The sequence below is a fragment of the Micromonospora sp. NPDC006431 genome, from assembly GCF_042870725.1.
Taxonomy (GTDB): Bacteria; Actinomycetota; Actinomycetes; order Mycobacteriales; family Micromonosporaceae; genus Micromonospora.
In genome coordinates this window covers 114,842-155,510 of sequence record NZ_JBIAHQ010000018.1, presented here as the reverse complement: position 1 = coordinate 155,510, position 40,669 = coordinate 114,842, and the positions used below count along the sequence as shown (strand labels likewise).

35 protein-coding genes and 2 pseudogenes (1 of these 37 only partly in view) are annotated in these 40,669 nt (G+C 69.9%); 17 read left to right on the top strand and 20 right to left on the bottom strand.

From position 1 onward, the window contains the following. Positions 1 to 246: 246 nt before the first annotated feature. A pseudogene (locus ACFYM6_RS26660) lies at positions 247 to 819 on the bottom strand (glycoside hydrolase family 97 N-terminal domain-containing protein); the annotation flags it as partial. Between the two features lie 712 nt (positions 820 to 1,531). Between ACFYM6_RS26660 and ACFYM6_RS26655 the strand changes: the two are divergent. Continuing rightward, the gene (locus tag ACFYM6_RS26655; protein ID WP_387279785.1) at positions 1,532 to 4,192 is read left to right on the top strand and encodes a glycoside hydrolase family 97 catalytic domain-containing protein; all 2,661 of its coding nucleotides are present in this window, start codon (positions 1,532 to 1,534) and stop codon (positions 4,190 to 4,192) included. A gap of 479 nt (positions 4,193 to 4,671) precedes the next feature. On the opposite strand, the gene ACFYM6_RS26650 is transcribed toward ACFYM6_RS26655, so the two are convergent. The 3 genes from ACFYM6_RS26650 to ACFYM6_RS26640 all read right to left on the bottom strand — a co-directional run bounded on the left by ACFYM6_RS26650 (position 4,672) and on the right by ACFYM6_RS26640 (position 7,446). After that, positions 4,672 to 6,054 (bottom strand): alkaline phosphatase PhoX, encoded by a 1,383-nt coding sequence (locus ACFYM6_RS26650; RefSeq protein ID WP_387279799.1) that lies wholly within the window; start codon positions 6,052 to 6,054, stop codon positions 4,672 to 4,674. A 245-nt stretch (positions 6,055 to 6,299) separates the two neighbouring features. Further along, positions 6,300 to 6,881, bottom strand: a complete 582-nt coding sequence (locus tag ACFYM6_RS26645) for a transposase (protein ID WP_387279783.1) — start codon at positions 6,879 to 6,881, stop codon at positions 6,300 to 6,302. Positions 6,882 to 6,885: 4 nt separating this feature from the next. Next, entirely contained in the window at positions 6,886 to 7,446 is a 561-nt protein-coding gene (locus tag ACFYM6_RS26640) for a helix-turn-helix domain-containing protein (RefSeq protein ID WP_387279781.1), read from the bottom strand. A gap of 67 nt (positions 7,447 to 7,513) precedes the next feature. Between ACFYM6_RS26640 and ACFYM6_RS26635 the strand changes: the two genes are divergently transcribed. The 4 genes from ACFYM6_RS26635 (at position 7,514) to ACFYM6_RS26620 (ending at position 12,864) form a co-directional block, all read left to right on the top strand. Then, positions 7,514 to 7,873, top strand: a complete 360-nt coding sequence (locus tag ACFYM6_RS26635; RefSeq protein ID WP_387279779.1) for a hypothetical protein — start codon at positions 7,514 to 7,516, stop codon at positions 7,871 to 7,873. 208 nt (positions 7,874 to 8,081) lie between these two features. Continuing rightward, the gene (locus ACFYM6_RS26630) at positions 8,082 to 8,456 is read left to right on the top strand and encodes a hypothetical protein (RefSeq protein ID WP_387279777.1); all 375 of its coding nucleotides are present in this window, start codon (positions 8,082 to 8,084) and stop codon (positions 8,454 to 8,456) included. 319 nt (positions 8,457 to 8,775) lie between these two features. Further along, complete coding sequence (locus tag ACFYM6_RS26625) at positions 8,776 to 9,543, top strand: hypothetical protein (protein ID WP_387279775.1); 768 nt, start codon at positions 8,776 to 8,778, stop codon at positions 9,541 to 9,543. Between the two features lie 186 nt (positions 9,544 to 9,729). After that, a complete protein-coding gene (locus ACFYM6_RS26620) occupies positions 9,730 to 12,864 on the top strand; it encodes a BTAD domain-containing putative transcriptional regulator (protein WP_387279797.1) in 3,135 nt (1,044 codons plus the stop codon). Here ACFYM6_RS26620 and ACFYM6_RS26615 read toward each other — a convergent pair. Genes ACFYM6_RS26615 through ACFYM6_RS26605 form a run of 3 tightly spaced genes read right to left on the bottom strand, consistent with a single transcriptional unit; the run spans position 12,834 to position 15,435 of the window. Beyond that, positions 12,834 to 13,784: a DUF4097 domain-containing protein gene (locus ACFYM6_RS26615; protein ID WP_387279773.1), complete on the bottom strand. Its 951-nt coding sequence runs from the start codon at positions 13,782 to 13,784 to the stop codon at positions 12,834 to 12,836. The genes ACFYM6_RS26620 and ACFYM6_RS26615 overlap by 31 nt on opposite strands. After that, positions 13,751 to 14,491, bottom strand: a complete 741-nt coding sequence (locus ACFYM6_RS26610) for an ABC transporter permease (protein WP_387279771.1) — start codon at positions 14,489 to 14,491, stop codon at positions 13,751 to 13,753. Before ACFYM6_RS26610 ends, ACFYM6_RS26615 begins: the two co-directional genes overlap by 34 nt. Then, positions 14,491 to 15,435 (bottom strand): ATP-binding cassette domain-containing protein, encoded by a 945-nt coding sequence (locus ACFYM6_RS26605; protein WP_387279769.1) that lies wholly within the window; start codon positions 15,433 to 15,435, stop codon positions 14,491 to 14,493. The genes ACFYM6_RS26610 and ACFYM6_RS26605 overlap by 1 nt, the downstream gene beginning before the upstream one ends. 149 nt (positions 15,436 to 15,584) lie before the next feature. Here ACFYM6_RS26605 and ACFYM6_RS26600 point away from each other — a divergent pair, with 149 nt between their 5' ends. Both ACFYM6_RS26600 and ACFYM6_RS26595 read left to right on the top strand, forming a co-directional pair. Next, positions 15,585 to 15,890 carry a hypothetical protein gene (locus ACFYM6_RS26600; protein WP_387279767.1) on the top strand — a complete coding sequence of 102 codons (306 nt, stop codon included), beginning with the start codon at positions 15,585 to 15,587 and terminating at the stop codon, positions 15,888 to 15,890. A 197-nt stretch (positions 15,891 to 16,087) separates the two neighbouring features. After that, complete coding sequence (locus ACFYM6_RS26595; protein ID WP_387279766.1) at positions 16,088 to 17,008, top strand: alpha/beta fold hydrolase; 921 nt, start codon at positions 16,088 to 16,090, stop codon at positions 17,006 to 17,008. A 156-nt stretch (positions 17,009 to 17,164) separates the two neighbouring features. Here ACFYM6_RS26595 and nrfD read toward each other — a convergent pair whose 3' ends face one another. The 4 genes from nrfD to ACFYM6_RS26575 form a co-directional block, all read right to left on the bottom strand. After that, positions 17,165 to 18,208, bottom strand: coding sequence for an NrfD/PsrC family molybdoenzyme membrane anchor subunit (nrfD, locus tag ACFYM6_RS26590; protein WP_387279764.1), 1,044 nt, complete (start codon positions 18,206 to 18,208; stop codon positions 17,165 to 17,167). Beyond that, positions 18,205 to 19,215, bottom strand: coding sequence for a 4Fe-4S dicluster domain-containing protein (locus ACFYM6_RS26585; protein ID WP_387279762.1), 1,011 nt, complete (start codon positions 19,213 to 19,215; stop codon positions 18,205 to 18,207). The genes nrfD and ACFYM6_RS26585 overlap by 4 nt, the downstream gene beginning before the upstream one ends. 5 nt (positions 19,216 to 19,220) lie before the next feature. After that, on the bottom strand, positions 19,221 to 22,535 hold the full coding sequence (gene fdh, locus ACFYM6_RS26580; RefSeq protein WP_387279760.1) for a formate dehydrogenase: 3,315 nt from the start codon (positions 22,533 to 22,535) through the stop codon (positions 19,221 to 19,223). Between the two features lie 384 nt (positions 22,536 to 22,919). Beyond that, positions 22,920 to 24,167, bottom strand: coding sequence for an MFS transporter (locus ACFYM6_RS26575; protein WP_387279758.1), 1,248 nt, complete (start codon positions 24,165 to 24,167; stop codon positions 22,920 to 22,922). 122 nt (positions 24,168 to 24,289) lie between these two features. On the opposite strand from ACFYM6_RS26575, the gene ACFYM6_RS26570 reads away from it, so the two are divergent. Next, positions 24,290 to 25,246, top strand: a complete 957-nt coding sequence (locus ACFYM6_RS26570) for a LysR family transcriptional regulator (protein ID WP_387279756.1) — start codon at positions 24,290 to 24,292, stop codon at positions 25,244 to 25,246. A gap of 62 nt (positions 25,247 to 25,308) precedes the next feature. Next, entirely contained in the window at positions 25,309 to 26,301 is a 993-nt protein-coding gene (locus tag ACFYM6_RS26565) for a helix-turn-helix domain-containing protein (protein WP_387279754.1), read from the top strand. Here ACFYM6_RS26565 and ACFYM6_RS26560 read toward each other — a convergent pair. Next, positions 26,254 to 28,635 (bottom strand): PA domain-containing protein, encoded by a 2,382-nt coding sequence (locus tag ACFYM6_RS26560; protein ID WP_387279753.1) that lies wholly within the window; start codon positions 28,633 to 28,635, stop codon positions 26,254 to 26,256. The two genes, ACFYM6_RS26565 and ACFYM6_RS26560, sit on opposite strands and share 48 nt — an antisense overlap. A 427-nt stretch (positions 28,636 to 29,062) precedes the next feature. On the opposite strand from ACFYM6_RS26560, the gene ACFYM6_RS26555 reads away from it, so the two are divergent. Next, positions 29,063 to 29,539, top strand: coding sequence for a hypothetical protein (locus tag ACFYM6_RS26555; RefSeq protein WP_387279751.1), 477 nt, complete (start codon positions 29,063 to 29,065; stop codon positions 29,537 to 29,539). A 731-nt stretch (positions 29,540 to 30,270) separates the two neighbouring features. Next, positions 30,271 to 30,507 (top strand): hypothetical protein, encoded by a 237-nt coding sequence (locus ACFYM6_RS26550; RefSeq protein WP_387279749.1) that lies wholly within the window; start codon positions 30,271 to 30,273, stop codon positions 30,505 to 30,507. Positions 30,508 to 30,921: 414 nt separating this feature from the next. Here the strand turns inward: ACFYM6_RS26550 and ACFYM6_RS26545 are convergent, their stop codons facing one another. Then, entirely contained in the window at positions 30,922 to 31,134 is a 213-nt protein-coding gene (locus ACFYM6_RS26545; protein WP_387279747.1) for a DoxX family protein, read from the bottom strand. A 140-nt stretch (positions 31,135 to 31,274) separates the two neighbouring features. Between ACFYM6_RS26545 and ACFYM6_RS26540 the strand changes: the two genes are divergently transcribed. Next, positions 31,275 to 31,739, top strand: a complete 465-nt coding sequence (locus ACFYM6_RS26540; RefSeq protein WP_387279745.1) for a LysR family transcriptional regulator — start codon at positions 31,275 to 31,277, stop codon at positions 31,737 to 31,739. Positions 31,740 to 31,754: 15 nt separating this feature from the next. Here ACFYM6_RS26540 and ACFYM6_RS26535 read toward each other — a convergent pair whose 3' ends face one another. Then, entirely contained in the window at positions 31,755 to 32,474 is a 720-nt protein-coding gene (locus tag ACFYM6_RS26535) for a hypothetical protein (protein WP_387279743.1), read from the bottom strand. Beyond that, complete coding sequence (locus tag ACFYM6_RS26530) at positions 32,467 to 33,027, bottom strand: RNA polymerase sigma factor (protein WP_387279741.1); 561 nt, start codon at positions 33,025 to 33,027, stop codon at positions 32,467 to 32,469. The genes ACFYM6_RS26535 and ACFYM6_RS26530 overlap by 8 nt, the downstream gene beginning before the upstream one ends. Before the next feature lie 97 nt (positions 33,028 to 33,124). Between ACFYM6_RS26530 and ACFYM6_RS26525 the strand changes: the two genes are divergently transcribed. Continuing rightward, positions 33,125 to 34,372: a YncE family protein gene (locus tag ACFYM6_RS26525; RefSeq protein ID WP_387279739.1), complete on the top strand. Its 1,248-nt coding sequence runs from the start codon at positions 33,125 to 33,127 to the stop codon at positions 34,370 to 34,372. An 85-nt stretch (positions 34,373 to 34,457) separates the two neighbouring features. Here the strand turns inward: ACFYM6_RS26525 and ACFYM6_RS26520 are convergent, their stop codons facing one another. Further along, a complete protein-coding gene (locus tag ACFYM6_RS26520) occupies positions 34,458 to 34,967 on the bottom strand; it encodes a hypothetical protein (protein WP_387279737.1) in 510 nt (169 codons plus the stop codon). Between the two features lie 8 nt (positions 34,968 to 34,975). On the opposite strand from ACFYM6_RS26520, the pseudogene ACFYM6_RS26515 reads away from it, so the two are divergent. After that, positions 34,976 to 35,211 (top strand): annotated as a pseudogene (locus ACFYM6_RS26515) (IS5/IS1182 family transposase); the annotation flags it as partial. Positions 35,212 to 35,293: 82 nt separating this feature from the next. On the opposite strand, the gene ACFYM6_RS26510 reads toward ACFYM6_RS26515, so the two are convergent. The 4 genes from ACFYM6_RS26510 to ACFYM6_RS26495 all read right to left on the bottom strand — a co-directional run bounded on the left by ACFYM6_RS26510 (position 35,294) and on the right by ACFYM6_RS26495 (position 37,661). Next, positions 35,294 to 35,599 (bottom strand): DUF202 domain-containing protein, encoded by a 306-nt coding sequence (locus ACFYM6_RS26510; RefSeq protein WP_387279735.1) that lies wholly within the window; start codon positions 35,597 to 35,599, stop codon positions 35,294 to 35,296. Between the two features lie 65 nt (positions 35,600 to 35,664). Continuing rightward, the gene (locus ACFYM6_RS26505; protein ID WP_387279796.1) at positions 35,665 to 36,072 is read right to left on the bottom strand and encodes a YidH family protein; all 408 of its coding nucleotides are present in this window, start codon (positions 36,070 to 36,072) and stop codon (positions 35,665 to 35,667) included. Next, positions 36,069 to 36,794: a TSUP family transporter gene (locus ACFYM6_RS26500; RefSeq protein ID WP_387279733.1), complete on the bottom strand. Its 726-nt coding sequence runs from the start codon at positions 36,792 to 36,794 to the stop codon at positions 36,069 to 36,071. The genes ACFYM6_RS26505 and ACFYM6_RS26500 overlap by 4 nt, the downstream gene beginning before the upstream one ends. Beyond that, entirely contained in the window at positions 36,795 to 37,661 is an 867-nt protein-coding gene (locus ACFYM6_RS26495; RefSeq protein ID WP_387279731.1) for a hypothetical protein, read from the bottom strand. 139 nt (positions 37,662 to 37,800) lie between these two features. Here ACFYM6_RS26495 and ACFYM6_RS26490 point away from each other — a divergent pair, with 139 nt between their 5' ends. From ACFYM6_RS26490 to ACFYM6_RS26480, 3 genes are all read left to right on the top strand, one after another. Continuing rightward, positions 37,801 to 38,568 carry a DeoR/GlpR family DNA-binding transcription regulator gene (locus ACFYM6_RS26490; RefSeq protein ID WP_387279794.1) on the top strand — a complete coding sequence of 256 codons (768 nt, stop codon included), beginning with the start codon at positions 37,801 to 37,803 and terminating at the stop codon, positions 38,566 to 38,568. Positions 38,569 to 38,827: 259 nt separating this feature from the next. After that, positions 38,828 to 39,955, top strand: coding sequence for a mandelate racemase/muconate lactonizing enzyme family protein (locus tag ACFYM6_RS26485; RefSeq protein WP_387279729.1), 1,128 nt, complete (start codon positions 38,828 to 38,830; stop codon positions 39,953 to 39,955). Continuing rightward, positions 39,952 to 40,669 carry the beginning of an aldehyde dehydrogenase family protein gene (locus tag ACFYM6_RS26480; RefSeq protein ID WP_387279727.1) on the top strand. It continues 734 nt past the right edge of the window, so only the first 718 of its 1,452 coding nucleotides appear in the window; its start codon is at positions 39,952 to 39,954; the stop codon falls past the right edge of the window. Before ACFYM6_RS26485 ends, ACFYM6_RS26480 begins: the two co-directional genes overlap by 4 nt.

Here is a 40,669-nt window from a genome sequence, read left to right as displayed (position 1 = left end):
ACGCCCCGCGCCCAGGCGACGCAGGGCACCCTCCCCCACCCGGCCCCACGGTCAGGCGGGCAAGCGTCCGGAGGGACACGCACCAACGGACCGGAAGCTGCCCCGCGCAGCCCACCGACACCAGAGCGTGAACACGATCAGCACACCCACCACCACCGGCCACCGGCCACGCGGAGCCGCACTGGGCGCAGGATTCCACTTCCACGCCCATGCATCTCCACCACGGTGGGAAACGATCCCGGAAACTCAATCCGACTCAGGATCGCTAAGCTGATCAGGGACGCTGCCGCCCGAGTAGCGTCCGTCGAGGTCGGACTCGGCAAGCATCAGGTAGGTGCCGTGGACGTCGAACAGCGCCGGGGCGAGGTACTCCCGGGCGGCCGCGGCCGCAGCGGTGGTCTGGACGTAGGGGTTCTCGTAGTCCCGGCGGTGGTTCGCCAGCCACGCGGTGCTGTCGGCGGGAACGGTGAACGCGGACGCCTCGCCGAGCACCGACCCGTAGTCGTCGAGCAGTTCATACCGGTAGGCGACGCCGTCGTCGGCGACCCGGACGACCAGGTCGACCCGGGCGTCGCCCGCGCCGGCGAACCGGAATCGCGCCTCCCGGAAGATCGCGAGCCGCTGCACTTCCTTGCCGACTGTCGTCGTGTAGCGCTCGACGTCGGTGCGGTCGCTACGGCCGAGGAACCGCAGCCCGCCGGTCAGGTCGGCGTCTTCGGTCCGGATGCCCAGCGGGCTGGGCGGCAGGATCGTCCGACCGCCGTGGGACACAGCCAACGAGATGCTCCCCGCCTCCGTGTCGTGAGTGACCTGCGCCGTCGGGCCGTCGGGAGCGAAGGTAGCCGTGACCGTCTACCGGGCGGTCTCCGCCCTGGCGGATGTGGCTGCGAGAGTTCCGGTGAGTAGCGCCGCGACGAGGGCGACCGTGAGGGCCGCGATCCGCGACGTCGAGCGGCGCGCGGTAGCCGGCCAGGTCAGTCGGAGTGGTACGTGCATCACAGGTGACTCCTCCTCGGATGCGGCGGAGAGACCGGTCGGTGGACGCGGCGGACCTCGGCCGCGCCCCCGGCACGCTCAGGCTCGTCCACATCCGGTGGCACCTGGGACTGCTGCCGGACATGGGGGTCCTGGTCGGCCTTGCTCCGGGCAGGAACGTTTCCGCGAGATTAACGACCGCAACAGGACCGATCAAGTATGGACATGAATGAACATCGGATGTATAGGGTAGCGGTCCACGGCTACGCGCCCTAGGCTTCGCGTCGCGAGGGCCATGAGGGCGCTCGCACAAATGGCACCCCTGTTCGCCGGTGTTGGATTTTGTGAACGGACAGGAGGGAGGTTGGCTCCTCACGCCGGCCATACCCGGCCGGCTCTTGCCGTCGTAGGCAACGCGACCGCGGTCAGGTTCAGCGGGTCCCGCAACTGGCGGCGCAGGCACGGGCCTCGCGTCGATCACCTGCCGCATCGTCGCCCTGGCACGTGCCTGCTGCTTCGGCATCCGCTGATCGAACCTGTGTAGAAGGGATGATCTATGCGTGTGCACAGCTCGTGGCATCGGCTCATCGTTCGCTGCGTCGTACCCATACTCGCCGCCGCTACGGCGGCAGTGGCGGCCAACCCCGCCACAGCTTCGGATACCGCCACCTGGGCGATCGGTGCTCCGTCGCCGGTAACGCCGGTATCGGCGACGGTCGCGCTCGACGCCGACGGGGCGTTGTCGCTCGCCGTCGCCCACCAGGGCAGGACCGTGCTCGCGCCCTCCGCTGTCGGCATCGAGACCACGGCCGCCAACCTGACCAGAGGCCTGACCTTCCTCCGCCGCACCGACCGGACAGTGGCGGAGAACTACATCATGACCACCGGAAAGCAGCGCGTCCGCCACGCCACGCTGGCGGAATCGACGCTCTCGTTCGCCGGCGCCCACGGCACGCGGATGGACCTCGTGGTCCGCGTCTCGGACGACGGCGTGGCCTTCCGGTACGTCCTTCCCGACGCCGACGGCGTCACCGTCAAGCGGGAGGCATCGTCGTACTCCCTGCCGACCGGCGCACCCGCGTGGCTGCTGCCCTACACCCCCAACTACGAGGGGACCCGGGTCGAGACGACCGCCGCAGCGGCAGCAGCGGGCGACTTCGGCTTCCCGGCACTGTTCGACGTCGAGAACACCTACGTCCTGCTCACCGAGTCGGACGTCGACGGGCGATACTCGGGTGGCCGCCTCACGCACCATGCGGGATCGGGGAACTACACGATCAAGCTCGCCGACGCGGAGGTCACCTCACCCGGCCCGCTGGCCACGCCCTGGCGTACCGCGATCGTGGGCGACCTGGCCACGGTGACCACCTCGACGCTCGTCGACGACCTGGCACCGGCGTCGAAGGTGGCCGGCACCTCGTGGATCCGCCCCGGCACGGTCGCGTGGTCGTGGCTGTCGGAGCACGACAGCCCTCGGGACCCGGTGCGCCAGAAGCAGTACGTCGACTTCGCCGCCCGCAACGGATGGTCCTACGTCCTGATCGACGAGGGCTGGGACCGCAGTTGGGTGCCGGACGTGGTGCGCTACGCGCGCGCTCGGGGTGTCGAGGTGCTGCTGTGGTTCCACTGGACGGCCCTGGACACCGCACAGGAACGAAACGAGACGCTCCCGCTCATCAAGTCCTGGGGTGTCGCCGGCGTGAAGGTCGACTTCATGGACTCGGATTCCCAGGCGCGCTTCGCGTGGTACGACGACATTCTCCAGAAGACCGCCGACCTGCAACTCATGGTCAACTTCCACGGCGCGACCATCCCCCGCGGCATCCAACGGACGTGGCCGCACGTCATGACCGTCGAGGCGATCCGCGGCGCGGAGCAGTTCCGTACCCGGGCCGCGACCAACACGATGTTCCCGTTCACGCGCAACGTCGTCGGTGGCATGGACTACACCCCGGTCGCCTTCGTCGTCTCCGACCGCGACACCACTGCCGCACACGAGGCGGCGACGTTCCTGGTGTACGAGTCGGGCTGGCAGCACGCCGCGGACAAACCCGAGAACTACGAATCGCGCCCCGAGGCGCTCCGAACGCTGAACCAACTCCCGACGACCTGGGACGAGACGCGCCTGCTCGGCGGACGCCCAGGGCAGGAGGTCTTCCTCGCCCGACGGGCGGATGAGCGCTGGTACCTCGGCGCGATCTCGGCCGTGCCGGCGAAGACGTTCGAGACGCCGCTGACGTTTCTGGGCAAGGGCCAATGGCTCGTGGAGACTCTCCGCGACGGCCCGCACGGCCTGATCCGGGAGGCCCAGATTGTCGACTCGGACGACCGGCTCGCGGTGCCGGTAGCCACCAACGGAGGCTTCGTGTCCGTGGTCTGCAAGTACGCCAAGGGAATGTCGACCTGTGACCAGCCGGTGCGCCGGGTGCCGCAGACAAATCTTGCGGTGACGCCCACCCAGGCGGAGGCACGGCCAGGCAGCACCATCGACGTACGCGGCACGTTCACCCTGCCCGCCGGCGCGCCGATCACCGACGTCACGCTGCGGGTGACACCAACCGCGGGCTGGAGCGTGAACGGCGCGCCAGTATCGACGAAGCGTCTGCGGGCTGGCGAGTCGATCAGTGGCGCGTGGACGGTCACCGCCGCAGAGGATGCCGCCCCCGGCTACGTCGATGTCCCGGTCGTCGCCACCTACCGCTTCTCCGACGACCCGCAGAAGCGCCCGGTGCATGTCGAGGAGGCGGTCCGCGTGTTCGTTCCGCCACCTAGCCCGAGCGGAACAACGTACGTGAGCGACCTGCCGTTCCTGAGCGAGAGCAACGGGTGGGGGCCGATCGAACGCGACAAATCCAACGGAGAGACGGGTGCCGGCGACGGGCAGACCCTGTCCATCGGCGGCAGGACCTACGCCAAGGGCATCGGGACCCACGCGCCGAGCCAGCTCACCGTGTGGCTGGGTGGGGCCTGCAGCCAACTGCAGGCCGAGGTCGGCATCGACGACGAGGTCAGCCAGTCCGGCTCGGTCGTGTTCCAGGTCCTCGGCGACGGCCGGCAACTCGCCGACACCGGAGTCGTCCGGCGTGCCGACGGAGCGCGCCCACTCGGCGTCGACGTCACGGGAGTACGCATGTTGACCTTGAAGGTCACCGATGGTGGAGACGGTAGGAACTTCGACCACGCCGACTGGGGCGAGGCCCGGGTGACCTGCGGATAAGCCGTCTCAGCAGAGCCACTGGCACCGGGAAGGGCCGGGAGGGCGCGGTCAACACACGCCCTCCCGGATCCCTTCCCCACCCTCGATTGAGGGACCTTGCAACGACCGCTGCCGCCCTCGTAGTGGCGCAACCGACCCTCTCGCCCGGCTGGCCACATGGAAACTGTGGACGGACAAGCCCGGGAAGCCTCGCCCGGGTTATCCAACTCCGTCCACACGACCTGTCATCCATGAAGGAGTGGGCGGGTCGGGACTGCCCCGCGCAGCCCACCGACACCAGGACGTGACCACGATCAGCACCCCCGCCATACAGCAATGGCCCGATCGAAGGCGCCAACACAAGGTCAAGCCGTTCGTCCCAGTCCCCTAAGCCCGGGCCCGCAGGACGAGCCGCACGGTCGCCGGCGCCCGAGGCCCGGCGAGGCGGTGCTTCCCGATCACCTGTGGACCGGGGAGCACCGCAGAGGGCGGCGGCGGGGTCAGCCCTGGCGGCGGTTCCAGGGGCCGGTGACGGCGTACGTGATGCCCGGGTTGTAGACGTTGAAGAACATGGTCCGGCCGTCGGCGGAGAACGTCGCACCGGCCAGCTCGCCGTACTCCGGGTCCCCGCTGGTGCCGACGTTGACCCGGTTGCGTGCAAAGACGAACACCTTGCCGTCGGCGGTCGTACCGAGGATGTGCTGATCCCCGACCCCGTCCTCGCACATCATCAGGCCCCCGTACGGCGACATGCAGATGTTGTCCGGGGCGTCGAACTCCGGGTTCTCCGGCGCCGGCGTCGGACGGGTGAAGATGGTCTCCAGGCGCAACGTGTTGGCTCGCGGGTCGAACCGCCAGACCTGGCCGTCGTGGTCGCGGGCCGAACCCAGCTCACGCCGGGCGAACGACGAGACGAAGTAGGCGCAGCCGTCCTTCTCCCCCCACCAGGCGCCCTCGATCTTGTACCCACCGGTGATCGGCTTGCGGTAGTCCTGGGCACGGACCGACTCCGTCGTCGCCAGTGGGTCCGGCACGTCGAGCCACTCGATGCCGGAGAAGGACGTGCCCGCCGTCGTCACCACCGACAGGTCCGGCAGGTCCGGGACGTGCAGAGCCTGCAGCACGCCGCCTGCCCGCAGGCTCCCGTGGCCGCCGAGCGGCCGGTTCGGCAGGAAGCGGTAGAAGCTGCCCAGCGGCGCCACGAACGCGTCCTCGGTCTCGTAGACGATGCCGGTGTGCGGGTCGACCGCGACCGCCTCGTGCTGGAACCGTCCCATCGCGGTCAGCGGTGTCGGATCGGTGTTGCGAGCATCGTCGTACGGGTCGACCTCGAAGATGAATCCGTGGTCCTTTGTGTACCCGCGGGTCCCCGCCTTGTCTTCGGTCTCCTCACAGGTCAGCCAGGTATGCCAGGGCGTCCGGCCGCCGGAACAGTTGATGGCCGTGCCGCCCAGGCTCACGTGCTCAGAGACGGCGCGGTTCGACGCGTCGACGGCGAGCGTGGTGGTTCCGCCCCCGGCGGCCGGGTCGTACGTACGTTCCGGCGGAGCGACGACCGTAATCTTCGCGGTCGGGGAGCACTCATGGTTACGGACCAGGCGAGCGCCGCGCGCCTCGTCGGCGAAGGCACCCATACCGTCGAACCGGCTCGGCACGATGCCACCGTCCGGCCGGACGGTGCCTTCGCGCGACAGCACCCTGTAGCGGAAGCCCACCGGCAGGTCAAGCATGCCGGCCGGGTCAGGCACGAGCGGACCGTACCCGACCTCCGGGCCGGACACCCCCAGCGCGGGTGCCGCCGTGAACAGGGCGTCGACCGAACCGACCACGGCCACAGCAAGACCGGCGCCGGCCGAGCGGGACAGGAACTGGCGGCGAGACATAGACACGGACAAGCCTCCTAGACGTCACAGACCGTAGCGGGCCGACGTGGACCGCGGCGGACGGATCAACCGGCCGACCCGCATCGATTCGAGCCGCTCGATCCACTACGTCACATCCCGCCCCACCCGTCAAGATGCCGATCGATTTGATCCCGCCAACTGTCGCAGCCGACCTGGCTCAACCCGGTCAAAATCTCTGAAACCGAGCGAAAGCTAAGTGCCCCTCGTCGTTAGTTCGTCGGGGGTTACGCGGCGGTGGGTAAGGGCTCGTGGACGGTGAGGCGTTTCAGCAGGGCGTCGAGGTCCTTCTTGGTGTATCGCCAGTTGAACGGTCGGGCACCGAGGTTGTAGTGGTCCTGGAAGGCTGTGAGCCGGTCTTCGACGTCGGTCAGGTCGTAGAAGTCGTTCGGGGTGACGACCTTGCGTTGCACGATCGAGAAGTACAGCTCCACCTGGTTCAGCCAGGAGGCGTGGATCGGTAGGTGGACCAGCTTGGCGTTGGGCCACGTGTTGGCCATGCGGTCGATGGAGGTTTGCCCGCGGTGGGAGGAGCCGTTGTCGACGATCCAGAACACCCGGTCTGCTGAGGCGTAGGGTTCGTTGGTCATGACCTGCTTGACCAGTCGGGCGAACGGGGCGATGCCGGTGGACGCGTCGCAGCGGCCGAAGACTTTCCCGTTGGCCACGTCGAGGGCGGCCAGGTAGGCGAGGGCGCCGCCGCGTTCGTACTCGTGCTCGACGCGCATCAGTCGGGTCTGGCCTGGCGGCAGGGTGGGGTGGCAGCGGCAGCGGGCCTGGATCGAGGTCTTCTCGTCCGCGCTGATCACGAAGTCACCATCGTTGAGGGGGCGGCCGTCCCAGATGCGGGGCGTACAGGTCCAGCACGGTGCTGGCCTTGGCGGTGAAGTGCGGGTCCCGGGGGAAGATCCACGACCGGTGCCGCCAGGGTTTGATCGCGTCGGCGGCCAGCCAGCGGGTCACCGTGGAGGCGGAGATGTCGTCCACGACACCGGCGGCCACCGCCTCGTCGGCCAGGTCGGCGGCGCTCCACCGGGACAGCGGCACCCCACGTTCGGCCGGCAACTCACACGCGAGGGCCTTGACCTGCGCGGTCTGCACATCTGTGAACCGGCGTGGCCGGCCAGGGCGCGGCACATCCGTCAGCCCGTCCAGCCGCCGCTGCCAGAACCGCACCCGCCATTTGCGGACCGTGTCCACGTGCACCCGCTGGTCGGCGGCGATCGCGGTGTTACTGGCCCCACCGGCGGCGGCCAGCACGATCCGGGCCCGCACCACCAGGCGGTAGGAGGCCGTGGGTCGGCGAGCCAGCCTCTGCAGGGCGACCCGCTCATCGGCGTCGAGCGTGATCGGATACGGGGATGAGGGGGGCATCGGACCGTTGTGCCACCCGTGCCGCCACCGCGTCGGCACCGACACGCCGCAGCAAGGGTGGGGCAGGATGACAGTTGTGGCCAAGCCCCCACCCGAATCGACCAAGAGCAGCCTGCGTCAACGCCTCACCGCGCACGCCCGCAGCCGTTGGCCTGCCCTGACCGCTGTGTCCGTGCGGTATCGCGGCGTCTTCGCCTACGTCGACGGCCGGCTCGCTGACGGCACCACGCTGCCGCTTTGCCGACTCCGCTACGGCGGCTCGGCCAGCACATGGGGCTTCGCTATCTACCTGGCCAGCCGCGACGGCTACGAAGACTCCATCCTGCCCAGCGGCCTGCACGCCGGCAGTCCCGAAGAAGCCCTCGACTGCGCTTGCGGCCTCTACCTCAACGATCCAACCGCCTGGACCCAACCCCCGACGAACTAACGACGAGGGGCACTTAGATACCGCTCTGATCGGGGAACGTCGGTCAGCCAGAAGGTCAGACGTTGAAGCGGAACTTAGGTGGGCCGACGCGTGACCTGCGACAACATGCTCGGCCCGCTGGTCGCGCCGTCCTGGGTTGAGCGCTACATCGCGGGGGGACCGTTCACCCACCTCGCACCTCGCCCGACAGGACAGGCACCATGACCCGGTGCGACTACTGACGGCAGACGAGTTCAAGGCCACGTACGGGACACCGCCGGCACCAGTCGACGTCGACGAGCCTCCTCCATTCGACTTCTGGCCCTACTTCGACGCCATCCCCCACGATCACTTCGCCGGCCACGACTTCAGCCGCGAGGAGGTAACGAACGTCTGGCAGATGCCCGACGGGCCGCATCAGCACGTCCTCATCGCGTCCGATACCCCGAACGTGTTCATGGTGCTCGTGCTCAACCTCCGAACAGCATCAGTACTCGGCCACCACCTGCTCGACCTCAACGAGCTCTACGGGCTCAGCCAGTTACCGGGCGTGATCGAGAATCACGCCCGTGAGCGACTTCTACGTCTCCCTGATCCCAACTGACGCCAACTGGCAGCCAACCAGGGCAGCCGCCACCGAGGCGGAAGCGTACGTCCGGCGACGTGTTTCCCCCGGGGTCAACCTGCACCCGCCCCACCCGGCGGGATCTTGATAGATTCGCCCTTCGCTTTGAATCGACAAGGGGATGCACATGTCCGACGCGGGGGCCGGACCTGATTCAGGATCGACGGCGGACTGGGTGCGCGATCCGGAAACGGCATGGACGCCGCTGCCGGGCGGTGCGGCTCCCGAGCCGGCACCGGTCCACGGCGCGCCACCGCCGCAGGTGCCACCCACGGCAGGCCAGCCGTTCGGACCGCCCATGATCCCGTTCGGGCCGCAACTGCCCGCCGACCCGCCGCCACCTGGCCACCGCAACCGCGGCCTGATCATCGCCGTCGTGGCGCTGAGCGTACTGCTGTTGGTGGCCTGCTCGGGCCTGGTCGGCGGGGCCTTCCTCCTGCGCTCCGCGGAGCGCGACGCGGCCAAGCCGGCGACGGAGACGCGGCGGTCGTCCGCGACCGGTAGCCCGGCCCCGAGCCCTCGCGCGGCCGCGAGCGCGGAGCCGGTGCCGCAGGGGCCGCAGCCCAGCGACTACGCCGCAACCCAGATCTCCGATCTGAACAACGTGTGCGACGGCATCCTCTACTACCCCCAGTCGCCCAAGCGCGCCGGCAAGGCACCGCACCCGGTGGTGCTGCTCATCGGAGACGGCCCGGGAGACCACCGCCGTCAGGACAACGGCTACTACTACGACGAGGGCCTGTCGAAGCGGGTGGAACAGACCTGGGCGTCGGAGGATCCGAAGAACGTGCAGATGGTCGCCTGCCTGGACCGGGTCAGCACCGGCGCGACGATCCGCCGGTGCAAGTACGACGACCCGAAGCCGGACACGTTGACGCTGCTGAAGGCCAGTTACCGCCTTCGGGTGTACGAGGTGGCGACCGGCCGGAAGCTGCTCGACAAGGCCATGGGCGGCGACGACCAGGCTTGCCCGTACGTCGTCCTGGTCGGTCCCGACAAGAAGATCTACGCCGAGGTCAGCAACCGGTCGCTGCTCGCCGCGCTGCGCAACCTGGTGAAGCGGTAGCCGAACCGCGGCACCGGGTCCGCTCCGCCTCCAACTCGCCGCCCCGATCCGTCACCCGCTCCCGCGCGGTCTCGACGCGGGGCGCCGTCGCCATCCTGAACAACCGGTCGTGCCTGGGTCTTGGAGGCGTCACCGGTGACGGGCCGCGCGTCCGGCAAGGGCACGCCGCCGTGGGAGAATCAGCAAGTGCAGGTCGGGATGCTTGGATCATTCGAGGTTCGCACGGACGAGGGCATCCTGGCCGACGTGCCGGGCGTCCGGTTGCGCGCACTGTTGATCGCCCTGGCACTCGAACCTGGCCGCGTCGTGCCGAAGGCGACGCTCATCGACTGGATCTGGGGTGAGAACCCGCCCGCCGATGCGGGGAACGCCCTGCAACGCTTGGCTTCCCGGCTACGGAAGGTGCTGCCCGGAGGGGTGATCGAGGGGCAGACGGGCGGCTACCGATTGATGGTGGGCCCCGACGCGGTCGACGCCCTTCGGTTCGAACGCCTCATCGGCCGGGCTCGTCGGGAGGAGGGCCTCCAGCGAGTTCGGCTGTTGCGCGAGGCCCTCACCCTGTGGCGCGGTGCGGCTATGCAGGATGTGGGGTTGGGGGACAGTGAGGCGTTCGACGCGGCGGTGACGCGGCTCGAGGGGCTGCGGTTGACGGCGATGGAGGATCGCTTCGAAGCGGAGGTCAGTCTGGGCCACGGAGCGGAGGTGGTCGCGGAACTGACCGACGCGGTGGCCGCGCATCCGCTGCGGGAACCGCTGGTCGCTGCGCTGATGCGGGCGCTGGTGGCAGCCGGCCGCGACGCCGAGGCCCTGCTCGCCTACGAACGTACGAGGGAGGCGCTTTCCGACACGCTGGGCGTCGACCCCTCGCCGGAGTTGTCGGCCTTACATGTCGCGTTGCTGCGGGGCGAACTGGGGCGGCGGGAGGAGCACCGGAAGACCAACGTGCGTGCCGAGCTCACCAGTTTCGTCGGCCGGGACGCTGATGTCGCTGCGGTCCGCGAGCTCATCGCGGAGCATCGTCTGATCACCTTGATCGGGCCGGGCGGTTCGGGCAAGACCAGGCTGGCCGCGGAAACCGCACGCACGCTGATCGGTGACCTGCCGGACGGAGTCTGGTTGGTGGAACTTGCCGCCATCGGCGCCGACGGTGACGTCGCGCAGGCGACGCTCACCGCGCTCGGACTGCGGGATGCTCTGCTCGGCGCGGGTCCGAGCGCGGATCTGGCGGACGGGCTCATTGCCGCAATCCGCGAGCGGGAGGCGCTGCTGATCCTGGACAACTGTGAGCATGTGATCGAGGCGGCGGCGAGGTTCGCCGATCGGGTGCTCGGGCAATGCCGACGGCTGCGGATCCTGGCGACGAGCAGGGAACCGCTCGGCATCACCGGTGAGGCGCTGTGGCTGGTCGAGCCGCTGGCCATGCCCACCGACGCCGGCCTTGCCGAGGCCGCGTCCTCCCCGGCCGTCCGTTTGCTGCGGGACCGGGCCGGCGCGGTGCGCAAGGACCTTGGAGTCGACGAGCACACCTTGTCGACGATGGTGCGCGTCTGCCGGGCGCTGGACGGGATGCCGCTGGCGATCGAACTGGCCGCCGCCCGGTTGCGCACCATGACCATCGATCAGCTCGCCAACCGGCTCGACGACCGGTTCCGCCTGCTGACCAGCGGGAGCCGTACCGCCTTGCCGCGGCACAAGACGCTGCGCGCGGTGGTCGACTGGAGCTGGGAGTTGCTCACCGAGGCCGAGCGGACGGTCCTGCGCCGGCTGTCGGTGTTCTCCGGCGGAGCGAGCCTGGACGCGGCCGAGTGGGTCTGCGCCGGCGATGACGTCGAGCAGGATCAGGTGCTGGAGTTGCTCACGTCGCTGGCCGAGAAGTCGCTGGTGGTCACCGAGGGCGACGCCGCCCCGCGCTATCGGATGATCAGCACGATCAAGGAGTACGCCGCGGACCGGCTCGCCGAAGCGGACGAATCGGACCTGGCTCGCCGGGCGCACCTCGCCTACTTCACCGACCTCACCGAGACCGCGGAGCCACATCTGCGCCGCGCCGAGCAGTTGGCCTGGCTCGCCACGCTTGAGACCGAACACGACAACATCAGCGCCGCGATGCGGGTGGCGGTCGCGGCTGGTGACGCACAGGCGGCGATGCGGCTCGCGGCCGCCTCCGGCTGGTACTGGTGGCTCGGCGGGCGCCGGGCCGAAGGCCTCGAGCTGATGCTCGCGGCCACCAACATCCCCGGCGACGTGACCGATGACGTCCGGGCCATGGCGTACGGGATCGTGGTGCTCTTCGTGACCTCCGGGCGGGGCGACGAACACCTGGGCGCGGAATGGATCCACAAGGCGTACCGGTTCAGTCAGCAAAGCCAGCACCGCAACCCGCTGCTGGGACTGGTCGACGCGCTGGAACGCCTGCTGCAGGAGCCGGACGCCGCGGTGACCGCGTTCGAGTCGGTGCTGGACAACGAAGACCCTTGGGTACGCGCCCTGGCCCGGTTCCAGCTCGGCAAGATGCGGATCATGCTCGGTCAGGGCGGCCGGGATGCGGAGGCCAACCTGGAGCTTGCGCTCGCTGAGTTCCGCGCGCTCGGCGAAAGGTTCGGCATGTCCATCGCCCTGTCCGAGTTGGCGGGCCAACTCGCCCTGCGTGGTGAGTTCGTCGGTGCGTGTGCGCACTACGAACAGGCGGTCACGCTCGTCACCGAGGTCGGCGCCGTCGAAGATGTCATCCGGCTGCGGACCCAACAGGCCCTGCTGTACTGGCTGCACGGCGATCGGGACGCCAGCGCGGCCGCCGTCGCCGAGGCGGAGCGGTGCGCCGAAGGGGTTACCTGGCCGCATGCGCTGGTCGAGCTGGCGCTCGCCAAGGCCGATCTCGCGCGTTGGGTCGGTAACGCCGCGGAGGCACGCCATCAACTCGGGGTCGCGACCGCCCTGCTCGGCGACGAGGCGGAGACGGCGGACATCCGCGCGGGCATCCACGACGTGCTCGGCTACCTGGCCGACGATCTTCGGGAGGCTCGTTCCCACCGCGTGGCGGCCTGGCAGGCGGCCTCCGAGGCGGGACACGCTCCCATGATCGCCCAGGCCCTCGTCGGTGTCGCGGACCTCGCACTCCGGCACGACCAGTACGAGCAGGCGGCGCGACTGCTCGCGGCCAGCGTCGGCGCACGTGGAGTGCCGGATCTCGCCCACCCGGATGCGGCCAGGATCGAGCGGGACGTACGGCGACACCTCGGCGAAGCACGGTTCGCCGAGGTGTCGCAGGAGGGTACGCAGGCGAGCTGGGCTCAGCTGGTCGAGACCGGGCTCTCCTTCTGACCTGCGCGTCGAATGACGATGTCGCCGTGCCGCGTGCGGGCGTGGACCGAGACCTTGGTGTCCGCCGGGCCAGGGTTTCCCGGCGCGGAAACGGCGTCGCGCACGGATCCTCGCTCGCTGTTGACGTCGAGGTAGGCGGCGGTGCCCTCGCTGATGCCGACCTCGATGTTTCCCGAGGCGTTCGTCAGCTTCGCCTGACCGTGCGTCATCCGGCCGATCCGGATGGCGCCGCTGTCTGTCATGGCGGCGATGCTGCCGTCGGCGCGGTCGATGTCGAAGTCGCAGCTGGCGCTGCTGAGATCGAGGTCGGCCGAGGCGTGGCCGATCCAGGCCTGCCCGCCGGAGTTCGAGAGCCGCACCGCGCCCTCGACCTCGCCGATCCGCATCGCGAACGCCCCGCCCTCGATGTCGGCGCGTCCGGCGATGTGGCCGATCGCGACGTCACCGGACGCGATGTTCGCCTGCAGCGTGGCGATGCGCTCCACCTGGACCCGGCCCGATGCCACGTGCAGCTCGCACCCGCCGAACGAGCCGTCGGCATGAACATCGGAGTGCGCCAGGTAGGCGGCGACACTGGAGCCGGTGGGCAGCTCGATCGTGATGGCGACCGACCCGTTCTTGTGCCCGGGGACGGTCGTCTTGACCGACAGTTGACCGCCGGCGAATTCGACCTTGGTCTTCTCGGCCACCTTGACGTCGGACCGGCTCGCCTCGTTGATGGGTTCGACCAGCACCGCGGTGTCGGTGCGGTCGCTCGCGGTGACCCGCACCTGAGCACCGGCGACTTCCACGGTGACGGCGATGGGCCCGGGGGTGGCGAATGTAGGCATGACAACTTCTCCCTCTTGCTTGGTACGTGATCTGTTGGTGTGCCCGCCCCGGTTGGTCAGGCCCGCTTCTTGAAGGTGGACAGCGACCACACATATCCGACCAGGGCGATCCCGACGCACCAGACGACGGCGATGATCACCTTGCTTCCAGCAGGTTCACCGGTCAGCAGCCCGCGCAGTGCCTCGATGATCGGGGTGAAGGGCTGGTACTCCGCGAACTGTCGCACCCCCGCGCCCATGGTTCCGGCCGGCACGATCGCACTGCTCAGGAACGGCAGCATGACCAGCGGTACGGAGATCAGTCCCGCCGATTCCGGGGTTTTCGCCGCCAGTCCCAGGGCGACGGTCATCCAGCTGGTCGCGAAGGAGACCAGCACGATGAGGCCGATCGCGCCGAGCCATTCGAGGAAACTCGCCGCCGGTCGGAATCCCACCGCGTACGCCACTCCGATGATGGCCGCGATGGCGATCAGGCTGCGGAGCATGCTGGCGGCGACATGAGCGCTCAGTACGGCACTGCGGGAGATATCCATCACCTTGAATCGATTGATGATCCCCTTCGTCATGTCGGAGTTCACGGCCAACGCGGTCGCGCTCAACCCGTAGCAGATCGTCAACACGACCATGCCCGGCGTCGCGTAGTCGATGTAGTTGCCGCCGATGTCGAAAGCGCCGCCGATCACGTATACGAACATCAGCAGGATCACGATCGGGAACAGGATCGCGTTGAACACCGCGACCGGGTTCCGGAGAGTGTGCTTGAAGTTGCGACCCAGCATGGTCGTCGCGTTGCTCATTATGCGTTCACCTTCGCGCGAGTACGGCCGGTCAGGGCAAGGAAGACGTCATCGAGGTCCGGCGTGTGCACCGAGAATTCCTCGACCTCGATCGAATGTGCGTCGAGTTGTGCCAACAGGGCGCGAACCGATTTCGCCCCACCGTCGCTGGGAACCCGCAGGACCAGATCGTCCTCGGCGTCCTGCGCGGAGTCGGTCAGGACCCGCACCGCGGAGGCGAGTTCGAGGTCGCCCGCGAACCGGAGCCGGACATGACTGCCGGGGATCTGGCGCTTGAGCTCGGCGGGAGTGCCCTGGGCGACCAGCTTGCCCTGATCGAGCACCGCGATCCGGTCGGCGAGCCGATCGGCTTCCTCCAGGTACTGGGTGGTCAGGAAGATGGTGACGCCCTCGGCCACCAGCTGACGGATGATGTCCCACATCGTCCGACGGCTGCGCGGATCCAAACCCGTCGTCGGCTCGTCGAGGAAAATGATCCTGGGCTGGCCTACCAAGGTCATCGCCAGATCCAGCTTCCGGCGCATACCCCCGGAATAGGTGGCCGCCATCTTCTGCGCCGACTCCGTCAGGTCGAACCGCTCCAGCAGGTCGGCGACCACCCGCTTGCTCTCGCCCGAGCGCAGACGCTTGAGATCCGCCATCAACTGGAGGTTCTCCTGACCGGTCAGGAGATCGTCCACCGCGGCGAACTGACCGGTGACCCCGATGGCCGCGCGGACGGCCTTGGTCTCGGTCGCCACGTCATGCCCGGCAACGAAGACCGTGCCACCGTCGGCCTTCATCAACGTGGTCAGCACGTTGACCGTCGTCGTCTTGCCCGCCCCGTTCGGGCCGAGCAGGGAGAAGATCGTGCCCGCGGCAACATCGAGGTCGATGCCGTCAAGAACAATCTTGTCCTTGTACGCCTTCCGCAGCCCTGAAGCCGCAATCGCTGAACTCGTCATGCGACCACCATCGGCGCCGGGCCTGCCACCCACCTGACACACCCCTGACACGGCAGCTGACATGATCGCCGCTCGTCGCCGCCGTCGGCGCGTTGCTGCTCGTCGCCTGATCTCAGGCGCACACCGTCGGCGGCGGGTACGGTCGTGGAATGCGTCTCCCAACCGCAGCGACCACCGCGGGCTCCCTTATCGGCGGGTGGCAGCTCGCCCGCCGGACCGGTAACCGTCCCCTCGGCGGCGTGGTCCTTGCGGCCGGCGGTGTGTTGGCGGGACGCGAGTGGGCCCGGCGGACGAGCCCGGCCGTGACCGCAGGCCTGGTCGCGGCCTACATCGGGGCGTTCGGCCTGTCGCACCCGCTGGCCAAGCGCATCGGTGCCTGGCCCGCCGTGCTGGCCGTCTCGGCACTCACCGCAGCCGCCTCGTACGCCGTCGCAGACCGCCGCGCTCCGCGCTAGCGCCGCACCAAGGAAGTTGGCGTCGTAATCCGTGTCCGCTTGATCGCTCACCTCGACAGCCGGAGGCTGCCGGTGGAGGTCGGTTCTGGCCCGGCAGCCGGAGGTGTTTGTTCGCGAGTTGGAGCCGAGGGCGTCGCAGCCACTGGTTACGGCTCCGAACTACACTCCGGCCGGATCCCAGAGTCGGTGCCGGTGCCATGGCGGCGGGCGACATTTCGCGCGTAGCGTGTGCCGCGGCCACGCAGCCGTCCTGGAGGTTGACCATGCATTCGACGGTCCACTCGTTCCGCACGCCCGACGGCGTCACGCTCGGGGTCGAGCATTTCGGCGATGCGGCGGCGCCCCTCGTGCTGCTCGCGGGCGGCACGACCATGCTCTCCTGGCCCGACGCCCTCTGCGAGACGCTCGCTCGCGGCGGACGTCACGTCGTGCGCTACGACCTGCGCGACTCCGGCGCGTCGACGACCGTCGACCCCGAGGCGCCGGCGTACACGCTGCGCGACCTCGCCGCCGACGCCGCCGCGCTCGCCCGCGGACTCGACGACCGGCCGGCGCACCTGGCGGGCATCGGCGTCGGCGGGATGGTCGCCCAGGTCGCCGCGCTCGACCACCCGGACGCGTTCTCGGCACTCACCCTCGCCGGCACGCGGCCCGTCGCACCGGGCCCCATCGACGACGACCTGCCCGACCACGACGCGGCGACGATGGACCGGCGGTTCGCGCTCCCGATGCCCGACTGGTCCGACCGCGCTGCCGTGGCAGAGTTCGCCGCCGCCGGCGCAAAGATCCTCGGCGACGACCCCGCCACGGCACGCGCGACCGCCGAGCGCATCTTCGACCGCACGCCAGGCACCGAGCCCGCAGTCCAGATGGCCAACCAGATGGGCATGGTCTTCTCCAAGCTCGACTGCAAGCCGCGCTGGCGCGAGCGCCTGCCCGAACTCGCGATACCGGCGCTCGTGGTGCACGGCCGCTGCGACCCGTTCTTCCCGGTCGGCAACGGCGAGGCGCTCGCGCGCGAGATCCCTGGCGCGCGGCTGCTCGTGCTCGAACAGGCCGCGACCGCGATCCCCGACGCGGCCGCCCATGAGGTCGCCGCAGCGATGCTCGCGCTGTAGACGGTCGTTGATCACGCATGTGCGGGCGGCGGCGCGCTCGGGGTGGCGCGCTGCCGCTGGTTACCGATCCGTCACCGGCCGAGCAGGCCGAGATCGCCGACTCGCTGTCGCTGGCGTTCCTCGTCCTGTTGGAGAGCGCTCGCGTCGGTGTGTGGCCTACTGCGCTGCGTCGGATCGCTCGCGCTGCGGCAGCACCGTGTACTTGGGGTCGGCCGCGGAAGCGGTGCCGGCATGGAAGTAGCCGAACTTGGTCAGTGCGGATTCGGCGGCGAGCGCCAGTCCGCCGGCCACGTCCAGCGCCCGGCTCGGCCGGATCGCCGAGGCCGCGAGCAGAGCCGTCCCAGCGCGGGCACACCAGCGGGATGCGCGCAGCAGCCGGGCCGGTCGCCCGCCGGTCAGCGGTTCGGCCACCATCCCTAGCCGGCGGTGGACGGCCCGGTCGAACACCTGCGCCGCGACGGACCCGACGACGCCGGCCAGCCGGGCCGGCGCCGCTTCGCGCGCCGGGGAGGCCGCGGCCACCAGGCCACCGGCGGCGGCGAGGGCGCTCGCCCCGAACAGGTACGGCAGTTCCCGGTGCGCCTCGTGCCATACGGGTACAGCGGTGTTTGCCATCAGGGCACCCGTGTACGTGGTGATCGCGGGGGCGACGGCGGTGGCGGCCAACCCGGCCGGGCGGGCCAGGGGCCCGACGAAATTCGCCGCGCGGGGTGGCAGCACTCCCGACAGCTCGTCGAGCGCCGCGACCGCCACGAGTGGGCTGAAACCGCCGAGCAGCCACGTGCCGATCGACATCGGTGAGGTGGGCTTGACGACGCGCAGCATGTGCATGAAACGCCCGGGCCGGCCGAGGTCGCGGATCAGGACGGCGAGTGACAGGCCGGTCGCGCCGGCCGAGATGAGCCGGGCGGCGCGGCGCATGCCCGGGCGGCCCGTGACGTCGGCGCCGGCGGCCAGCAGGGACGCGCCTCCGGCGACGCCGCCGAGGAAGAGGTATCCGGCGATGTTGTGCGCCTTCCACACCGGCGGCTTGATGACCGCCCGGCCGTAGTACGACCGGAACTCGGCCGGGGGCACGACCTCGCCGCCGCGGCCCGGACGCCGGCCGCCCCGGGAGCCGATCAGGGCCTCGCGTCCCGGCGCGACGTGGTGCAGACCGTCCCGGCGTACCTCGCTGCCGGCCTCCTGCGCGGCGCTCACCGGCGGGCTCCCGCGAACACCGCGAGCGCGGTCGCCGCCACCCCAACCGCCGCGATCATCGTGTGCCGCCACATGGCCGGTAGGTCCCGGGTCGTCACGACCGGGTCGGGTGGGAAGCCGTACACCTCCGGCTCGTCGAGCAGCAGGAAGAACGCGCCTGCCCCGCCGACGCCGTCGTCCGGATCGGCCCCGTACAGCCGAGCGTCGACCACCCCGACCTCGTGCAACTGCTCGACCCGGTGCGCGGCGCGCTCGTGGAGTTCGTCAAGGGGGCCGTACTGGATCGATTCCGTGGGGCACGCTTTGGCGCAGGCCGGCTCCTGCCCGTCGGTCATTCGGTCGTAGCAGAGCGTGCACTTCCACACTCGGCCGTCGTCCTTGCGCTGATCGATCACGCCGTACGGACAGGCGGGCACGCAGTAGCCGCAGCCGTTGCAGATGTCCTCCTGCACCACCACCGTGCCGAACTCGGTGCGGAACAGCGAGCCGGTCGGACAGACGTCCAGGCAGGCGGCGTGTGTGCAGTGCTTGCATACGTCGCTGGCCATCAGCCACCGCAGCTCGGTGCGCCCGTCTGCGGCGACGGGCTGCCGTGGTCCGCCGTCCGGGCTCGGCGCGAGCTGCGTGGCGCCGGTCTCGGTGCCGAGGCGGGCGCCGTGCTGCTCGCCGAGCCCGGCCGCGACTGCCTGGGCGGTACGGCCGGTTGCCGATGGTCCGGTCGGCATGAGGGCGACGGCGTTGTTCTGCCGGCCGAGGGGGCGGTCCTGCTCGATGAAGGCGACGTGTCGCCAGGTGTCGGCGCCGAGCATGCCGGTGTTGTCGTACGACATACCGAGCAGGGAGAGCCCGTCGTCCGGGATGAGATTCCACTCCTTGCAGGCGACCTCGCATGCCTTGCAGCCGATGCACACGGAGGTGTCGGTGAAGAAGCCCATTCGCGGCGGTGGCTGCGGGTAGCCGGAGTCGAGGGCCGGGTCCTTCGTGCCCTCCAGCAGGTTGTCGGTCATGCGGGTTACCCGTGCCTCTCGGTTGTGCGGTGCGCGGTGCCGGTCACCGCGGTGATCTCCGCGCGCCGCACGTACTCCTCGACGAGCCGGCGCCGGTCAGGGCCGCGGGGCCGACGGCCGGGTCGGATGTCGCAGGTGAGGGCCTTGACCTCCTGGATGTGCACGTCCGGGTCGAGGGACATGTGGGTGAGCTCGTTGGCGGAGTCGCCGGTGGTGATGCCGTTGCGGCCCCAGTGGTAGGGCAGTCCGACCTGGTGGACGGTCCGGTCGTGCACCCGTACCGGGAGCATCCGGTCGGTGACCAGGACACGCGCCTCGATGGCGTTGCGGGCGGTGATGATGGTCGCCCAGCCGAGGTGGTCCAGCCCGACCTGGACGGCCAGTTCCGGTGACACCTCGCAGAACATCTCCGGTTGCAGTTCGGACAGGTACGGCAGCCATCGGCTCATCCCGCCGGCGGTGTGGTGCTCGGTGAGCCGGTACGTGGTCAGCACGTACGGGAAGACGCCGCTTCCGGAGTCATCGCCGCTGGGCTGGTACGGGTCGACGTCCCGCCGCCGGCTGATCTCCCGGGCCGGGTTCTGGTGCTGCCCGTACAACAGGTTCGGTACCGGTGACTCCTGCGGCTCGTAGTGCGTCGGCAGCGGCCCGTCGGACAGCCCGGCCGGCACGTACAGCCAGCCCTTCCCGTCCGCCTGCATGATGAACGGGTCGATGCCGGACAGGGCGTCCTGCCGCTGCGCGCCCTCGGGCGGCCGGTAGTCCGGCGGCTTCGTGGGCTGGAAGTCCGGCACGTCGTGCCCGGTCCACTTCTTTTTATCGGCGTCCCACCACACGTACGCCTTGCGCTCACTCCACGGCCGGCCCTGCGGGTCGGCCGAGGCACGGTTGTAGAGCAGGCGACGGTTCGCCGGCCAGGCCCAGCCCCACTCGGGCGCCACCCAGTCCTGCTCGGTGTGCGGCTTGCGCCGTGCGGTCTGGTTCACCCCGTCGGCGTACGAACCGCAGTAGATCCAGCACCCGCAGACGGTGGATCCGTCATCCTTCAGTTCCTCGTACGTCGACAGGCAGGTACCGTCCGCCCGCCAGCCGTTGATCTCCTGCAACACCTCCTCGGCGCTCGGCTCCTCATGCGGACCGGAGGTGGCGTAGCGCCAGTTCAGGTCGAGGATCGGGCGGTCCCGCTCGTTCGTCGAGCCAGCCAGCTTCGCCCGGATCCGCCGGCCCAGGTGGTACCAGAACCACAGGTCGCTCCGCGCGTCGCCGGGCGGCTCGACCGCCTTGTGGTGCCACTGCAGCATCCGCTGGGTGTTGGTGAAACTGCCGTCCTTCTCGGTGTGCGCGGCCGCCGGCAGGAAGAACACCTCCGTGGCGATGTCCGCTGTCCGCAGCTCGCCGGACTCGATCTCCGGGCCGTCCTTCCACCAGGTGGCGCTCTCGATCAGCGAGAAGTCCCGGACCACGAGCCAGTCGAGATTCGCCATGCCGAGTCGTTGCGCCCGGGCGTTGGCCGAGCCGACGGCCGGGTTCTGGCCGTTGAGGAAGTAGCCCTTGCAGGTACCGTCCAATTGCGCCTGCACCGTCTTGTAGGTGCTGTGGTCGCCGGTGATGCGCGGCAGATAGTCGAAGCAGAAGTCGTTGTCGGCGGTGGCCGCGTCACCCCAGTACGCCTTGAGCAGGCTGACCGCGTACGCGCGCATGTTGCCCCAGTAGCCGGTGTCGGAGGAGTCGTCGGCGACGTACTCGTCGTCCAGACTGCTGTGGGCGTCCGGATGCGGCATCGGCAGATAACCCGGCAGCAGGTTGTAAAGCGTGGGGATGTCGGTGCTGCCCTGGATGCTGGCGTGACCGCGCAGGGCGAGAATGCCCCCACCGGGCCGCCCGATGTTGCCGAGCAGCAGTTGCAGCACCGACGCGGCCCGGATGTACTGCACCCCGACGGTGTGCTGAGTCCACCCCACCGCGTACGCCCACGCGGTCGTTCGGTCCCGGTTGGAGTTGTCGGTGACCGCCCGGGCCAGTTGCCCGAAGAGCTCCTCCGGGATGCCGCAGATCCTCGCCACCATCTCCGGTGTGTAGCGGCGGTAGTGCCGCCTCAGCAGTTGGAAGACGCAATGCGGGTGCTGCAGGGTCTCGTCCCGCCGCAGGTTGTGCAGGTCCGCCAACGACGCGCCGTGGCTGCCGTGCTCGTGGCCCCGTTCGGTCGCGTGCCGCTGGTGCGCCCGCTGCTCACCGGCCTCCCGCGCCTGCTTCGCGCCCTGCTGCCGCTTGCCGGCCGCGCTCGCCACCCGGACGCCCTCGTACTGCCAAGTGTCGGTGGAGTAGCTCGAGGTGTCATCTCGCCAGCCGGAGAAGAGCCCGTCGAGGTCCTCGGTGTCCTTGAACTCCTCGTTGATGATGGTCGCCGCGTTGGTGTAGTTGACCACGTACTCACGAAACTCGAGCCCGTTACCGAGCACATAGTTGATCAAACCGCCGAGAAGCGCGATGTCGGTCCCGGCCCGGATCGGCACGTGCAGGTCGGCCAGCGCCCCGGTCCGGGTCAGCCGCGGGTCGATGTGGATGAGCGTGGCGCCCCGCGCCTTCGCCTCCATCACCCACTGGAAGCCCACCGGATGGCACTCGGCCATGTTCGAGCCCTGCAGGACGATGCAGTCGGAGTTCTGCAGGTCCTGTTGGAAGGTGGTGGCGCCACCGCGACCGAACGAGGTTCCCAGACCGGGAACGGTGGAGGAGTGTCAAATACGCGCCTGATTCTCGATCTGCACCGCTCCCAACGCGGTGCCGAGCTTCTTGATCAGGTAGTTCTCCTCGTTGTCCAGCGTGGCGCCACCGAGTGCGGCGATGCCCATCGTCCGGCGCAGCCGTCGGCCCTGCTCGTCCCGATCGGTCCAGGTCCGCGCCCGGGTCGCGATGACCCGATCGGCGATCATGTCCATCGCCGTGTCGAGATCGAGATCCTCCCACTGGGTCCCGTGCGGCCGGCGATAACGCACCCGCGTCTCCCGCAGCGGATTGGTGACCAGCTGCTTGGTCGCGGCGCCCTTCGGGCACAGCCGGCCACGGCTCACCGGCGACGCCGGATCCCCCTCGATCTGGACGACCTGCTCGTCCTTGACATAGACCAACTGCCCGCAGCCGACCGCACAGTACGGGCAGACGCTGCCGACCACCCGGTCCGCGGTGGTCGTGCGTGGCTCCAGCCGGTCGGTCCGCCGGGACCGGGCCGCCGCACCCCGCGCGAGCCGGTCTCCTGCGGCGGCCAGGGACTGGACCTGCCGGAACACGGGCCACGGCAGGAACGCTTCTCGAATTCCCATGGCACCCCCGCCGGCCGCGCTTACCTGCCCTGTCTACCGCGAAGGGCCCAGGTTGCGTCGGAGGTTTCCCGATTCGATGGGTGAAGGTACCCGGCAGGCGTACCGGCCAGATCACGCCGCCCCGGTGCTCCAGGTCGCCGTGCCGCCTTGCCGGCGGCAGAACGCCCGCCCGCGTTCAAGGCGGAGATGGTCCCACCGGTTAGTGCGAGACTTGATCAATGCGCTACTGGGGTGGCGCTTGTCGTGGACCCTCAACGTGGTGCGCTGCGACCCGGCGGACCGCATTCTCGCGCCCGAACAGGATCTGGAGTGAGGTCATCCAGGACCTGGCGCGCTCGATGAACCTGCGGCGCCCTTCCGAGGTGAACGGGGCGTTGCGGTGAGTCAGGCGGCCGGGACGTCTTCGGCCGACAGGACGGGTTCGCGGTAGCACAAGTGTGCCCGTTTGGGCAGCAGGAGTGGAGTGGCGAGCAGGAGAACGCCGGAAATGGTGATCGCGGCGAGGGGGCTGGTGAGTGTGGCGAGGATGCCCCAGATCACCATGAGGGTGGCCTGCGCGAGTTTGCTGCTGACACTCCATGCGCTGAGGACTTGGGCGGCATGATCCGCGGGAGTCCGTTGCAGGCGTTCGGTGGCGTAGATCGGGTTGAAGATGCCCATGCATGTGATCAGCAGGCCCTCGACGATGATCACGGTGAGGAGTCCGGTGATGCCGGGATGGACGAACGCGAGACCGAGCGGGAAGAGCGATCGTAGCCAGCCGGAGACGGTCATGACCCGGTGCCGGCCGTAACGCTTCACGAGGCGCGCGGCGAGGCGGGCGCCCACGAAGCCGCCGAGTGCCGGGATGCCGAAGGCGAGACCGTATTGCCAGGCCGGGAAGTGGTATTCGCCCAGCAGCAGGACGGCCAGGAGCGGAACGGTGGCCATGATCAGGCCGCCGACCAGGATCGAGTTGAGGAACAGGCACCGTAGTGCGCGGTCGTGGAGGATGAACCGCCAGCCACCAAGAAGGTCGGCTTTGCGCAACGCGGTGGCCGGGTCGCGGGGTGCCGCGACGGCGCCGTCGCGGATGCGGCGGACCCCGAGCGCGGATAGCAGGTAGCTGAGGGCGTCGACCATGATGGTGATGACCGGGCCGAGCAGCCCGACGAGCGCGCCGCCGAGGGGCGGTCCGGCCGCGGTCGCCACCCAGCTCGTGCCCTCGAATCTTCCGTTCGCGGTAAGGAGGTGGTCACCGCGGACAAGGTATTTCAGGTACGCGCCGGATGCGGCGGTGAAGGCGATGGTTGCGGTTCCGGAGATGACCGAGACGACCAGCAACTGGCCGTAGGACAGCACGCCGAGGAAGTACGCGACCGGAACACTCGCCATCGCGACGAACCGAGCCAGGTCCATCGCGATCATCACCGGACGCTTGGACCGGTGCTCGACCCACGGCCCGAGCGGGACCGCAATGATCGCCGCGACGGCAAGACCGGCTGCCTCCAGAAGCGAAACCGCGGATGCCGACGAGTGCAGCACTCGAACCGCGATGAGCGGGAACGCTCCGAAGGCGATCCACGTGCCGTACGTGCTGACCGCGTAGGCCGACCAAAGCCAGCCGAAACTCGACCCCAGTTTCACGCGCACATGACTCCCCCGCAACAACCGATGTTTGGATCCCTGAATCACATCGGCTACACGAGGGCGTGATCAAACAACCGCCGTTCGGCGAGCCACAACGATCAGTTGGGCGGGCATAAGCTGGACCAATGGATACCGAGGCAGTGCGATCGTTCGTCCGCGCGGCCGAGCTCGGGCAGTTGCAACACGCGGCCGACGAGCTGGGCGTGACCCAGCAGGCGGTCTCGAAGCGGGTCGCCGCCCTGGAGCGCGAGCTGGAGGTCCGCCTGTTCACCCGTACCGCCCGAGGGGTCGAACTGACGCTCGACGGCCAGGCATTCCTCCCCCACGCGCGGAGTATCGTCGCGGGTGTTGATCGCGCCGTCACCGCGGTCAGGCCGGGCTCGCGGGCCCTTCGGATCGACGTTCTGGGCCTGCGAAGCGCGCAGGCCGTCGTTCTGCACGACTATTGGCGGTCGCATCCCGAAACTGACCTCGACGTGGTGACCCTCAGGGTCGACGACCCTCACGTGGCGGCCGCCGCCGTCCAGGCAGGCGATGTCGACGCCTCGTTCCGCACCGTCACCGATCCGGCCAGGCTGCCGCGCGACGTGCAAATGATCCACGCCTTCGACTCTCCGCTGGAACTCCTCGTCGGCCCCAGGCATCCGCTTGCCTCCGCGCGAACAGTGACACCACCCCAGCTGCGCAAGCGTCGGATCTGGGTGCCGGGTATCGTGCCTCGAAGCGAATGGGCGGAGTTCTACGATCAGCTCGCCACCGCCTTCGACCTCCGCATCGACGCGGCGGGCCCGAACTTCGGTAACGAGGTACTCCTCGACGCCCTCGCGGACTCCGCCGACGTGGCCACCCTCGTCGGCGCGCGCGACCGGTACATCTGGCCGACGAACTACGACCTACGCCGCATCCCGATCGTGAACCCGACGCTCGCCTACCCGCTCTCCCTCATGTTCCCCAGAACGAATCCGCACCCGGGACTTCGGGCGATCATGAACCACTTCGCAAGCCTGGCACCGCTCCCCGAGACGGTCTGGCTCCCGTCCTGGGCAACGACACCACGCCGTTGTTGCCCCGGTCGCGCGTAGACCTCGCCACCAGCAGACGGGTGCCTGGGTGGCCGCCCGGCCGACCGGGGCAAGATGAGCTGGTGCTCGAGCCGATCGGTGTCCGCCCCGAGGACGAGATGGTCTACCGCGAACTCCTGTCCCGCCCCGAGGCGTCCCAGCGCGACCTCGCCGCGGCACTTGACCGTGCTGCGGCCGAGGTGGGCAGCTCGCTGACCAGACTCGAGGAGCTGGGCCTGGTGCACCGGCTGCCCGGCCAGCCCGCCAGGATGCGCGCGGCGCGACCCGACGTCGCCGTTGACGCGCTGGTCGACCGACGCCGCGAGGAGCTCGCGCGCACGCAGCTCGCCGCGCGCACCCTGCTCGCTGAGATGCCCGCCGAGGAGCGGTACCGCCCGGAGGAGATCGTCGAGGTGCTGGTCGGCCGGGCAGCGATCGCTGCCCGGTTCGAGCACCTGCTCAGCACCACCCGGCACGAGCTCATGGTGCTCGATCGCCCGCCGTACGTCGCCGATCCCCGGCGGTCGGACAACTCGGTCCGCCGGCTCCTGCGCGCGAAGGTGCGGGTGCGCGGCATCTACGCCCCAGAGGCGCTGGAGCTGCCGGGTGCACTCGAGGAGGTCCAGGACGCAGCCGGCGTGGGTGAGCAGTCCCGGGTGCACACCGGCCTCCCGATGAAGCTGGCGATAGGCGACCGCCGGCTGGCGATCCTGCCGGTCGGCGTGCAGAGCGCCGATGCGGCGATCTGCATCCGACCTTCCACCCTCCTCGACGCGCTGGTCCAGCTCTTCGAGCTGCTCTGGGCGCAGGCGACGCCGATCGTCGCTCCGGCGGAGGAGGGCGGGTTCAGCGATCGCCAGCTCGCCGCGCTGCTCGCCTCCGGCGCGAAGGACGACGCGGTTGCCCGCCGGCTGGGCACCAGCACCCGCACGCTCAGCCGCCGGATCGCCGAGCTGATGGACCACCTGCACGTCCGCACGCGCTTCCAGGCGGGCGTGCAGGCGGTCCGGCTCGGTTGGCTCGAGAGCTCAGTGCCCGACGTCGAAGGCCCGGACGATCGTCTGGTCGACCACTGAGCCGCCGGTGTCCTCCGCGTGTAGCCGCAGCGACACCAGGCCGCTGCCCGCCGGCAGCTCGACGCGCCAGCCCTCCGTACCGCGGGTGACGCCTGCCGGCCGCCAGGTCGCACCGTCGTCGTACGACGCGTCGAGGCTCGGCTCGCCGCCCAGCGTGGACGGTACGCCGTCAGGGCGCCGCAGCCGCAGGTCGAACGCCACTCGGCCCTGGCGGTCGGCCCGGACCCGGTTGTGCAGGTCGACGCCGACGTCGTAGTCCGGCAGCAGCAGCGGCTGGATCTCCGCCGCACCTCCTGCGGTCGTCGTCGACGGGAAGCTCCAGGCGGTGTCGGTGTGTGTCGACAGCTCGTTCCACGCCTGCGGGTTGTCCGTCGTGAACGAGATCGAGACGCGAGACTCGCCGCCCGGAAGCCGGACCGTGCCGGAGGGGAGGTTGTCCGTCTCCCCGACCAGGGCGCCGTCGGCCCTGATCTCGAGATGCGTGCGCACCCCACTCGGGTGGGTGTACTCCGTTCCGTGGTTTCCCTCCGCGTCGGTGAAGCCGTCGACGGCCACCCGCAGCTGATCACCGGAGCGCTGGACGGGCCGAGCGGGATTCGGGGCCGACGTGATCGGCGCCCGGCCGAAGGGCAGCTCGCCCTGTTCGCGGTCCGAGTACGCCTGGCGCCCCGGCATGCTCAGGCTCATCGGCAGCACAGGTGCCTTGGGGAACATCGTGTTGTAAGCGGACTCCGGAGCGAACACCGCGTAGCTCCATGCTGTGTCCGGGTCGGGGATGCGATACTCGGCGCGCGTACGCGGCCCGCCCTCGAAGGGGAACGTCGTCGAGACGACGAACGAGTTGCCGGGCTGCCACGGGTACGCCGCTTCGGAAAACGTCGAGGGAAGCGTCGGCTGCCCGTACACCTGACGCACCTGAGTGGCGAGCTGCTCGGGGAGGGCGACGTAAGTGGGGTCCTCGGGGATCCGGTCCTTCACCTTCAGGTAGAGGTCGTAGACATAGGGGCTGGCCGGCTCTCCCTCGACGGTCACCCTGGCTCCCTTAGGGAGTTCGGAGAGCGCGAGGCCCTCCGCCCGGTTCAGCCGGATCGTCGGCACCTGCAGCTTTACCCCGGTGCCGCCCGGGTCGCTGATGTCACCGGGGCCGTCGTTGCGGATCACGACCACGCCCGCACCGTGTGCGGCCGCATTGTTGGACTGTTCGGCGATCGACATGTCGGCGGAGTGCGTCACCAGCGCCAGCGCGCCGTGCAGCTGCTGGCCGGCGAGTTCGGCCGCCGTGGCGCGGCCGACGTCCACCACAGGGAGGCGGGACCGGCCGTTGACGACCGGGAAGTCCGAAGCGACGTCGGAGAACCAGGTCCGGTCGACGTACTCCGGGTGCAGGGCCGGCGCGGTCGGCGCGGACAGGGTGATGTCGGGCGCCTCCAGCCGGACCCGGGTGCGCGCCTGGAACGTCCCGATGGACACCTGCGGCGTCGGCTGCAGGTAGAAGTGCTGGTCGAGGAGGTATGCCGGGCGCATGTCCAGGTGGACTGCGGACCCGTCCGCGGCGGTGCGGTCGTAGCCGATGAGCATGGCACCCTGCGGCGGCACCTTCGTGCTGCGCCCCGGGGTCCTGATCGTGAGCTGCCGGGCATCGCGGGCGTCGAACGCGAAGGTTCGCTCGCCGCTCACCGTCGTCTCCGGCTCGCCCACGAGCGAGATGTTCTGGAACGTGCGGCTGCTTCCGATGGTCGGCTTCTCGGCGGGCAGCGTGGTGACGAACGCCATCACCGAGTACGCGCCGGGCGGTACGAGCGCGCAGGTGGTCCGGGCGAAGGTGACCTCGGAGCACTCGTTGCCCGGAGCCGGGTCGGTGACCAACTGCCGGGTCCACGCCGCGCCGTGCTCAAGGTCGAACACCGTGATGTAGGCCTGGGCGGCCCGGCCGTCCCGGCCCACCGCGGAGAAGTGCAGCGGCACGGTGTCGGCAGCGCTGGCGGCCAGAGGTGCGGCGCGGCCCTCGATCACGGTCGGCGTGCTGGCGACATCAGTCGTCTGCACGGTCGTGCCTGTCTTGTTCGTCGCGACAACAAGGCCAGGAGTGACACCGTCGGGGCCGGGCAGCGCGGCGAGCGAGTTGGCGCCGGTGTCTCCGAGCGGCGTCAGGGCGACCTCGGCTCCGCCGCCCACGGAGACAACCCGCGCGGCCGGCGCCGGGGCGAGGCCATCGGCGGAGGCCGCCGCGTTCGCTGTGGACCACGGCGCCGCGGTGAGCAGGCCGACCACGACGGCGAGCGAGGTGACGGAGGCGGCGCTCGCCCGATGCAGGGCCGATAGTGGCATGGTCATGGGACTCCCAGTGATCAGAGATGCGTCCCCCTTTCATAGTCGAGCCGTACCGTCGGCGGACAGCATGACCGCTGGCGGCTACCAGAAATGGCGACCGCCCGCCATCGGCTGGCCCGGCTCAACCAACCGGTCCGGAGTGTTCACCGACAGTGCGCTGATCGCGCTCAACACCTGCGGCTGGATCGTCTTGGACCAGGCCGCTCGTGCCGCTGTATGCCACGGTTACTGGCCCAGGGGGATGGCCCATGCCGGCCTTCGGATTAGAAGAAGATCACGGATGGCTGGTCGTCCGGTGATCGCATGGATCACCTTCGCGGATGACATGGCGAAGGATCGGGCTGGTGTTGGCGATCATCCTGGCTCCCTGAGGGGTGGTCATTTACCCTCGTGGATTGCTTGCTTAGGAGTCACGCCTCACACTGTGCGTATGACTACCACTGCAGCCGGGCGGGTCCGTACCGTGACGGGCACAGCAGTACTCGCCGCCCTGATCCTGGTGATCGCATTCGGCAACCCGGCCTACACCGACTGGGCGAAGAACCACACCTCGAACGACGCGTGGGGGTTCTTTCTCAAGCAGTTGGCATGGCCGACCTGGTCGTTCAGCTCGGATGATTCGGTGCGGACCATCCTCGCCAACGACATCAAGGCAATCCTGCTCATCGTGCTGACCGGCGTCTTCGTGTCCCTCATGGTTGCGGCAGGATCATCGCGCAGCGCGAGGCTGTTCTTCTCAAGCTGGGGAGCCTACGTCTTCGCCGCGGCGTCCGCCGGCCTCCTGGCCGCGTTCATCCAGGTGGATGCCAGCCTGCGCGGCGCCTTCGGCTGGGCCGCCGGTGGTGGGGTCTACGGACTGTTCGTCGGCTGGGTCCTCGCCACCGTGGTCTTCGCCTCCCGGAAGTAACCCGCATACGGTCTGAATCGCGGCCACACGCTTCACCCGGCATGACAGCCGTCGTCTGTCGTTGCGACGCTGGTCAGGGCGATGGGCCAACCCCAACGCCGCCCCAACCGCGCCCAGGTCGAACGCACCCTGGCCGGGCTCAAGTGCCGGCTTCGGTTCGAGGTTGACGCGCCGAGTCTGGTGAACTCGACGGTCCACCTCAACCTTCGCCACGACGGTCACTGACAGTCGCGGTGATGTGTCAGATATCGAGGTGGACGCAGTGGACACTCACGCATTGTGGTGAACAAGAGACACGATGTAGAGAGATCCGATTAATCGGAAAGAGAGGTTTTGCCGACTCCCGACCGACAGTAGACTGCCCATCCATGTCGTACAGCAACTACGACCCCGACGACCAACGCCACCGGTTCCCCACCCAACCCACGGCGCCCGACCCCCCACCGACACAGCGGATCGCGTACGTGGACGTACACCACGGCGACGGCCTAGCACCCACGGCGCACTACCCCCAGCCCACGCCGCGCATCCAACCCCCAGCGCCGCACCACCACCCCGAGCCGCCCATCCCCCAACCACCGACGCCCTACCCCCAACCCCCGACGCCGTACACGCCACCTGCTTACCCATCACAGCCCTACCCGGCCCCGCCAGCGCCAGCGCCAGCGCCAGCGCCACGACGACGGAATCAGACAGATACCGCTACCATCGTCGCCCGCGTCACGGTCGGCGTGACCAGCAGCGTCGCTCTCATCTTCGCCTTGCACGTTCTCTTTTCCTTGGCGGGGGCCAACCAAAGCAACAGCTTCGTTCAATTCGTCTACGTGCTTGCCAAGGCGTTCGTACTGGGATTCGGGGACGTGTTCACGCCGAACGACGCCAAAGTTGGGCTCGTCCTCAACTACGGACTCGCCGCGCTGGTGTACTTGGTCATCGGCAGGCTGATCGCCCGGGCACTCCGACAATAGCCGTCCACATCGTGGTGGGCAGTTAGCCTTCTCGGGTGCCCGGCCCCTTTTGCTTCTGCAACATCATCAGGAGAGGCACACTCACCCCGGACCTCGCGGCGTTGGGGGCCGACTGCACGCCGTCGTGACCAACTGCCCGGCACCGCAACCCCACACGTTGTGCCCGACGCCCGACACACCGGCCAACACGGGGAAACAACGGTGCGGCGACGCGTCGGCTTCCAACGCTGCGCAATGCAGTGCCAGCATCCCCGGACGGGGGTCAACCGCCGGGTCATACGGTCGTATGCGACACGAGAGCAGCCGAAGCTCGTGCTGGTTATCGACTGGCCGCCGCCACCCGCGTCGATGGGGGCGAGGCAGCGGTCGGACGCCGGGGACTGTCGGGCGCAGCAGGTGCCTCCAGTCCTCGGGCTAGTTGGCCAGCGCGATCACCGTGGCGATCAGCAGGTGTGACGGTGCGGCCAGGCTCTGGGTGATCGGGTCATGGTTGACGATGTGGGTGGTGACCGCGCCGTCCAGCACGAGCACCAGGCCGGCCGCGCCGGTGAAGCGGAACCGCCGGTTGGGGATGAGCAGCATGACCGCACAGACCAACTCGATCGTGCCGACCACGAACCGGAACACGACGGGTAGCCCCAGTTCGCGAACTTCACGGCGTAGTCGGAACCGAGTGGCCCATGCCGGGCCAGTACTTGGTGACCGCAGCGACCAGAAACTCCAACGCGACGACCCAGTAACCCACCGCGATCAAGCGACGGAACCCGTTGGCCGAGGAACTGCACTTCGGCCGGACCGCGCAGCGGCTGCACCTCACGACGGCGCGGGTCAGCCAGTCGATCAAGAAGCAGGAACGGCGGATCGGCGCACAACTATTCGACCGCACCAGCCGCACGGTCCGACCGACCCCGTTGGGCGAGCAGCTCTACACCGACCTGAAGGCCGCCTACGGCCAGATCCCGCGTACCTCCCCATCCGCGACGCCCGCCGGGCCGCTGGGCGCTCATCTGGCGCAGCGCGAACGACAACCCTCTCGTTCGAGCATTCACCGAAACCGCCGGGGCGGCGCGATCCGACCTCGCCGCAACCGCCGGCGGTGCGGGTATCAGGTGACGGCGACAAGCCAGCGCAGCACCCAGAAACCAACCTCATCGAGACGCGTCCTTGCACGGCGGACCCTAGGACCTGATCAAGCCCCGGAGTGCCCTTCACCTGAGCCAGGGAGGCGCTGAGCCGAGACATGTCCGCTACCGCAGCGAGTTGGCGATTTCGATCGCGTCGGGCTTGGCAAGGTCACCTTCGAGTCGGTAGCTCACCCCGGCCTCCTCCCAGATCAGGGTCGACGCGGCGAGCCGTGCGGTCTCCTCCCGGGCCGTGCCGGTGCGATCCACGTAGGTCAGCGCGTGCGGGCCACCGACCCAGACGGCGTACCCGGCATCGACCTCGATCAACTCGACGCCCGGCCCCATGGCCAGCTTGTGGAACGCCGGGTCGAGACGACCGTCGAAGGCATCGATCCGCAGCGTGCCGCCGCGATAGAGCAGGGTGGCCACCCGGTACGAGCCGGTCCGGTCGGGGTCGGCGACCAGCACCTGCTCCGGTGGGCCCAGCTTCGCCGGCAGGCGGATCGGGAAGTGCACCAGCCGCTGCGCCTCGTGCAGGGCGGCGGGTCGCTGCGAGGGCAGCGGCGACGGTTCGCCGGTGGGCAGGGCTGGTGCGGGCGATGTGGCGATGGTGATGCCCGCGAAGCGCAGCAGCCCCGTCACGGCGTCGGCGAGGGCGGCCCGTCCGGGCGGGAGCAGGGCGACGAGCAGGGCGACGAGCGCCGCGGCGAGGTAGTAGCGCCACCGGCGCCGCCGCGGCGCGGGTGCGGCGAGGCGGGCGCGTACCCGGGCGGTCACGTCGGGCGGTTCGGGGGTGTCCAGCCAGGCGGACAGGTCGCGCAGCTCCCGTTCGAGGTCATCCATGGTGGACCTCCTCGACGCTGAGCAGGCCGCGGAGCTTGGCCAGGGCCCGGGAGGTCCGCGACTTCACGGTGCCTCTGGGCCAGCCCAGCATCGTCACCGTCTCGTCCTCGCTGAGGTCGAGGAAGAACCGGCAGACGATCACCTCGCGGTCCTTCACCGGCAGCCGGCGCAGGGCCTGCACCAGCATGGCGCGGCGTTCGCCGGCGAGGACGGCGCCGACCGCGCTGTCCTCGGTGACCTCCGATCCCTGGTTCGCCTCGGCCGCCCGCAGGACGAGCCCGTCCCGCCGGCCGCGGGAGCGGTGCAGGTTCCGCGTCTCGTTGGCGACGATCGCCAGGAGCCAGGAACGGAAGGAAGACTCTCCCCGATAGCGGGCGAGACTGCGATATCCCTTCACGAACGCCTCCTGGATGACGTCCTCGGCGTCCGGGCCGGCGCCGAGCAGCACCGCCGTCCGATTGGCGGACGCGGTGTGCCGGGCGACCAGGAGTTCATAGGCCTCCAGGTCACCAGCCCGAGCGCGGGTGACAAGCTCTCCGTCGTCCAGTGACAACCTCCCCGATCACCTTCATGACACCGCTCACGCCGGGCGGGTTCCATCCCCGCTCCGGGTGGAACTGCGGCGGTTCCGCCGGTGTCATCCGGGCATGATGGCAACGACAAGGATCTCGCGTCGCACCGTTCTGGCCCTCCTCGCCGGCACCGGCGCCGCCACGCTCGTCGGCTGCGATCCGGTGCGGAACACAGCGCCCGCCGTGTCGCTTCCCGACGCCCTGCTCGTCGAACTGGACGACGCGCTCGGCGTGCTCCGAGGCCTCGACCGGCTGTCGATCCCGCGCTCCGTCGCCACCGCCGACGGGTCGGCGATCTACGCCACCGCGCCCGACGGTGCCGACACCGCCTTCTGGCGGGTCGACGCCGCCACCGGCCGCACGTCGGGCCGGGTCAGGCTGCCCGGGCGCTGGCTGCCGCAGGCTGTCTCGGCGAACGGCGCGCTGGTGGCGCTCACCTCGGACGCGGTGAATGCGGCGCTGGGACGCCCGGACGGCCGGGACGTGACGCCGGTGCTGGTGGCCGACGTCACCGGGGTGCGGCACCAGCTGAAGCTACAGGGCAACTTCGTTCCGGAGACGTTCACCGGGGATCAAGCCGGGCTCTTCGTCCTCGAGTGGCTCCCGGCGGCGGCGCCCGACCGGTACCGGGTCCGCGTCGTCGATCTCGCCACGCAGGCTCCGGGCCCGCTCACCACCCGGGACAAGGCGGCGATCCCGCCCGGCGCCGAGGAGGAGATGCGCGGCGACGGACGCCAGGCCGTGCTCGCGCCGGACCGCCAAACCCTCTACACCCTCTACACGCATCAGCCCGGCCACCAGCACACCCGTGACCTGGCCAGCGGGCGGCCGGGCAACGCACACGCGTTCGTCCACACGCTGAAACTCACCGAGCGGTGGGCGTACTGCGTGGACCTGCCGCACCCATTCGGGGAGGCGCCGGCGAGCGGCCACGCCATGGCGATCAGCCCACAAGGCGGTCGGCTCTTCGTCGCCGACGTCACGTCCGGCACCGTCGCGGAGATCTCCACCGAGGAGCTGACGGTACGCCGCACGGCCACCGTGGCCAGCGGCAGCGGCACCGGGCACGCCGCCGCGGACAGCGAGAGCCTGTTCCTCGGCGCCGGCACGGTGGTGCGGCGGGTGGATCTCCAGCAACTGCGCCCCGCCACCGACTGGTCGGTCCGCGAGCCGGTCACCGGCCTCGTGCTGAGCCCCGACGGCAAGCGCCTCTACGTGGGCCAGACCGGGGCCGTGAGCTGGCACGATCCCGCCATCGGCAACGTGCTCGGCCGCGTCGCGGTGCCCGGGCTGGTCGCTGTCCGGGGTCTGGCCGGACGCGGCTGACCCTGCGGCGACCGGTCAGGGCCGGCACCCGCCGACACGCGTGATCGCCGGACCCGCAGGGACCGGCGATCACCGCTGATGCGCCTCAGGCGATCCGGCGGATCATGCGGATGGCGAGATAGAGCAGGACCACGGCGAGGGCCACGAAGATGCCCGTCTCGATGCTCTGGAACGGCCAGAACCGGTCGGCCGGCTGGTAGAGCTGCCAGTTGTAGGCGCCCGGCCCGAGTCCCAGTTCGGCGCCGCAGGCCCTGCAATCCGGTCCCTTCGTGCCGGGCGGGCAGACGATCTGGGAGTCGGCCAGCACCATCTTGCCGTCGGCATCCCGGACGCCGCTGGCGAGGATCCAGTCGCCTCGGCTGAGCCTCGGCCCCTCCGTCCCTTCGATCGGGAAGGTGAGGGTACGGGCGGGCTGGTAGTGCGGCCGGGCCAGGATCGCCGCCGCCGCCCGTACGCCGACGAACCCGACGAGGGTGACGCCCATGGCAGGCAGCATCTTGCGCCACACGGTACCGGCGAAGATGCCGAGCGCCACGGCGAAGAGGGTGTAGCCGATCGCCACGATCCCCTGCAGGTCGAAAACCATGACGCCCATCCGGCCCTCGTGCGCGGCGGCAACTGCGAGACAGGGGCATCACCCCGGTCATCGCCCGACGCGGCACCGGACACGGCTCCGGTCTCGGCACCCGACGCTGCGTCATCGAGCAGGCCCGCCCTGCTTGCACTGGTACCGCCGCCTGCGCATCCGCTGCGAGATCCGCGACGACATCCATGAAGCGTTCCTCACCCTCGCCTGCGCCATCATCTGCTGGCGCCGGCTCCAACACTCACAGAGTTAGGAGCTCTAAAGCAAAGAGGCTCCTACCAGCCCGGAACGGTTCGCGCGCAGTCGCCGTCCGTCGTTGTTGAAGAAGGTGTGGGTCAGTGTGATCCGTCTAGTACGACGAGCGCCACGCTGAGACCACCGGCGGCGGTTGCGAGCGTGACCGCCGCCAGCCATGGGCCGGGCGGGCGGGCCGAGTTCAGCACGGCCGGGGCAGCAGAGGGCGGAAGGCGTCGGCGCAGCGCCGCTGCGGCGACGATGACGACCGTCATCGCGCTGACGACGGCGGCCAGAAAGATCCATCCGCCGAGGTGCGGCAGGAGGAAACGGCCGGCCGCGGCCGCCGCGACGACAAAGGCGGCTGCGGTACGCCGCCACGCCAGCACCGTCCGTTCCAGCTGCAACCCGGGATCACCCGATGAGACCGGCCCAGGGGAGGCGCCTGAGGACGGCGAGGAGCCGAGGTCGATCACAGGACGAGCCCCAGGAGGACCAGGACGCCGACGAGCATGAGACCCGCACCGACCGGCACGGCCATCATCGGTGGCGGGAGTCCTCTTCCCCGTCTCAGGGCGAGCTCGGTGCGGACCCAGCCGAACCAGGCCTGGGCCGGGGCGGCGGCACCCAGCAGGATCAGCACGATCGCTGACGCTCGGCGCAACCCGGGCACGATCGGCAGGTTCACCGCCTCCAACGCCACGCCTGCGGCGAAGAGTGCCAGAGAGGTACGGATCCATGCCAGGAAGGTGCGCTCGTTGGCGAGGCTGAACCGCGGATCGGGATCGCTGCCCTGACTGAAGACGCGGCGAGGCCACCGGGTCGACGCGCCCGGAGACGTCGGCCCGCCCGAGTGCGGGGCTGAGGCACTACGTTTCACCACGCAGCCAGCCCCTTGACGATCGCTATGACGCTTCCGGCGAGGGCGAGCGCCAGCACCCAACGCCGGGCAGCCGTCTCCGGCAACCACCGACCCAGGAAGTGGCCGCCACCGATCCCTGCCAGCATCGCCGCCCCGCAGGCCAGCAGCAGTCTCCACGACAGGACCGGGGGGCCCTTCGCCGCCAGCGACAGTATGTTCGTCACCAGGCCGACGAGCTGCACGGTCGGGACGAAGCTTCGGTGCTCCCAGTCGGTGCTCGCGGCGTAGACCGCGAGCGGCGGTCCGCCCGTCCCGGCCGTCGTGTTGAAGAAGCCTGATGCGAACCCGGACGCCACCGCACCACCCCGCTGCCGGAGGAACGGCATGCTCTGGCCCACTGCCACCCAGGCCACTGATCCCGCTGTGATCAGGCCGATGCCGACGAGCAGGACCGGGCCCGGCAGCTCCCGGACCACCCAGACCCCAAGTGGCAGGGCCAGGATCACCCCAGCGATCATCTGAACGGCCACGCGGCGGCGCAGCGCCCGGGCGGTCATGGACAGCACGATCAGGTTGATCGCCGCTGAGAGCAGGTTGGCCAGGGTCACGCCCGAAAAGGGGCCGAGGATCACGACCAGAAACGGGGCGGCCACCAGGGCGAAGCCCAGGCCGGTTGCTCTCTGCATGGTGGCGCCGAGCGCCACCGCGCTGACCGCGAGCACGTCGGCGACGGGCACCATCTAGCGCGACACGGCGTCGTCGACCACGTCGGCGAGGCGTCGCAGCCGGTCAACCGAGATCGTGCGCAGGTCGTCGGCCATGGTCGGGCTGCCGACCACCGAGGCCCAGACCGCGCGGCCGGCGAGGAAACCCGAGGCGCCGGCCCGGCAGGCGAGTCGCACGGCTTCGGGGAAGACCTCCGCGGGTACGCCGGAGGACAGCACCACCCACGGGCTGCTGATGACTGACGACAGCGAGGCGCACCCGGTGGTGATCTCGTCTGCGGTGCCCTTGCCGTGGGTTGGTACCTCCGACTTGTAGAGGTCGGCACCGAGGGCGCCGAGTTCGCGGGCCGCCGCGTGGATTCCCGCTTCGTGGTCGTACGCGCCGCCGTCGCGCGGTCCACGGGACACCGGTTCGATGATGCTGACCAGCCCGGCCTCGCGGCAGCGGGCGACGAAGTCGGTGACCATGGCGATCCGCGGCTCCGGCGCCTCATCCGGCCGGTAGAGCACGAGCAGCTTGAGGGCCTTCGCGCCCTCCTTCCGTACGGTTACGGGGTCGACCTCGGGGTCGATCGCCACGTCTGCGACGAACTCGGTGGCGCTCGGGGTGAACGCGTCAGCCGCTGCGATCAGCGCGCAGGACGGGTCGACGGCGTTCTCCGCGATCACGGCGTCCCAGCCGAACTGCTTGTCGATGAGGATCGCTGACGCGTACGGGCTGAGCGCCTGTGCCGCGTCCACCTTGAACGCGGTCAGCTGCGCGTCGGTCACCGGCTCGGGCTGGCGGGCGGCAAACATGGCGCGCAGAGCCTCGCGCTGGTCGACGGCGAGCATGGCGTAGCCGCCCGAGGGGCGGGCGAGGATCGAGGGGTCGGTGGTCACTGTTCCTCCAGCGCGGGAGCGGCCGGGGCGCCGCCGAGGTCGGCGACGTCGAGGCACTGAGATCAAAGGATGTTTGAAAAGTAACATCCATTGGTACTGGAAGAACAGAGGCTAGACTACGGACGTGTCAGTGGAAGCCATGCGCTACGACGGCGCCCCGCAGCGGCGGACGCACATCATGGCCGCGCTGCGCCGGGCCGGCTTCCTCTCGGTCGCCGACATCAGCGCTCAGCTCGGCGTCTCTTCGATGACGATCCGCCGTGACCTGCGGCGACTCGCCGAGGCTGGCGAGGTCCAGCTGGTCCATGGCGGCGTCAGTCTTCCGCCGGGCGGCGTCGGGGCCCCCGGGTACACGTCCCGCGCGCTCAGCCACGCCGGCGCCAAGCAAGCGATCGGTGCCGCGGCGGTCCGCCTGGTGCAGCCCGGCGACACGATCGGCATCGACAGCGGCACGACTGCGGCCGAGGTGGCCCATGCGCTGCCCGAGGACTTCGACGGCTGCGTGATCACCCACTCCGTCCCCGTGCTGGCCCACATGCTGTCCCGGCCCAGGTCAAGGGTGATCGGGATCGGCGGCGAGCTGTTGCACGACAACCAGGCGATGGTGGGTTTCGCAGCACTGGATCTCGTCCGGCGCATGCGGGTTCGCCTGCTGTTCCTCGGGGCCAGCGCCGTCGACGAGCGGGGCGCGTACGTGCGCTCGGAGGTCGAGCTGAGCGCCAAGCACGCCCTCATGGACATCGCCGACGAGGTCGTGCTGCTCGCCGACGCGAGCAAGCTGACGGCCACCGCTCCGGTTCAGGTGTGCGGATTCGACCGCATCGACACCTTGGTCGTGGACGGTCCGCTGCCCGCTGCCGTAGCCACGGCCGCACGCCGCACCGGCACCCGCGTTCTGACCGCATAGGCGAGTGAACTGCGCGAAAGCGGTGTAGGCCCGCCGCGGTAGTGGCGAAATCCTTCCGGGACCTCACGGGGAGCGGGAGGCAGCGCAACGCGCACCGGTGAGGCATTAGCACCTTTCGCCGGATGCCATCTCTCCGCCTTTTCTTTGTTTCGTGCTCTTGACGTTTGGGTGACATGCGTTCAACACTGCATGCAGATAGTGTCGACGTGAGAGAAGGCACATGGACCTCAAGGCCGCACCCTCAGCCACGGAGACCCGCGTGGTCACGTTGCCGGATGCCGCAGTGGTGGACGTGCGGTGCCGGGTCTTCCGGGCGCGCCCCACCGAGCCGATCGCCATGTCGTTCGCGCCGCTGAACCACCGCGTGATGATCCTGATCGAGGTCGAGCTGACCGACGGTTCGGTCGGCGTCGGCGAGAGCTGGGCGAACTACCCGTCCTGGGCGTGGCGCGAGCGGATCGCCACGATTCACGACGGCGTCGCGCCGCTCATGAAGGGCCGCAGCTTTCCCGACCCGGCCACCGCCCAGCGCGCGCTGCTCGCAACGCTGGCGCCACTGGGCCGCCAGTGGGGTGCACCCGGCCCGGTCTACCAGGCGATCAGCGGCGTCGACATGGCGCTGTGGGACCTCGCCGCCCGGCACGCCGGCACCAGCCTGGCCCGGCTGCTCAGCGCGAGGCCACGCACGGAGCTGCCGGTGTACGGCTCCAGCCTCGGACCCACCGGGGTCGCCGAGGTCGCCCACCGCTGCGCCGCGCTCGGGCTCACCGCCGTCAAGGTCAAGGTCGGCTTCGGCGCGGACACTGACCTCGCCAACGTCGGGACCGCCCGGCGGATCCTCGGCGACCAGGTGCAGATCTTCGCCGACGCCAACCAGGCGTGGCGGCTGACCGAGGCGCTGGAGATGGTCCGCGCGCTGGCCGACCTCGGCGTCGCGTGGGTCGAGGAGCCGCTGGCCGGGGACCGCCCCGCAGAGCTGGCCGAGCTGAGCCGCCGCACCGCGATGCCGCTGGCGACCGGGGAGAACCTCTACGGCGCCGCGGCGTTCACGCCGTACCTGGAGGCCGTCGAGATCCTGCAGCCCGACCTCGGCAAGGTCGGCGGCGTCACCGAGTACCTCGACGTGTTGGCGGCTGCGGCAGCAGCCGGACGGACGGTCAACCCACACCTCTACAACGGCGCGGTCGCCACCGCCACGACCGTCCAGGCCGGCGCGATCTCGTCGGCGACCCGGCTCATCGAGTGGGACATCCGCTCCAACCCGCTGCGGCAGGCCGCCGACGGCCTGCTCACCGCCCACGGCACGGTCCGCGTGCCGGACGGGCCCGGATTCGGCATCGATCTCGACCAGGACCAGCTCGACGCGTACGAGGAGCAGCTACCGTGACCGACCCCATCGTCAACGACATCCTCTCGGCCGCCACTGCCGTGCGGGTGACCGGCCGGACGGCGGGCGGACCGCGACTCGCGGTGCTCGACCCGGCCACCGGCGAGCCGTTCACCGAGGTCAGCACGGGTAACGGTGCTAACGCGGCGGCGGCACTCGATCTCGCGCAGCAGGCCCTGCCGGTGTGGGCGGGTACGCCGCGTGCTGCCCGGTCGGCGGCACTGCGGGCCATCGCCGCAGACGTCGAGGCGCTCGCCGCGGAGCCCGAGTGGCCCGCACTGATCACCCGGGAGAGCGGCAAGCGGCTCGCCGAGTCGGTGGCCGAGTTGGGGCTGACCGTCGCCTACTTCCGGATCATGGCCGACCTGCTGGACCGGCAGGAGACCGAGCAGCTGTCCGTCGTACCCGGCATCACGCACCGGGTGACCACGCGGCCCGCCGGTGTCGCCGCGGTCCTCACTCCCTGGAACTTCCCGGTCTCCATCCCGGCTCGCAAGATCGCGCCAGCGCTGGCGGCGGGCTGCCCGGTGCTGTTCAAGCCCTCCGAGCTGACGCCGCTGTCGTCGATGGTGCTGGCTGCCGTCATCGAACGGCACCTGCCCGCGGGGGTCCTGTCGACCGTGCTCGGCACACCCGCCGACGTCGTCGACCCGTGGCTTGCCGACCGGAGCGTCGGCGTCGTGTCCTTCACCGGGTCGACCCGGGTGGGGCGGC

Coding starts and splice junctions, on each gene's coding strand:
- ACFYM6_RS26640 (WP_387279781.1), bottom strand. CDS start 7,446: ATGCCCCCCTCATCCCCGTATCCGATCACGCTCGACGCCGATGAGCGG.
- ACFYM6_RS26605 (WP_387279769.1), bottom strand. CDS start 15,435: ATGACGAGTTCAGCGATTGCGGCTTCAGGGCTGCGGAAGGCGTACAAG.
- ACFYM6_RS26525 (WP_387279739.1), top strand. CDS start 33,125: ATGGCAACGACAAGGATCTCGCGTCGCACCGTTCTGGCCCTCCTCGCC.
- ACFYM6_RS26625 (WP_387279775.1), top strand. CDS start 8,776: ATGATCCCGTTCGGGCCGCAACTGCCCGCCGACCCGCCGCCACCTGGC.
- ACFYM6_RS26535 (WP_387279743.1), bottom strand. CDS start 32,474: ATGGATGACCTCGAACGGGAGCTGCGCGACCTGTCCGCCTGGCTGGAC.
- ACFYM6_RS26500 (WP_387279733.1), bottom strand. CDS start 36,794: ATGGTGCCCGTCGCCGACGTGCTCGCGGTCAGCGCGGTGGCGCTCGGC.
- ACFYM6_RS26595 (WP_387279766.1), top strand. CDS start 16,088: ATGGCGGCGGGCGACATTTCGCGCGTAGCGTGTGCCGCGGCCACGCAG.
- ACFYM6_RS26490 (WP_387279794.1), top strand. CDS start 37,801: ATGCGCTACGACGGCGCCCCGCAGCGGCGGACGCACATCATGGCCGCG.
- ACFYM6_RS26650 (WP_387279799.1), bottom strand. CDS start 6,054: ATGTCTCGCCGCCAGTTCCTGTCCCGCTCGGCCGGCGCCGGTCTTGCT.
- ACFYM6_RS26635 (WP_387279779.1), top strand. CDS start 7,514: ATGACAGTTGTGGCCAAGCCCCCACCCGAATCGACCAAGAGCAGCCTG.
- ACFYM6_RS26555 (WP_387279751.1), top strand. CDS start 29,063: ATGACTACCACTGCAGCCGGGCGGGTCCGTACCGTGACGGGCACAGCA.
- ACFYM6_RS26570 (WP_387279756.1), top strand. CDS start 24,290: ATGGATACCGAGGCAGTGCGATCGTTCGTCCGCGCGGCCGAGCTCGGG.
- ACFYM6_RS26560 (WP_387279753.1), bottom strand. CDS start 28,635: ATGACCATGCCACTATCGGCCCTGCATCGGGCGAGCGCCGCCTCCGTC.
- ACFYM6_RS26585 (WP_387279762.1), bottom strand. CDS start 19,215: ATGACCGACAACCTGCTGGAGGGCACGAAGGACCCGGCCCTCGACTCC.
- ACFYM6_RS26520 (WP_387279737.1), bottom strand. CDS start 34,967: ATGGGCGTCATGGTTTTCGACCTGCAGGGGATCGTGGCGATCGGCTAC.
- ACFYM6_RS26600 (WP_387279767.1), top strand. CDS start 15,585: ATGCGTCTCCCAACCGCAGCGACCACCGCGGGCTCCCTTATCGGCGGG.
- ACFYM6_RS26655 (WP_387279785.1), top strand. CDS start 1,532: ATGCGTGTGCACAGCTCGTGGCATCGGCTCATCGTTCGCTGCGTCGTA.
- ACFYM6_RS26610 (WP_387279771.1), bottom strand. CDS start 14,491: ATGAGCAACGCGACGACCATGCTGGGTCGCAACTTCAAGCACACTCTC.